Genomic DNA, 56,284 nt, shown 5'->3' with positions numbered 1-56,284 from the left:
TTGCAGCTCTATCTGTTGCGCTCTCAAGATGCAAAGTTGACGAGTATCAATATATGCTCAGGGAGTTCTTCGCATACTGGCAACGGCTGGCCCGATCAGCTGCGTCATTGAACCTGAGACTGGACAGAGATTAACACTCGAAACGGCAACCAATTTCTTTTCAACCGGAGAGGTGTTTCTGCATTGAAAAAAGTTCTTATTTGCGATCTCGTCGGTTTGAAATTCGATGAAAATGGGCGCCCCGATCACTCCGAAGTTGCCGATTTTATCCATGCGCAAGGTGGAGTATTTCATATTGGCGGCGTTCTGGAGAACGCTGCAAAAATGCGTCATGATGTAATCAATTTCTACTATCTGCCGCATCTCTCTACAGCTGAAGAAATGATGGGGGTGGGGAATGGAGGCTATGACGCTGTCATTGCTGCTGCGACGCATGTGCCATCACAGGCTCTGTTTAATCTCGGTGGTGTACGTATTGGTGCAGGAACCGGAAACATGGGGTCGACCTCATGGGGCGGGGGCACGGGCATAGGCGGCAATGCGCCGCTGATGAACACTCCTGGCAGTAACAGCCGTGCCACAGCGCAGATGGTGATGAAGGCTATTCTGAGTGTGATGCCTGACTTGCCACTTGATGATTTGCATGAGCAGGTTCTCGCTGGCGGTTTTGACACGGGAGTTCATATTCAGGCTTACCCGACAGAAAAACTCGAGGGTAAGCGGCTTACTGTTCTTGGGTTCGGCAATATCGGTCGCGAGGTCGCAACGCTTGCAAAAGCCTTCCACATGAATGTGACCGTCTATGCACGCTCTGTCCATAAAGAGCGAATTCTTGCGGCGGGCTTTGATTACAGCGATGATTTAGTTGCCGCATGTGTCGATGCAGATATTCTGAGTGTGCATGTTGGTCTTGGCAAGCGCGACGAGATTAGCGGCTCGTATAGGAACTGCGGCATTGTTGGAGCTCCATTGTTAAAGGTCATGCGACCGGGCGCCACTGTGGTGAACTTTGATCGAGGCGAAGTGGTTGATGTTCAAGCCTTGTCGGATGCGATGCAGAGTGGACAGGTGCGTTACGCTTTTATTGACGCAGATATTTTCCGCGATGCGAAAACAGGGCATCTTAGCGGTCCACTTGCTCCTTATGTTGCGCCTGCCCGACAATTGGGTGGCAGAATGAAGCTTTATCCGCATATTGCCGCTGATACTGATCATCCGTCACGCGTTGCGGGCGCAAAGCAGGCCGTTTTGCAGATTATTGAAGCAATTCGTAACAAGCGTGTTCGCAATCTGGTTGGCGATCTCCCTGATGGTTACATACTTGCCGTTGATGACGCCGTAAACAAAACTGAATGAGCATTTGCATGATTGCCGACACAAAAGCATTCTTTGACGGCTTGTTTCGTGCAGCTGACAATGCAGCAGACCCAGCACTTGCCATTGGAAGCTTTTTGCCCGAACGACCAAAAGGTCGCACAATTATCATAGGAGCTGGGAAAGCTTCATCACAAATGGCAGCAGCGCTTGAGAGGATATGGCAGGGACCACTCGAAGGTGTGGTTGTCACACGCTATGGCTATGCTGCAAGGTGTGACCGGGTAGAAATCATGGAGGCATCTCACCCTGTTCCTGATGAGGCGGGGTTGCTCGCAACGCAACGAATGAAGCAGATAAAGCCATGACCAAGATCTCAGACCTAAAAAAGCGCCTTATGAACGATCCCGAATTCCAGAAGGAATATGAAGAAGCGGATGCAGAGTTTGCTCTTGTCGAAGCTCTTCTGAGGGCGAGAACCAAGGCAAAGATGTCGCAAGCCGATGTAGCGAAACGTATTGGCACAACCCAATCGGCCATTGCTCGGCTTGAAGGTGGTAAAGTTTCTCCATCCATTTCTACATTGCGTCGGTACGCAGAGGCCACAGGGTCGAAACTGCAAATTAATCTGATCCATCAATGATAAATCAGTGAGCTCTCGAGACAGTACTTAGCGAGACTGGCTGTGATATTTTTCAGCCGCTTCACTCCAATTCAGAATTGTTCCTTCGTGAATCAAAGTGGCGTCGTTGCGTTAGTTTCTTGACTTGGAACCAAAATCAAAAGCACTCCTACAAATCTGCCCTGCTTACTATCGAGGTTTGATATTCGAGGACCCAGCCGTCTGAACAGATTTTGCGTTCCTGGCAGGCTGTCGTGCTCGGTTTGAATAAGGCACTGCATGGGGAGGGCGATTAGTTCACGAGGATGAACAGCACTTACGCAATCTCGATCAATTGAGTGAAGGTCATCAACCCAAGGAGAGCCTCTGTCTGCCACGGGGTGGGTTGCTGACAGTCAGGATTCGTTCATAATTAGGTGGAAGCCGACGTAAGCGTATCTTTCCAGTAACAAACCGCCAGTCCGAAGATAATGGTGTGACAACGCTGTGCTTAAGCCTTAAGGGGAGCTTTGGAGACCGTTGCTCAAGCGAGCGTTTCCGGCAAAGGAATTGCGCGATGATCGTATTCAGACCTATGGACGCCGAGAGCTATCAGGCCTACCTGGACTATTTTGTCCCAGATTACGCTGCCGAGATATCGGTGAACTACAGGCTTTCTGAGGAAGCCGCACTCGTTCAGGCTCGGTCAGAAATTGTCTCTAACCTTCCAGATGGTGCTCAAACGGAGGGGCATGTTTTGCAGAGCATTATGCAGCAAAACAGCACCGCAGAGCAGCTTATCGGATATCTCTGGTATAAACCTGATTTGTCCACGCGGTCAGCGTTCATCTACGATTTCTGCGTCCTTGAGAGATATCGTGGACAAGGACTTGCCCGACAAGTCCTGTCAGCTTTTGAGGATGGGATGCGAGGTCTGGGGTTTGAGCAGCTTAAACTACGTGTTGCCGCTAGCAATGATCGGGCGCGCCACGTTTATGAAGCCACAGGTTTCCAAGTGACAGGTATCAATATGAGCAAGGTTATCTGTGCGGACTGAGCCGTATTTCGCGCTTGGCCGCTTAACCCAGAAACACGCTAGTTGCTTTGGGCAGGGACTGATTTCGATAATAGCACTCAAGTCTATGCGCGACCGCATTGGCGCATAGCCGTCCGACCGCTTGGGGCGCGACGTTTGCCCAACAGTCCTTATACATGGGGTCGAAGGCGAACTGGTAGCTTCCAGCAAGGAAACGTCATCGGGGAAGTTATTCACTGATTTTTGTGATTATTGTAGCTATTCGGTCGCAGTAGCCATCTGATACCCTCTTTTCCAGAACGGTAGGGCTAAATGGAAACCATCGAAGAAATTGTCAAAAGATCAAGGAAAACAGAACACGGCTTTAATGATTTGCAACTCGCCGCGAATGAAATCATCTTGTCTGGTGATGCGGCTCGATCCAAGCAAATTTCGCTTGAGCTTCTCTGCTCTGAGTTCCATCAGGCGAGATGCGTGGGCACTTTCTTACTTGGACATCTGGCAGCATTGGATCTAGACGCCCTGCACATTTTAAAACATCGGGTTAGCAACGACGATGACTGGCGGGTACAGGAAATACTTGCCAAGGCGTTTGATCAGTTCTGCCGAGATACTGGCTATGAGGCGGCGCTTCCAATTATCCGCGACTGGTTGTCTGCCGCTATTCCCAATACACGCCGTGCTGTGACAGAGGGGCTGAGGATATGGACGGCTCGCCCCTATTTCCGAGACAGGCCTGACGTTGCTGTTGGGCTACTCTCGGCACAAAGAGGGGAAGAAAGTGAATACTTGCGAAAATCCGTCGGTAACGCGTTGCGGGACATCAGCAAGAAGCACCCGGAACTAGTTCGTCAGGAAGTGGCAAGCTGGGATTTGACTGCACGCGGCGTTCAACAGGTTTACAAATTGGCAAAGCGCTTGATTGCTGACTGAACCGACGAGCGAGGCGACTTCGGGCGGTGGACGCTCGCTTCGAGGGTCAGCTCAGGCGAAGAGGTTGTTATCGGCAATGACCGAAGCGGGGTCGTGGAACGAGCTCGTTTCGCCGGAAGGCGCGTGCGACTGAGGTATATTGGTTGTGGAAAAATACTCCTACGGTTCTGGACAAATTGAGGCTATGGACACAATGTCGATTTCAATCCAGAATTTTGTATTCTGTAAAGGGTGCCAAATAGGCAGCGGGTTTTACTTCATCCGAAATTGTGGAGCTTGCCCCATGGCTCGGCATAATAAGTTAGCACAGGGACTATAAGGTATTTCACAGGAGTCGCGAGATGTTCACTCACGTCATGATCGGCAGTAATGACCTGGAGCGGGCCAGATGCTTTTACGACGCCACCTTCGTTGCGTTGGGCGGGAATCCCGGCGAGATGGACACCAGAGGCAGGCTTATCTATGCTCACGCGGGCGGCCGGCTGATGATCACGACACCGATCGATGGTAATCCGGCGACCGTAGCAAATGGTGGAACGATCGGTATCGCCGCAGCGAGCCGCGATCATGTTCTAGCGTGGCATGAGGCCGGAACCGCACATGGTGGCAGAGCAATCGAGAGCCCGCCCACGGAGCGTCCGAACGGAGCTTTCGTCGCCTATCTTCGCGATCCGGATGGACATAAGCTCACCGTTCGGACACAGCCGTCATCATAAGATTAATTTCGGCTACGCCCCCAATCATCCGCGTTTCTTGGAGTAACCCGAGGCGTGATTGCTTCCGCTCGATTCCGAATGGATCTGCACCCATGAAACGGATCAACAAGGGGCAATTGCATCGCTGTGTTTCGCCGTCGCGGCTATCACCAGTCACTAGTTTCTCAGAACAAGCCCCCCGATGAGGAATAAGCGTAGAAACCTGCCGAGCGACCGAATGCGTGGATCGTCGCAAGTGCGACTGCCAGGCAAGCACATGCTTCGGGCGATTGACACGGGCTGGTCCCGGTCATGTCAGTGGGAGTCAGGTCAGGGTCTACAGAGTTCACTTTAATCCCCTCGCTCTCCAGCTTCTTTGCGAGTTTGGCAGTCAGCATGGCGAGCGCCGATTTTGAGTCACTTTATCCAACAAATCCGACAGTCCAGGTTTCGCTCCGGATGTCCAAAGCATCGGCGAGCTGGCTGAGCCCGCTGCTGCTCATTACGATCCGGGGCGACTTCGATTTGCTCAACAATGGCAGGAAGGTCTCGCCCAGGCCGCATCCATGATGCTCACTTACAAACAGAACGACATGGACGTCGAGAACGTAAGAGCGCTTTGTGTCGCGATTGCAGCTTCGACCAACTTGAAGAGACGAGCAAATCGCTTGAAAGTGATTGCAAGTTGTTCAATTTGTTTAGGTCCAGGTTCTGTCACACCTTTTACATCGGATAAAACCGGCGACAAAACCTTGCCGATCACGGTGCGGGGAAAATAGTACCCATCAAGCTAAACAACAGCATTCCCTAAACTGTCGACGAGTTCCACGTGCCTGGTATGCGAAGTTCAAGCGTATTCTTGTACTGACGAAAGTCTAATGCAATTCGCGATGCGCCAGTTTCAAGAGCGGCGCGCACGACGGCGGGGGCGAGTTCACTCAGCAAACGGGGATCGAATGGCGACGGTATGATATAGTCGCGCCCGAACGAGAGGTCTTTGCTGTGGAGGAGTTTGACACTTTCTGGGACCGCTTTGCGAGCAAGTGCAGCAAGTGCGAACGCGCATGCAATTTTCATTTCGTTGTTTATTTCTCTGGCTCGCGCATCGAGTGCTCCCCGGAAAATGAATGGAAAGCAAAGCACATTGTTCACCTGGTTGGGATAGTCGGAGCGCCCGGTTGCGACGATCGCATCGCTGCGCGACTCGAGCGCTTCCTCAGGGGTGATCTCAGGATCCGGATTAGCTAACGCAAATATAATCGGGTCTTTAGCCATGGACCGAAGCATTTGGTCTGTCAGGGCACCCTTGACCGATACTCCAATAAACACATCGGCGTTAACGAGTGCTTCGGCCAGTGTTCTTGCAGGGGTGTCGACTGCGAGATCAGATTTCCAGGAGTTCATATTATTTTCCCGGCCAGCCCAAACGATCCCCTGCGAGTCGCAAAGGATAGTGTTGCCCGGTCGAGCACCTATCGCATGCAAAAGCTTCAAGCATGCAATTCCGGCCGCTCCTGCGCCGTTGAGTACGATTTTGGCGTTCTCGATCTTCTTGTCGACAAGCATCAACGCGTTTATCAATCCCGCGGCCACGATGACTGCTGTTCCGTGCTGGTCGTCATGAAAGACGGGAATATCCATTATTTTATTGAGCTGCGCCTCGATGAGGAAGCATTCAGGAGCTTTGATATCTTCCAGATTGATACCACCAAATGTTGGCTGCATCAAATGGATCGCCTTGACCAGCTCGTCGACATCTCCGGAGTCTAGCTCGATATCGATAGCATTGATATCGGCAAAGAGCTTGAAGAGCGCTGCTTTGCCCTCCATCACGGGTTTGGAAGCAAGAGCACCCAGATTGCCGAGACCCAGGATTGCGGAGCCGTTGGAAATCACGGCGACCATATTCCCCTTCACGGTATAATCGTAAGCAGCACTAGGGCATTCTGCTATAGCCCGAACGGGGTGTGCCACGCCGGGGCTGTAGGCCAGCGATAGGTCGCGCGGTGTCCTCAGCGGCTTGGAAGCATTCATTTGGTATTTTCCAGGGCTGGGCTCGAGATGGTACGCAAGCGCCTCATCCGCGGTGACATTAATCTTGATCATCGCAGCACTCCAAATTTTTGAATATTGATTAGAAACGGTTTCCTTGTTCCCGGCTAATCGCCGGGAACAAGGCTGGATAAAACACGCCTTTGCCGTTCCGAGCTCAGACCGGCAGTCGCTTTAGTCGATCGGATTACATGAAGCGGTCAGCACCACCGGATGCCTCAATTGTATCGCCGGTCACGAAGCCATTCCTGTTGGAGCTAAGGAACGCCGCAATAGCAGCGATTTCCCGAGCTGAGCCAGCGCGTCCGATTGGGGTGCATTCAGCAGAGATGCGGGCGATAACTTCGCCATCCGACAGATCCGTAAATTCCGGGCGCGAGCGGCGCACAGCCGGTAGCATGTTGTTCGCCCAGTTGTCGGTTGCGACTGCACCAATTCCGATAGCATTCACAAGAATACCGTCTTTTGCGACTTCCAAAGCAAGCGATTTCGTAAGATTGTTGATGGCACCACTTAGAACATGGGAAACGAATAGCTTGGGATTGGGGTAGATACCACCGATGGAGGACATGTTGACGATGCGCCCCCATTTGTTCGTTTGCATATGGGGAATGGCCGCCTTGCAAAGCCGCCGCATTGACGTCAGCTTGACTCCCGTCATCTCTTCCCAGTCAGCCTCCGTTGAAGTTAGCAATCCTCCAGCGTGAGCCCGCCCGGCATTGTTAACTAGGATATCGAGCCCGCCCAACGCCTTGATAGCACGGTCGACAATCAGCTGAGCTGATTCCGGCTTCGAGACGTCTGCGGCCAAGGCAACGATGTCGGCGTCGCGGCCTGCGGCCTTTGGCGCCAACTTGCTAACCGCCTCCGTCAGTCGCGCCTGGTCTCTTGCGACGATCAGCACGCGCGCTCCATTTGTGAAAAGTTCTTCCGCAACTGCGAGGCCAATCCCGGCGCTTGCTCCGGTCACGATAGCTACCTTACCTTCGATTTCGAGGTTCATTGCACGTCTCCTTATTGAATTATTGTAGTTACTTGGGAAGAGGCTTGCCGCGGGTTTCTGGCAGGAACCAGAGTGCAAAAATCGCCACGACATAAAGAAGGACCATTGAGAGGACAGTCATATGAAAGCCGCCCAAGGTCGAAAACAAGAAAGCTGTCATGATCGGAAGAGGGAATGAGACGAGCCGGGCAAGATTGAAGACGATGCCCGATGCTGTCGATCGAACTTTTGTCTTGAAGAGTTCAGGCAGATAGATCGGCATCCAGGAGAAAACACCGAGCGTAAATATTCCGAGAATGAAGACCGACACCAGCGACCACGTCAGCGTTTCAGGCACATAGGCCTGGACTGCGCCGGCGCAAATTGCTCCACCGAACATCACAAACATATAGGGCTTACGACCAATGCGGTCGGCGATGAAGCCTGCACTTATGTAACCCACGATGGCGCCGCCATTGTACACGAGTGCACTGATGGCCGCCCAAGAACTTGCAGTCAGTCCCTTTTTTGCCGCGAGCCCGCCGATGTAGGGGCCGATGAGCGCGGATATTCCGTAAAACACAGACACAGTCACAGCTGCCATAACCAAGGTGGCAACTGCACGCTTCAGTCCTTCTGGATCGCCGAACAGCATTGCCAAGCGAGTTTCCTTTTGAAACTTGATTGTCTCACCTGGCGTCGGTTCCTTAACTGCCTCCAACCAAACTTTCGATTCCGGAACCTTCCTGCGGATATACATGAGGATGAAAGCAGGCAGCACGCCGATAAGGAACATCAAGCGCCATCCGTCCGGGCCGAAATTTGGTTGGATAAAGAGCCAAAGACCTGCGGCAAGAAAAAATCCAAAACCATAGCCGGACTGCATAATGCCAAGTGCTTTAGCGCGTGCTCGATCTGGCCATGTCTCCGCCACTAGCGCGGTTCCGGTGCTCCACTCGGATCCCAGAAAGACCCCTGTAAGAAACCGCAGTACGATCAGGACCGTCCACGTGTGGCTGAATGCGGTTAACGCCGTCAACACAGAGTATCCGGCGATCGATATCATGAGCATCAGCTTGCGACCGACCCGATCCGCCATGATGCTTCCGATCGTGCCACCGGCTGCCCAACCCAGAAGAGTCGCACCGATCGCATATCCAACGGCAATTCGGACTTCATCGGGTGTCGGATTGCTGAGCAGCGACATCGCTGCGATACCCCCAACCAATATCAGGGTGCTGGTCTCAAACCCGTCGAACATCCAGCCGATGAAACTGCTGCCGAGTGTTCGTCGTTGAATAGGACCTATCTCTTGAAACGTACCTTCGCTCATTTTATCCTCCCTATTAAATTACAGCCGACAGGATTTTCTCCAGCTCTTCCTCCGCGAGAAGCTGTTTACATGTGTCCATGTTTGAGAATTCCACTCGAATCGAGGCAGCTATTCCGGTTTGCCTGTGCGCATCCGGCGATTGAATATTGGTAGTGCCAAGCCAAACACCTCGAACCGGGACAGGATCAGCAGCAGGAAGCCGGATGCGCCGGCACGGTTTAAACGGCCGACGTCGCCAGATAGCAGCGCTGTCCGCTCTTCCTCTGTAAAAGGCATAGTCTGCACGGCAGCCTCGGGTGACGCCAAGATAAGCTTGCGAAACTCCTTTTCGTGAAGAACACGGCGGCAGAGGGTGTGAATAAGGTAAATATTCATTGCGCACTCCTTACGTCCCAGGCGGCGAAGGCGTTGCCCAATTCCGGCTGATTTATCAGGATTGCCGGGGTTTCATCCCCTACAAGACCTAAAGCGACAATCCAGTTGAGAAGCTCGCCGGCTACATTGCCCGCATCTAGCATACGATCCTCAGTTGCCTGTGAGATCAGGTTATCATAATTGCCAGTCTTGATTTCCTGAAGAATCCAGGCAGCCCAGGCGGGGTCGGGAACTCCGAAAGTCTTGTCGACAATAGCTCTCGGCCCACCGATTTCCAGGCTAAGGGATCCGCTTGTGATAACTGCAACGCGGATATCGCTATCCCAGGACCGTATTGCCTTTCCAAGCGAACGGCCCAGGGCAAGGCATCGTGACGCGACGGGCAATGGCGGCACAACACAATTTATGAAGACCGGTACGATCGGCAAATGCATATCTGGTGTCAGGAAATGGAGTGGCACGAGCGCGCCGTGATCTATTTGGAAATCAACCGTGGAAGAGAAATCGAAGCCTGCGCCAATCATACTCGACAACAGGTGTTTCCCAGCAGCGGCATCGACGCGGACATCATACCACGGCATGCCGGGAGTCTGATCGTTTGGTCCAGCTGTCGCCTCAGCAATACCGATTGCAAAAGTCGGCCAGTTGTCGAAGAAGAACGTGTTGAAGTGATCGTTGTTGACCGTAACAATCACATCCGGTCTGGAGGCCTCAAAATGAGCGCGTATTTCCGCAAAGTAACGCATTGCCTCTGACTTCTCTCCATTGAGCTGCGCGTCAACGACAAAATTCGGTGTATGTGGGACGGCATAAACCGCGACAAGTTCAGCCAAAGCCTTACTCCTCTTCGATAGCGCGGCAACGTCTGCCCGCTTAAAATGCTTCTGTTAACTTGGACCGTAGTGCACGGCTTGGTCAGAAGCTTTGGTGAGGAATTTCAGACGTCTGAAATTTTTGAATGCCAGTTTGACCGCAAGACTGTGTGCCAGCACCGCGTGTCGTACAGGCTCGCCGAGCGAACTCAGTAAATGTACTAAAATGAATCTCGACAAAGCTTACCGCAATCGGCACCCAGACCGGACTATGGCAAACATTACTAACTTTTTGCACCGCGCATCTGATTTTTGCAGATCGAACGTGCCACGTTGACATGCCTGCCGCTAGAAGCACTAGTCAGTTCTTCGACCAAGTCGGCAAGCGCGCGGATCGCCTCGTCGAGGGACACATCGGAAGCATTAAGGGAAACAAGGTCGATGCCGACTTTTAGTGCCCATGACAGGGCATTCTGACTGCGGGCATTCTTCAATTCGTTCCACAGGTTAACACTTGTCGCCGACGGCGATCCAGCCAGATGAAATGCGGCGCGCCTGAATTCGACATCCGCCCAGCACGGATCAGTATCCGTTTCTTCCACAAGGATATTTAATATAGGCAGCAGCAAAGTTTTATCCCACGCATTTCGGTGTGCGTTGAGAAGGATGTCACTGAAAAGGTTCGAGTATTTTGGATGAAATCCAGCTTTGATGACCGCGTCGACCAAGGATGAGAGTTCAGTCCATGGAATGGCTTTCCCACTTTCCACGGCCGCCCAGGTATCGAATAGCGCACCGTAGGTGTCCCAAAATCCTAGTCCATGCTGGCGGGCTTCATGCCTTAGGGAAGCGGTTGCGCACTGCACTGCCTCGAAGTCGCCCTCAAAACCATGGACAGTGCATTCGCCTTCTGCCAGTGCGCAGCATAAAGAATTGGCGTGATCGAGCTGCGTCGCTTCCGACACAGCGCGAGCAGCTATATCCTTAGCCTCGTCAACCCGACCCAAAACCCATAACGTCCGCGCAAGGAACGATCTCCCGGCGACCCTTTGGTCGAGCCCGAACCTAAATCTCTGTGGTGGCAGGTTCACCTCGAACCAATGAAGGCTTCTTTCAAGAAGCACGAGTGCGAGATCGTGATTTCCTAAAAAATGTTGTGAAACTCCCTCAATCCGTTCCGCGACCGCTGTAGATTCGGGATCACCGGCATTGATTGAACACCGTAGCATTTCTCGGGAATGGTATAGCGATTCCTGAAATCGACCGGATCTCAAACAGACTAGCCAAAGACCATACCTTGCTTGGAGTTCGATCTCGAAAGCTGCATGGATCTGCGCCAAATAAAGCGCTCTTTGCCACGCGTCGCCCGCATCCGATACGGGTCCGACAGCCCAGCTAAGTGCGGTTCCGAGTGCTGCTTGAAGAGACATTTCCTCGTTGGGTGACAGGGAATCTGCGAACCTCTCTAGCACCTGCGAAATGCGATTTCGGCATTCTGCATGAAGTGATAGCTGCACCCAGTATGGTGTTGCGCATGCCAATATACTGGTTCCAACTTGGACGTCACCGTTGGCGGAAAACGACCAGTCAAGAGCGCCGCGGATGTCATCGATGACGCCTGCGTGGGTTGACCGCCATTCATCCGTCGGGAGCGTCTTCCAATCTTCGTTCGCACGGCGAGCCGCAGTCAAGATGAAGGTGGCATATCGTTTCATGATGCCATTGAGATCTGCATCTTCCGCTAGCTTTTCCAGTGCGTAAAACTGAATGGATTCAAGAAATCTATACTGCGGTCTAGTCTGGCTCAAATCCAGCAGCAACAGGGACTTGCTAACCAGTCGTCCGAGAACGTCGATCGCATACCAGGGATCGCTATTCTCTGGTGTGGCGACGGCACGAACGGCGCCGACATCAAAGGGAGAGGAAAACACTGATATGCGCCTGAGCATCAATTGCTCGTCCGCATCTAGCAGATGATAGCTCCAATCAACGGTCGCCCGAAGCGTCCTGTGCTTGGCAAGAGCAGTCTTTCGCCCCGCTGTAAGCAGATTGAAACGATCATTTAAGGCTGCCAGAACGCCGCTTAGGCCGAGTGTGGGGACGCGAGCTGCAGCCAGCTCTAGAGCTAACGGTAATCCGTCAAGCCGATGGCAAATAGCGTTGGTCAACTCTACATCGACCTGGAGAGCCGGAACATTGGCCGAAGCGCGTTCCACGAGAAGCGCAAAAGCGGGGAATTGCAGAGCAATTTTGATATCGGTGACGTTTTGCGGCGGCATGGCCAGCGGACTTAGCCGGTAGACCTGCTCCCCACTAATTCCTAGTGGTTCCTGGCTGGTCGTCAAAATCTTGATATGGGGTGCATTTGTCAGCAGCACTTCGATTGCTTCCGCGATCGCACCAGACAAATGTTCGCAATTGTCGACGATGAGTGTGAGCGGACTTGCCTTGCTGCCACCAACAGCCTCCCTGATGTGGTGAATGTCCAGACTAGGGATCAGGAGTGCGTTTGCGAGTGACGCTTGGACGAGTTGAGCGTCGGAGATTTTGGCCATCTCCGCCAGCCGCACATCATGACCATCTCGATCAGCTAGGCGCTGCGCAAACTCAAGTGCGGATCTGGTCTTTCCGACGCCTCCAGAACCAACGATTGTTAGAAGGCGAGACTTAACGAACAATCCGCCAAGTTCCAGCAGCTCTCGGTCTCGGCCGAGCAGCGGGGTAAGCGGAATAGGAAGCGCTCGTGTCGCTGGCTTGTCGAGCACCCGTTCCGCGGCTGCCTCGGGGTTTTGCTTTTTGACAAGCCGATATCCGAGACCAAACTCTGTCCTGATCATATCCCGATCGGAACCCAGAGCACGCCTTATCGCAGACATTTGTGCTTGCAGGTTGTTTTCTTCGACGACAGCGCCGGACCAGACCGTTGTGAGGAGATAATCTTTTGTAACTAGCTCACCATTGGCTCTTATCAAAAGCCATAAAATGTCGATTGCACGCGGGCCGATCTCAACCTTGAACCCGTCGCGCATGAGAATTCGCAGGCGAGGAAATATCCTAAAGCGGCCAAAACAGGTGCCTTCATCATCTCGGACGCCCTGTGAGTCACTGGGAGCGTTGGCAGTCATAGGACATCTCTCCTGCGCCGATTGCGAATGTTGGACTATGATGGTCAGAATTCTTCGCATGTTTACGGTAAATACGGCATCCGCAACTTACCAAGATCAAACCACACAAAGTCAATAGTTGCGCTCAAAGGAGTTCGGCAATTCATCCAGTAGTGGCCAATTGATATGGCCATCACGGTCGCTTGCTCGCTCCGGCCTCAAGATCTGAGGGGAGTATTTCAACTGTTGCTGTCATACCCGCCGCGAGTTCAATGCCGGACGGCACCTTTTCGATATGGATGCGCACCGGGATGCGCTGGGCAAGACGCACCCAGGAAAACGTCGCGGCCACATTGGGTAGGCCGAGATGGCCGGGCGCGTCGTTGCTGTTGTCGATCCCGCGGCCGCGGCTTTCGACATGCCCTGATATGGGCTGATCAAAGCCCATAAGCATGATCCGTGCGGGGTCACCAATGCGGATCTGCCGTATTTTCGTCTCCTCGAAATAGCCGGTGATCCAGAAACTAGCGGCGTCGAGGACGGCGACCTTCGTCACACCAGCCGTCGCATAGTCGCCCGGACGGAGCCTCAGATTGGTGACATACCCGTCGACCGGCGCGCGGACAGTCGATCGGGCAAGGTTGAGTTTGGCTAGATCGAGCGTTGCCAGCGCTGATCGATAGGCTGCGCCTGCGACCGCAGCCGCGCCGCTCGATTGCTGGACCGCCTCTCGGGAGACGACGTCTTTTAGCTGACTGTGCCGCCGAGCCGTCGTCTGGCGAACAATCATATCCTGGCGCTTGGCATCGACCTCAGCCTCTGCCAACGCTGCAGCCAGCCTGAGCCGCTCAGGGTCGATCTCATAAAGGATGTCGCCCCGACGCACATATTGGTTATCAACCACGGAGACTGAGCTGACCGTGCCGGATACTTCCGGTGCGATCTGTACGACATCGACGCCAACCCGTCCGTCGCGGGTCCAAGGTGTCCGCTCGTAGTGATTCCACGCCTTCAGCGCGATAAAGGCCGAGACTGTTACAAGGCAAAGGGTCAGTGCGTAGCGCCCAAGCACGGATAGGATAGGTTTCAAGGCAGGGGTCCGATTGATGACAGGTACTGCACGAGCAGACCATAGATGATGACAAAGGTGGCTATTTCGACCAGCGCCCGATAAGCGAACAGGCGATTGAGACCAGAGGCGGCGAACAGGAGGACCGCCGCGATGGTGGCGACCAGCGAGATGAACGCGAGAACCACGAGACCGGGTATGAGAACGCCTCCGAGCTTGAGGTCAATGATCATCGGTCTTGGCCCTCCCTTCCACCGGGGAACCGACCGCGAACCGCAGGTCGATGAGCAGATCGACAATCTGCAGGCGATTCCTGAGCGCGCTGGCCACCACCTTCTCGATCAAGATCTCTATCCGCTTCTCGATATCGAGGAAGTCAGAAGGCGTTGACTGCTTCCCACCCATGAAGAGCTTGGCGATGATTGATAGAAGCTCTCTCAATTCGACGCGGGCGTCACCCTTGATCTGTGGGGCCGTCTTGCGAAGCTGTCCGGCAACATGCCCGATGCGAAGATAGTGTAAAGCATCGTCGAGCACGTCCGGATAGGCTGTGCCGGTCAGCTGTACCCTCGGCAGCAGCAAAGCCGTCCGATCGATCATAAGGCTTGTCCAGCGCGCTTCGTTCGGCGCATTCCCGAGCGCGCGTCGGCTAACGTCGCGGCGGCTCAAGCGAAGCAAGCGTTTAGTAGCCCCATCAGCCGATACCGTCTGGAACAGGGACATGCTCACGCCGCCGAAGCCCACAGCCGCGAACAGAGCGATCACACTGTTGATTGAGGTGGCGAAGTCGCCGGTGTAGTAGGGGCCGAGCGTCGAGAGGATCGGAATGGTCAGCGTGATGCCAAGCGCCATGAATGTTGTTGGAAGGCGTGCCTGCAAAGAGCCGGCAAACAGGAAAGCCGGGGAGAGCACGGCGACAAGAACCCCAAATTCCGAGACCTGGGGCAAGATGATAAAGCTATAGATGAGGCTGATTATGACCCCGTAGATGGAGCCGACGATATACTTGACGACAAAGGGCACAGGCGCATCGAAGTTACCGAACAGGGTGCAGCAGACGCCGAGAATGGAGACGGCCATTCCGCCCTCCGGCCATGCCGTCCAGATCCAGAAGGCGCAGCCAATGAGAATGCCGATGACCGCGCCGAGTGCAGTGCGCCCCGCCATCCAGGTATCGCGGTGATAGATATATCCCTTCGCTCGCTTTGCCCCATGAAGTAACGTGGCATCGCCGGACGGCCCGGTCGCTGCGATGTTCCGCTCCAGCCTGTCGCAGTCCTGTAGCAGACCGACCATTTCCGCGAGGTGACCTGCCAGGTTGGCGGCAAGCCTGTCGCCGGGCATCGTAGCGTTGGCGCCAAACAACTTCTGGACTGATCGTGCGTGCGCGATGAGTTGAGCTGCGGTAGCCTCCCCTCCTTGCGGCTCCACGCTTGCGACCCAGGCCCTGACGTCCCCGACCAATGCGACGAGGTCATCAAGCGCATGTGCATCCACTATGCCAAGGGCCTGAACCCGATCTTCGATCTCGGCCGCGAGCCACAGCAAACGAGCAAGCCGGTCATGGATATGATGCAGTATCTGCCTTGGTGGTGTTGGAGCTGGATCATAGGGTAGATGCGTCGCAAGCCCCTTAATTGCTAACAAGTCCGCTGCGATTTGGTGGCGGTCGCGCCGGTTTTTTTCCGCATTTCCATTTAGTGCATCGCCTGCCAGCCGACGAGCGTCCCGCAGCGTGGCCGCCAGCTTGCCGGTGAACTGTCCTGTCATGCGTTTCGGCAAAATGTAGCGATGAATCAAGACGGCGCACAGAATCCCAATCGAGATCTCCTGGACGCGCACCGACGCCGTTTCGAAAACCGCGCCTGGATCAAGAACACTCGGGAACCCGATCAAGCTCGCGGTATAGCCGGCAAGAACGAAGGCATAAGCGCGTGGTGTGCGGTCAAGCAACGAGAAAAACAGGCACAGGCCGATCCAGCCTGCAAGCACCGCGCTGCACATCATCGGGTCGTTGACGAAATTCGGGACGATCGTGACCGTCGCGACCGCGCCGACGAAGGTTCCAGCGAACCGATAGACTCCACGGCTTAAGGACGCCCCAGCAGATGTCTGCGAGACTATGTAGACGGTGATGATTGCCCAGAACGGCTTGGGAAGCCCGATACTCAACGAAATGTAGTAGGCCAACATTGCTGCGACAAAACTCTTGGCCGAAAACAGGATCGCATCCGCGTCCGCCTTGATGATCGGCGTGCGCAGGAAGGTTGTTCCAGCTTGAAACACGGCTGCAACAGCCTTGTTTGAGAAGGTATTTATGGACGGCGCAGTATTCATGCCCCCAGTTGTGCCCCATTTTCAAAGGCATATAAATTCGGTATTATGCCATAAAATACCTAAAAATGGTCATTCTGATGTCTTCCGTGCGATCTGCTGTTTCCGTTTTCGATCCCGACCTTACCCTTCTGCCTGCGGTTGCTCACAAGCTGGATTTCGCGGAACATGAGGAGGAAGTACCTCTGCACGTACATCGCAAGGGGCAGTTAATCCTCACTCTACATGGAGCCGTCACCTGCGTGGCAGGAAACGAGATCTGGATCGTGCCTCCTAATTGCGGAGTCTGGATTCCAGGCGGTTTGCCCCATAGTGCGCGCGCAACTGCCAATGCAAGGCTCAACTATCTGTTCGTCGAGCCGGGCGCAGCGAACCTGCCCGGAAACAGTTGCACACTGTCGGTCTCCCCAATGATCCGCGAGATGGTCGATCGGCTTGCTCGCGAACGTGCGGACTATCTCGCCGACAGCCATGCCGCTCGGATCGCGCGGGTGATCCTCGACGAACTTGCGCAGATGCCATATGAGCGGTTCAACCTGCCGATCTCAAACCATCCGAAGATCCGGGCAATGGCACACGCACTGACGATTGAACCTTCAGATCGCAGCACGTTGAGCGATTGGGCGAAGCACCTTGCAATGAGCGACCGATCACTTGCGCGGCTGCTAATCCGCGAGACTGGGCTGACGTTCGGTCGCTGGAGACAGCAACTCCACCTTGTTGTCGCCCTTCGTGAACTGGCAAGTGGCGAGGCAGTGCAGAATGTTGCTGCCGAACTTGGATACGAGTCAGTGAACGCGTTCATCACGATGTTCAAGAAGGCCTTGGGTACCACGCCGGCGCAGTACTTTTCGCACCGAGCCACATCAATACATTCTCCTTAACACTGCGAGCCTTCGACGATGATACGGCAAAATTCTCCCGTGGCTCGTGGTGATATTCTACATGCATCTTTGGACGCCGATGATTGTTACTGCAGCAAGATCCTGTCAGACCGTGTGGTACTTGATGTTCTCGATACACATCCCGAGGATGGGTTCGTTTGCATTATCAGGTCAACGATGTCTTCGATCCTGCAAGCCAGCGCGCCGAGGCTTCAAGCGAGCCTCTCAATCGGCGAAGATCATCAACGAAGTGTCGTCTTACGGGGCACATCGCGAAGCCTTGCATACTTGATGGCGCGGATGGCCGATTTGACGTCCGGTGACGAAAACGCCCCCCCATTCCGCGCCAACGGGTCAGTGTCGACCAGTTGGCAAGACAACGGCGGACGGTTGCCGGTGCGTGCGAACCGGATACGCGCAGAAAGCCTTGTTGGCGCAAATCGTCCTCCACACGGGCCGGTATGCTGTGATCGGGTTCGATCTCGCGTTGCTGTGGCCACCATAATTGATGGGCGATGAACTTCAGGAGCAGGAGCAGGGGCTGTGGCGCAGGCCAGGGGCGCTGTCTGTCGGCTGCGGCCATCCACCAGGCTTCGAGATCGGCGAGATCCGAGTTCCGTGCACGCAGGGTGTTTTCAGCCATGCCTTCTTTGACCAGATGACGCAGCGATTCGACATCCTAATCGGTCAGAATCTCTGCCAGCCTGTCGCGACGGCTCATCGCCAAGACCCCTGAGATCGTGTCGAGTGCGGCCGTTCGCAGATGAAATCATTCGTCCGATCTGGAAAACTTAGCGTTCATTCTCTAAAGGTCCGAGAATGCGGATCCCTTCCGACCGGGCGGCAGCAGCAAGCTTTCGATTACCGGTTGCCAATGGGACTTTTTCTGCAAGTGTCAGGGCCAGATATGAAGCATCGTAGCCGCTCAAATCATATCTTTCGCATAAGGAGAGCACAGCCCCGTCGCCGCCTGAGCCCAAATCTTCCAGAGGAAAAGCGCGCAACTGCGCCATCAGCAACAAGGCTTCACCCGGTTTCAGCCGCTTGCGTCGTTCGGACACAAAGAACAGATTGCGGGTCTCGAACCAAAACAAGGACGGCACGAAAGCAATAGATGTGCGCAGGTCAGCCATCAATCGATCGGCAGCGTCGTGTTGTTCGTCGGGCAGGAACCAGGCTGCGGCAATGGAGGCATCGAGAACAAAAGACATCAGTAGCTGCGGCCTTCGTCTATCCACTCACGAATCTCGTCCTGTGTTGTCGACTGCCGCGTAAGGCGTTGTGCCTTGATTTCGGCGATCAGCGCTTCGACGTTATTTTCACGGCGAATGCGAGACAGTTTGGCAATGGGCGTATTGCCCCGCGAGATAATAACTTCTTCCCCTGCTTCAACTTTCGCAAGCAGTTCCGAGAGATGGGTTTTGGCTTCAGCGACCTTGACTGAAAGGGTCATGTGGAATGCTCCGCTGGAGAATGGTTTGGACGGACTTTACCACCGCTTTTAAAAGCAAAAATTAACAGCATGACAGCACTTGGTCAGGTGTTGGTCAACTAACGTCCGATAACCATAACTATAGGCTTACGCTCTAAGCTACGATCAGCCGTCACATCCTGCGAATATACAAAGCAATAACGGTAGCTATAAACTGGGATTTGCCGTTGTGTTCACTTTTGCCATTATGTGAATGGTAGGCGGCGTCACCTTAATGGAGCAATGGACTTGAAAGAGGATTAGGGACATTTCGCATGTTGCGATTGAAACAGCGATTTGCCGCCAAGTCGTGAAGGCCTGTGTTCGGTACTGACGATGATCAACTGCAGTCAGATGTTTTCGATGAAGTAGAAATAGATTGGCAATCTGGCCATGGACTGAGACAAACCGCTGGCATTGCCGTGCCGACTTGCAGCGCATCATCCGCAGCTCCCTTCCTCGCAAGGGAAGATGTGAATTCTCTGATCGATTGTGGAGGCCTTTGTGCGAGCGATGTTCGACGCCGGGCAAAATCTCCAACTTTCTATAGTCTTGACAGTTTTCCATTTCCGGCTCTACCTTCGAATTGACGCTCAAGCTTAATGCTGAAGCGAGGGGAGGAATTCATGACTAAAGGTTCAATTGTTAATGGGCTGGGTCTAGGTTCAATTTCGCGACGCCAGTTTCTAATTTCCAGTACGGCTGCAGCAGGGGCTCTGCTTCTGCCGTCGGTGCCGTCTTTTGCAGCGGACAAACCCAAAGTCGGGCTTGTCATGAAGTCGCTTGCAAACGAGTTTTTCAAGCAAATGCAGGCCGGTGCTGAAGATTACGCTGCCAAGAATACGGACAAGTTTACCTTTGCCGCTGTTGGCATGAAAGACGAACGTGATTTCGCCGCCCAGGTCGATGCGGTGGAAAACTTCATCACGCAGCAGTTCAATGTGATCGTTCTGGCACCGGCGGATTCCAAGGCTATGGTCACACCGGTGAAGAAAGCGCTGGAAGCCGGTATCAAGGTCATTAATATCGACGTGGCGCTAGATGAAGAGGCGAAGAAACAGGCCGGTGTTGATCTGGCATTTTTCGGACCCGACAATCGCGAAGGCGCAAAACTGTCTGGCATGGCGCTTGCCAAGGAACTGGGCAAGGGCGGCAAGGTAGTTATCCTCGAAGGTAATCCCGAGGCCGACAATGCCAAGGAGCGGAAGAAGGGTTTCGATGATGCTGTGGCCGAAGGTGGCCTGACTCTGCTGGATTCCAAGACCGCACATTGGGAGACGGAAGAAGCCAACACGCTCATGACGAATTTCCTTACACAATATCAGGATATTCAAGGTGTTATGGCAGCTAACGACTCCATGGCGCTTGGCGTCGTAAAGGCGCTCGACGCTGCGGGTAAGTCAGGTCAGATCAAGGTCGTCGGCTTTGACAATATTCCCGCTGTCCAGCCGCTGATCAAGGACGGCAAAATGCTGGCCACAATCGACCAGTTCGGCGCGCAGATGGCGGCAATGGGCATCGATTATGGCCTGAAGGAACTGGCGGGAGAAAAATTCTCAGGTTGGGTCAAGACGGATATCAAGCTGATTACCGCCAAGGACCTCTAGGAACTCGCAAGATAGCGAGGTCGCATCGGACGCACTCCTTTGCGGCCTTCCGTCACTTGGACAGGCAGGAGCAGTGATGCAGTCAGCCGACGCGATCTTGAAGCTTGAAAACGTCGGCAAAGTCTTTCCGGGCGTAATCGCACTGGACGGTATCAATCTGCAACTGTTGCGCGGCGAAACGCATATTATTCTCGGTGAAAACGGCGCGGGCAAGTCAACGCTTATCAAACTGCTTGCAGGTATCTATCAACCCGACGCTGGCGAGATTATCCTGAATGGACAGCCCTATCGGCCCAAGACGCCGCATGATGCGCAAGTCCAGGGCATTCGTATTGTGCATCAGGAACTCAATTTACTTCCACACCTTTCCATAGCGGAAAACCTGATGCTGGAGAGGCTTCCGCGACGTTACGGCATTGTGGATAGGGCTTCGCTCAACAGGCGTGCCGCTGAATTACTGGACGAGGTTGGGCTGGGGCTTGATCCCCGCACACTTATTTCCGAATTGGGCGTCGCGCAAATGCAATTGGTCGAAATTGCAAAAGCGCTTGGCTATGATAGCAAACTTCTGGTCCTTGATGAGCCTACCGCGACACTGACACCGCCCGAAATTGAACGACTCTTTGCAATTATTGGGAGACTGAAGGCCAAGGGTGTGACCATTATTTATATTTCGCACCGCTTGCATGAAGTCTTTGAAATTGGCGAGAGGGTCACCGTTTTGCGCAACGGTCGTCTGGTTGAAACGCGCACCTTGGAGGGGCTGAGCGTACCCCATCTGGTCCGCATGATGATTGGCCGGGATATTGCAGACGAATACAGCTTCGATGCGACTATCGTGCCGGGTTCGGTTGCCCTTGAGGTTGAAAACGTTGCGCGAGCGATACCGACCACCGCAGTCTCCTTTTCAGTGCGTGAGGGCGAAATTCTGGGTGTGGCAGGTCTTGTAGGGTCGGGCCGCACGGAGATTATGCGCGCGATCTTCGGTGCCGATCCCAAAGGCGGCGGAGAAATCCGATTGTACGGCACGCCGGTAAATATTCGTGATCCCAAAGATGCCGTGAGAAATGGACTTGGTTTCCTGACCGAAGATCGTAAGGGGCAGGGACTGATGCTGGATATGCCTGTGGACATAAATGCGACGATCACCGATTTGAAGAAAATCTCCCATGTGGGATTGCTCGACAAAGGCAAAGAAAAGAAATCCGTTACGGAACTGGTCGAGCGATTGCGGATCAAAACGGCTTCCATCGGCACTGCGGTGCGCAATTTGTCTGGTGGTAACCAGCAAAAGGTGGTGCTTGCAAAATGGCTGTTTCGCGGTTCTTCAACTTTGATACTGGATGAACCGACACGAGGCGTCGATGTTGGTGCCAGACGCGAAATCTATCAACTACTTTGGATGCTGGCCGCAAATCGAAAAGCGATCATCATGGTTTCTTCGGACCTGACTGAACTCATTGGAATGTGTCACCGCATTATCGTGTTCTCCAATGGCAAGCTGGTAGGAGAACTGCCTCGGTCGCAATTTGATCAGGAGCGTATTCTCTCGCTTGCCTATCAGGAGCATGTTCAATGACCATGAAGCCATCTGTGCCCGAGAAATCCGCAGCAGCAGACCAACAAAAGCTGAAACGCTTTTTGCTGCGCGATGCTGGTGTTTTTCTAGCTCTTTTACTGATCACACTGGTATTTTCTTTTACCGCGCCTTATTTCGCTACGTCCGGCAACGCGTTGAAGATTTTCGTCCAGATCGCCATCAATACCGTTCTTGCGGCGGGGATGACTTTTGTCATCTTGACCGGTGGCATTGATCTCTCCGTTGGCTCGGTGCTCGCGCTTTGCACGGTTATCGGTGCGCTTATCATGACATCAGGTCTGGAACCCGGATTATCGATACCGCTTGCCGTGCTGGCTTGCATCGCAGTTGGTGGGTTTTGCGGCTACATAAACGGTAAGGTATCGACCTTCTGGAAGATCCCGTCCTTCATTGTTACACTCGGTATGCTGAATATAGCGGCTGGTGCAGCGCGTGTGGTGTCCAACAACTCGACCATTACGGGACTGCCGCAAGGCTTCGTCGATTTCGGAAATCTGATCATTGGCGGTTTTCTGCCCTCAATTTTTCTAGTGGCAGTGGCAGTCATTTTTGCGGGTTGGTTCATTCTTCGGTTTACTGTTTTCGGTCGCATGATCTACGCCGTGGGGGCCAATGATGAGGCGGTCCGTCTGTCGGGGCATAATCCCGACACGTATAAGATTGCTGCATTTGTCATCTCGGGCGTCACCGCAGGTATCGCCGCAATCGTCTATTTGCTGCGCTTAAATATTGGCAGCCCGATCGCCGGTATAGGCTACGAACTGAATGCGATTGCGGCAGTCATTATCGGTGGGACCAGTCTATTTGGGGGAAAAGGCTCCATCGTCGGCACACTTGCGGGCGCCTGCATTCTTCAGGTCCTGGCGACTGGCCTGCAATTGCTCGGCATCGGCGATAATTACAAGCCGATCATTATTGGCGCCGTGATTATACTTGCTGTGATTGTCGATACCTATCGTGAAAAACTGCTGCGGCGCATCCACTGATGCGCCGACCAAGGCGAGACGAAAGCTATGTGGTGAAAGGAAGAGGTGGCGCTGCACGTATCGCTCATTGACCTCGGTTGAGGAGGTTAGACCTGCTCGCAGAGCGGCCAGAGAACTTGAAGGCGCGCTCGATCTCGCTCAGAGGCCACGAAGGCCTGCGACCATTGCAGCCCGTTTCACAAACCTGGCTACCTCCTGTCGTTCAGTCACGCCGCTACTACGCATTGCAGGAAATGGTCTTGTAAGTCTTCAAACGGCAATCGAAATACAAAAAGCCGGCTTGTCCGTGGAGAAAAGTTGTCGTCAGAATGCGGGATTTGAAGCTTGCAAATGACTGATGTCCGCCCAATCGATACAAAAGTGAACCGGCGACCCGGGTTACCGGAGATAGCGATCGCAGCCGGTGTTTATGTTCTCGGCATTAGCTTTCTGGGATACTGGTTACTACTCCAACCCGACGATAAAGCCGTCTTTCGCATAAACATTGCTGGCGTAGTGAATTTTGCAAGCGGCTTTGTAGGGTTGCTCGGCGCGTATCTCTATCGCGTTCGCAACTGGAAGGCATTCGGCTTTCCTCCGACGACACTCAAATGAATAGCGATCAGCATCGTACTTGGCGTGATCAGCTTTGGTCTGATCTTCGTAGTCGAAGCAGTCTATTTCCATTTCATCACCGAAGCGAACACGCAAGCGGATTTTCAAGCCGCGGCAAACGGTGGGCTCACAGGGATCTTGCTTCTGTTGTTTACCGGCGCAGTCTTGGGGCCGATTGTTGAAGAACTCGTTTTTCGCGGAGCGGTTCAATGTGGCCTCGAAAAATTCGGATCCGGAGCCGCGTTAATTGGCAGTTCGCTTATGTTCGCTGCAGTTCATGGGCCAAGCGTCATTTTTGTTGATGCTTTTGTGATGGGTCTTTTCTTCGGTGCGGTGTTTCGGCTGTCAGGCTCCATCTGGCGGCAGTGGCACTCCACGTAGTCTACAATGGTCTTAACCTCATTTATTATTCGACGATGTAAAGACGGAGCGCCGATCATTCGTGGAAGCGGTCCTGAATAGCTGCTAATCCCCGTATGAGTCCGTCGAAGGATTTGATCAGTCCTTTCGACTGGAGCCGAGGCGGTTCGTTCTTCGTAACATCTACGTAATTTTCGGTAGCCATAAGTCTCAGTCTCGGTGCTTATTTCGGTCGAAGGATAACGCTATCATTGGTAAGCTGGTAAGCGGTACGTTGGAGAGCGCTGCAGTGGGAGGCACGGAACGTGGGGGGTGAGCCGTGGTAGAAAACATCAGAGAACGCAACAATAGAAACGGCTGCGACCGCCTGAACTACGACTGCAGATACTGGAATTACGATCGTAGCTTCCGATACAGATTGCTGCAAGGGTGGTGCACGCAGAGGTCGAGATTGTTCAGCGGAAGCCCATTCGACATCTTCCTTGAATCAGATGTCGAGTAACTATGAAGATTTTTTGTACAAGATAAAACGGAAACTCATATGAAGCTTCGTCGTGGTTTGCCAAGTGACATTCCTTTTATTTATCGCTTGGAGAAGCAGTACATTGAAGAGCTGGAAAATGATCAGCTAACCAAATGGCAGGGCAATATAGAGCGCCACCTCGAACAATGGATTGGCATTCTTCCTCAGACAACAATCGCACAGTTGCAGGGCACACGGGCAGGTTATCTGTTTTGGGAGCGCGAAGGCAAGAAGGCGGTAATTGCGTCGGTGAATGTCGCTGCAGAATGCAGACGCAAGGGAGTCGGCTTTGCCCTAGTACAAAGGTTCGAGAGTGAAGCTCGGCTAGCCGGGTGTTCCGTGGCTGAGCTGGGCTTCGTCACCCATAATCCTGCAAGATATTTATATGAAAAATGCGGCTATCAACCCTCAGGGATGGAAGGCCGGTATTTGTTGATGACAAAGCGCTTAGGCACGCTTGGCTTCAAAGGTTTTGACTGAGATACCTGAGACCCGTCTGCCGAGGATGACCCGCGCAGCATGGCTTTCCTCACGCTGACAACCGTATCCATCGTTGCTCTGTCATTTTTCAACCGCGTCATGCTTGTCAATATGGGCGTTGAGTTTGAGACGATAGGCTGTATCCTGAATACTGGTGCACCCGTGTTTGGCTTATTAGCTTCCGTGGCCGCCCAGCTTGAAGTTGCCGCGGCGCTTACGGTTATAAACGACGGTTTTGTTATAGAGCTGCATCGCGCCGATACCCAAGCTATTATAGACACTGGGCGAGGTGACGAGGTAACGGTCATCTTTCAGGGAAACCTCGACGAGAGCGTCATCCTCGGCGGGCACTTTGCCAAACGCGGTCTGCTTCGGCCGGTGATAGACACCGGTCGACAGCTTGGTCAGGTATCCTTCTGCCAGCAGTTGCTGAAGATGCCGATCAACAGACGACGACCATTGGGCGAGTTCCTCCCGACAAGACTTTTCCGGACCGCAGATGCTTTTTGAATTCCTGTAACTTCGCCATGGGTTAGCTTGTGCACTCACTATAACGCCTATGGTCGTGCGTGCAATTTTTTCCAAATCTCATGCAAATTCGGACGCCGTTTCAGCGTCTAACTTTCGAAAATCATTTAACTATATAGGAGGCGATCTGGAACTAGCGGCACCTGGTCACGGAAATTAACGTTTGTTGCGAATTGTTTCGCAAATTCTTTTCACCTAATTCTGTCTTACGCAGCTCTGTTGGCACGGACCTATTCCTTTATAGAGAAATTAGACACATTCAGTGCTCGCTTTCTTGACTAACTGTGAATGTTTTCAAGCCATGACGAACCACGGAGTCCAACGAACCGTTTATTGTGACTGCTGCTATGTGTGAGATGAACATATACGGTGCTTAATCGATATTTCTTCTATTTATAATTCTGCGCAAGATTGTTTGAAATAGCTGAGACTTGGTATTTAGCCCCAGCTTAATGAAAGCCCGTTTGCGATGGGTCTTGACGGTCTCTTCGGAAATTTTGAGCTGCACGGCGATCTGGCGCGCGTCGTTGCCATTCAAATCAAGTAACAGAACTTCCTGTTCTCGGTTCGAGAGCGCGCCCCGAGACAGGCCGTCAAGCGCGCTTTGCAATATATTATCGTCACTGACATGGCTGAGTTGATGATGTTGCCAAAACCGGGTGTAGAGCGCACTGAGCGTTTGGTTTAGCCCTTTAAGCGTCGAAAGTTCATGTGCCTGAAACGCATTATAACCAGAGCGGTAAAGTGCAATCTGGACCGTTTGTAGGGGGGATAATTTTACGGCAATGGCAAGCTCGGAGCAGCGCTTGGGGAAGCCATGCGTTCGATACCCGATTTCTTCAGCGTCATCGATTTCAATTCCGGTATATTCGGCAAGGGGCTTTTTGACGGATTGGCTACGAGCCAATTGACCCATTGTGTACGTACCGCTCTCAATTCCGATCCGATGATGCTGGTAAAACGGGTTGAGACGATATGTTGTCCTCCGATAGCTATCGACGAACCTGCTGTCCACGAGATGGCCGATGTCGTCGTCCAGAATATAGACCAATTGATCGCCGGAATAGATGTACATTGCCGTAGCATCAGCCTGAACCAACCGGTTGAGTGCTCTCATCGCAAGGCGTGGATATTCTGGATTGTCGATCGCCGAGATCATTTCAGCGACTACAGAATCTTGGGTTTTGTTCGTTCCACTATGCTGCATTTTCATCATTGTATCTATGCTCATTGCCCGCCGACGATCTGTCCCCCCTAGGGGTGATACCGGCGCGAATTTTCGCAGTGTAACCGTTTGCCAGCAGTACTCAAGACTGTTGTAGGAAACGGGAGGTTCCAAACATGATGAAGCGTGCAATCCTACTCGCCAGTGTCATTTCGATATTCGCGGGTACAGCTTATGCAAGTGATTTGAACGTGGCATCTGTCACGGCAAATGTGCCATTTGAATTTGAGGATGCCTCCGGCAATCTCGTGGGCTTTGAGGTTGATCTGGTTAACCTTATTGGCGAACGCACTGGCAAGAAAATCAACTACACACAGATGCCATTCAACAGCATATTCGCGACGGTGCAGTCCGGCCGAGCTGATATTGCTATTGGCACCGTCACGATCACAGCTAAGCGTCTGGAATCTGTTGCATTCACGCAGCCATATTACGATGCTGACGCCTGTTTGACGACGAGTTCGAACGGCGATGTGAAAAGCCTCAAGGACTTGAGCGGAAAAGTTTTGGCTGTCGTAACCGGAACGACCGGTGAAATGTGGGCAACCGAAAACAAAGACAAGTACGGTATCACCGAAATCAATCGCTACGACGGTGTGAGCGAGCCTATGCTCGATATTGCCACCGGACGCGTGGCTGCTTTTGTGCATGATTGCCCAATTGACGCATATTACATAAAGGATAAGCCACAATACGCTATTGTTGACACCATTCCGACGAACGAACAGTTCGCTATCATGCTGGCGAAAGACAGTCCGCTGCTTCCTGAACTAAACGCTGTTATCAGCAAGTTGAAAGAGGACGGCGAGATCGCCCGCATTCATGAAAAATGGTTTGGTAATCCGCCGAGCAAAGATTCGAGCACAGTCGGCGTGCGTCCAATCCCAGGCAAATAATCGATTGTTGATCAGTGAGCTGCCGGCGGGTTCTCCGGCAGTTTCTCCTGACGAGTAAATCGTCATCCACTATTTAGATGTTTGGACCCGCCTATGGATTTCTACACGACGTTTCTGAACTTTGAGGTTCTAAAGAACGCTGCCCCGTTAATGTTGCAGGGCTTCGGGCTGACAGCACTACTCGGTATAACGAGCCTGATTGCTTCGATCATTCTCGGGCTCATTCTAGTACTGATAAGGATGTATGCGCCAACACCTATAAGAATCTTTGCGATTGCTTACATTGATGTCTTCAGGGCAATCCCACTGTTGGTTCTTCTCGTCCTGGTCTATTATGCGCTGCCATTTGTAGGGCTTCGTCTGTCAGCATTCTGGGCCGCGACCACAGCGATTTCACTGGTTGCATCTGCATATATGGCTGAAACTTTCCGGGCTGGTATTGAGGCAGTTCCCCGCGGGCAGTTTGAAGCAGCGCATGCTCTTGGCTTTTCGTGGCCGCGGCTGATGGTGGATATCATTCTACCTCAAGCAATGCGCCTTGTTGTGCCCCCGGCAACCGGTGTTGCAGTTGGTCTGATCAAAGATACGGCCCTTGCTTCAGTTGTCGCACTGCCAGATTTGCTGAAGCAGGCAACACAGGCGCAGGCATTTTACGCCAATCCCTCACCGCTTGTTGGCGCTGCTTTGCTATACCTGCTGATGCTCATCCCGTTGGTGCGTGTCGTCAGCATGTTGGAAAAGCGGCAGAAGAAACGTCGTTAGCGGTTGCTTGGGAGCAAAAATTATGAGTAACGAAAAACCGAACAAACAGAGCTCCGAGACACTGATCGAAATCTCTGCTTTGGAAAAATACTACGGTAAATTCCACGCATTGAAGAATGTTAACCTCTCCGTACGACGTGGTGAGGTGGTTGGAATTATCGGTTCATCCGGTTCCGGCAAATCGACGCTTATTCGATGCATTAATCTTCTTGAGACGTTCAGCTCAGGTTCAATCGTCGTTGATGGTGTTCCAGTTCGCGAAGGCAAAGAGCTTGTGAAAGTTCGTGCAGAAGTCGGTATGGTCTTCCAGCAGTTCAATCTATTTCCGCATATGACGGCGTTGCGCAATGTTGCTATTGCTCCGGTTCGAGTGCGCGGCTGCAGTTGGGCCGAGGCGGAAGAAAGAGCCCACCAGCTTTTGCAGCGTGTTGGCCTCGCAGAGCACGTTCATAAATTTCCGGATCAGCTTTCCGGCGGACAGCAGCAACGCGTCGCAATAGCACGTGCACTTGCTATGGAGCCGGAAGTGCTATTGTTTGATGAGCCGACATCGGCGCTCGACCCCGAGATGGTTGGGGAAGTCCTAGATGTGATTCAGAGTCTTGCGCGCACTGGTGTGACAATGCTCGTTGTGACCCATGAAATGTCATTTGCACGTCGTATCTCGGACCGTATCATCTTCATGGAAAAAGGCGAAATCATCGAGCAGAACGCACCCGATGCCTTTTTCGATAATCCGCAAACCGAGCGTGCGCGGTTTTTCCTGAATTCAATTGTCCATGCCTGAGTGCTTTCCGTCCTGATACAAGAAAGGACAACTAATGTTGCAGAAACAAATGTTACCGACACAATCGCGCGATGCAGTTCGCTCTCTGTCCAGCTCGCAAATCAGAGAAGTGGCCAATAGTGCCATGGGCCGCAAGGATGTGCTTCCATTCTGGTTCGGTGAAACCGACCAGCCAACGGCGGCGTTCATCCGGGACGCGGCAGCAAAGTCGCTTTCAGCAGGCGAAACATTCTACGCCCAAAATCTCGGCCGCCCGTATTTGCGTAAGGCTATCGCCGAGTACATGTCCGATCTACATGGGCGCGTCGTTGAGACTGATCGCATCAGCGTGGTTGGCTCCGGCGTCACGGGTCTTGGAGTCGTATCGCAACTGATGCTTTCTCCGGGCGATCGGGTAGTTGCTATCACCCCGCTTTGGCCGAATATCACCGAAATTCCTCGCATTGCAGGTGCCTATGTCGAGCGTGTTTCACTTGATGTGAAGGACGGGAAATGGTCGCTTGATCTTGATCGGCTGCTGTGTGCACTGACATCTGAGACAAAAATGCTGATCGTGAATTCGCCGAATAACCCGACCGGGTGGACGATCTCCGATGAGCAGATTGATGCAATCGCTACGCATTGTAGAAGGCTTGGAATCTGGGTAGTTGCCGATGAAGTTTACGAACGTTTGATCTACGACCCTGTGGCTCGGTCGGCGCCCAGCTTTCTACGTCATATGAACGCGGATGAACGGCTTATCTCTGTCAATAGTTTCTCCAAAGCCTGGTCTATGACCGGTTGGCGCGCCGGTTGGATAACGGCTCCTGTCACGATGGCCGACGATCTTGCAAAGCTGATCGAATATAACTTCTCCTGTGTTTTTGAACCGATACAACGAGCCGCGACGGTTGCGCTTCAGCAAGGTGAGGCAGAGATTGCAAATCTGCGTTCCCGGTTGGCGCGAACCCGCAATCTGCTGGTATCGGGTTTGCTTGATATACCCGGTGTCGACGTCCCCGAAGCTGGCGGAGCCATGTATGTCTTTTTCCGAATTGCGGGACATTCGGATTCTGTTGAAACAGCCAAACGCCTCGTTTCCCACGCAGGACTTGGACTAGCACCAGGGTCTGCATTTGGGCCGGAGGGCAATGGGTGGCTGCGCTGGTGTCATGCAGTTTCGGATGAAGCTTGCTTGATGGACGGTGTCAGTCGACTTGCAAAATTTCTCCAACGCTAAGCGTGATTGTGGCCTGACAAGATGGCGCTTCTCGACGTATTTTTTTCAAAGGGTTTAGCTGCAGGAAAGCTCTATGTCTCTTCAGGACTTTTTTAAAAACGGAACCTTTGTAGGGCGGGTCTGGCGTGAGGATGTTGAGGGACCAGCTGTTGTGGCGATACGCAACGGTAAGGTTGTAGATATCACCAGCACTGTTGTACCAACAATGCGTGATCTTCTCGAAATGGGCGATCCGGCAGCCTATGTCGCTCACTCGGTTGGTGAGCCCATTGCGGATATAACAGACCTGCTCAATTGCGGGTCTGATGGACGGATCCACTTGCTGGCCCCAATTGACCTTCAATCGGTGAAAGCTTGTGGGGTTACATTCGCCCGTTCGATGATTGAGCGTGTGATTGAAGAACGTGCCGCCGGTAATCCCAAATTGGCGTCGCGTATCCGTGGTCGCATTGCCTCGGTTATTGGCGAAAGCTTGCGCGATCTAAAAGCCGGTTCTGCAGCGGCAGAGCAGGTCAAGGCGGCATTGATTGAAGAAGGTTTGTGGTCACAATACCTCGAAGTCGGCATTGGGCCGGATGCGGAAGTGTTCTCTAAAGCACAGGTCCTATCGTCTGTCGGACATGGTGCTGATGTCGGGTTGCATCCTGCTTCCAAGTGGAACAATCCTGAACCTGAAGTTGTGCTGGCGGTAAACAGTCAGGGGCGAATTGTCGGGGCGACGTTGGGCAATGACGTCAACCTGCGCGACATAGAGGGACGGTCAGCGCTTCTTCTGGGCAAGGCGAAAGACAATAATGCTTCGTGTTCGATAGGTCCACTGCTGCGGCTGTTTGATGAAACTTACGATCTCGATGATGTGCGTGCTGCCGAGTTGACACTGACCGTTGAAGGCGACGATGGCTTTTTACTTCGCGGGCATAGCTCAATGAAAGAGATCAGCCGCGATCCGGTTGATCTGGTCTTACAAACAATTGGTGCGCATCATCAATATCCGGATGGTCTGGTTTTGTTTATGGGAACTCTGTTCGCGCCAACAGAAGATCGAGGTGAAGTTGGGCAGGGCTTTACACATCATGTTGGTGACATTGTATCGATTTCCAACGAGCACTTGGGCACGTTGAGAAACCGGGTAAAACTATCAACAGACTGTCCTCCATGGGCGTTTGGTGCGTCCCATCTCATGCGCAATCTGGCTGGAAGAGGATTACTCTGACGCACCAGTCTTACCGATGGGAATGAGCTGGAAAGAGCATCACGCAAACTATGCCAATAAGGGTGTTAAACGCTTGGCTCAATCAATCTAAGGGAGAGAAAAAAGATGAAATTTGTCAGATTTGGAGGCGTTGGTGCTGAAAAGCCGGGTGTTGTGGATGAAAATGGCTCCATTCGCGATCTTTCATCTATTCTAGGTGATATCTCCGGCAAAGAACTTACAACGATCAAATCGAAGCTTGCAGGAATCGAGATCGAGAACCTGCCTCTTGCACCTGAGGGTGCGCGACTGGGATCATGCATCACCGGCGTTGGAAATTTCATTGCTGTTGGCCTGAATTACGCTGACCATGCAGCAGAAAGTGGAATGCCGATACCCACTGAGCCTGTTTTGTTCAACAAGGCACCTTCATGCATTACTGGCCCGAATGATACCGTGCTTATTCCGCGTGGATCGCAAAAGACAGACTGGGAAGTCGAACTTGCAATCGTTATCGGCAAAACTGCATCCTATGTCACCGAGGATGAAGCAGCAGAATATATTGCCGGCTATTGTGTTTGTAATGATGTTTCGGAGCGGTCGTACCAGCTAGAGCGTGGCGGAACCTGGACGAAAGGTAAAGGATGTCCAACCTTCGGTCCGTTAGGACCGTGGCTTGTTACACCTGATGAGATTGCAGACATTAATGCCCTTGCAATGACGCTCGACGTCAATGGTGAGCGTGTTCAAAACGGTTCAACTGGTACGATGATTTTCAAAGTTCCCTTCATCGTCTCCTATATTTCGCAATTCATGAAGCTGGAGCCGGGTGATGTGATTACGACGGGCACTCCCCCCGGCGTTGGAATGGGTATGAAACCACCACGCTATCTTCAGCCGGGCGATATAATGCGTGTTGAGATCGAGGGATTGGGCGTGCAGAATCAGGTCACAGCTGCAGCCTGAATTTACTGTTATACGCAGGGGGATAGAGATGAATCGGATCGATATGAATGGGAAGCGCGTCATCATAACGGGTGGCGCGCAAGGGATCGGTTTTGCAATCGCTGAGCGTTTGGTAAAATCAGGTGCTGTTGTTGCGATCTGGGATCTGAATGCCGGCGAGGCAGAAAGAGCGGCCAAAAGGCTCTCTGCTGAATGTATCGCTTTTGGCGTCGACGTTGCAGACGGGACCAGCGTGGAGAATGCCACAACGCAAACCATTGCAGTGCTTTCAACTGTTGATGGCCTGGTCAATAGTGCCGGTATCACCGGCCCAGTCAAGCTGCTCGTCGACTATGATCAGAACGAATGGAACAAAGTGTTAGCTGTCAATCTAACTGGCACATTTAACTGTTGCCGTGCAATTGTTCCACTGATGGCTGCGAATAATTACGGGCGTATCGTCAATATAGCGTCTGTCGCTGGTAAAGAGGGAAACCCTAATCTCGCTGCCTATAGTGCGGCAAAAGCTGGTGTGATTGGCCTAACGAAATCGCTCGGTAAAGAGCTGGCAAAAACTGGCATTGCAGTCAATTGCATCACGCCAACCACTGCAAAAACACCAATCCTCGACGGTCTTACACCAGAGTTTATTGAATACATGCGCGTGCGCATACCGCGGGACCGATTTGTTGAGCTGAACGAAGTCGCCTCCATGGTTGCATGGATGTTGTCGGAAGAAAATTCTTACACCACAGCCGCAACATTTGATCTTAGTGGTGGCAGAACCACCTATTGAGACAATTCGTTTTCAGGTAGAACACTGACGGAGACCTTGACGTGTCTAACAATCTCGACGGAAAGATCGTTCTCATTACCGCATCGGCACAAGGCATAGGACATGCAAGTGCCCGCGCTTTCGCAGCAGCCGGTGCAACGGTATATGCGACCGATGTCAATATTGATGCACTGAAGAATTTTGAAGACGCTGGGCGCATCATCACCAGAAAGCTTGATGTACTCAATGAGGCGGCGGTCGTTTCATTGGTAAACGAGATCGGCATAGTGGATGTGTTGTTTAACTGTGCGGGCTGTGTTCATGGCGGTTCTATTTTAGATATGCGTGATGAAGAGCTTGATTTGGCAATTGATCTCAACATTCGGTCAATGATCCGTACCATTCGAGCTGTCCTGCCGGGTATGCTCGCGCGTCAAGACGGTGCGATCATCAATATGTCGTCTGTCGCCTCAAGCGTCAAAGGCGTTCCTAACCGCTTTGCCTATGGTTTGACAAAAGCGGGTGTCATAGGGCTGACAAAATCAGTGGCCGCAGATTATGTTTCAGCGGGTATCCGTTGTAATGCTATATGCCCCGGCACAGTAGATAGTCCGTCCTTGCAACAACGGCTTCGGGATCACGGCGACTATGAAAAGGCACGGTCTGCGTTTATCGCGAGACAGCCAATTGGACGAATTGGGCAGCCGAAAGAAATCGCTGATTTGGCTGTTTATCTCGCCGGTGCGACCTACACCACCGGACAAGCCTATAACATTGATGGTGGCTGGACGATTTGACAGGAAACTACGCGGAGAATATCTGCCTTCCGTTATACAAAAATAGATCAATCGATAGCGCTCTGATAACACATTTCTGGCAAGATAGCTTCCTGCACCGCGTTGGTGATCGGATGGTACTCAATGGCATTCTGTCGCGCTTCCGCACCGGGTCCTCATGGTTAGAAACCCCTGAGCGCTATGGTGTTACAACGACCTGCTGCAAATGGTCTATTCGATGGGGTCGTGCCGTGGATCTGGCGTCTTTTGTGTCAAGTCCTTAGCGACAGCTCTGATCCGTTTCCCTGGGCTGAACCTGCTGCAGTTGGTGCAACTTCTTAACGTTGGACTAAATTCACTTCGTCTGAAATCTGAACCGCTTCAGCGAATGCGCAAGGCCATGCTTGTGCTGACGCAACGCGTGTTTTCCCCGACGTCTCGTCTCCTCGCGGCCGCTACGCTGCAAAACACGCTCAACCAAACCTTGGCGCATCCGCTTTAACAGCTGTTCGACCGATCTCTTACGAAGGGAATAGTCCCTTCGGTTAAGGAGTAAGACAATGTCTGCAATCGGTTACGTCACCTACAAAGAAAACGGCACCTACGAAGGTTTCTTGCGCACTCTAACCATCGACGCTCCCATCAAGCTGGTGCCCATCACAAAGACCAGCGAGAAATCGCCGGACTATCGTATCCTGTCAAACCGCGCCGAAGTAGGTGCTGCCTGGATCCGAACAGTCAAATCCACAGGTAACACCTATATCGCGCTGATGATCGATACACCTGAGCTCGCCCGCCGCATCCACGCCAATCTCGGACCGACGTCAGGCCAGGATGATCCCAATACCTTCACCATTATCTGGAACCGTCCGGGAACGATACGCTAACCGCTTGAGCCCGCCGAAAGGCGGGCTAGCATCTTTCGACAGGCGAAGATAAATATAAAATTCAAGGTCGTGCGCGCAGCAGCACGCATTATCACCGCACTACTGATTGACCGGAGCCAATGGGCCGATAGGAGGTCTTTGATCGGAGTCTTTCGCTGGCGTGTGTTTGGCATTCGCTATCAGATTGAATTTTGTAGCTGCCAATTCATATTGAGCAGCCTTTCTGAACAAAGCCCCCAACAATTTGCCATTTGATTTTGGACGTGTTCCTATTCAATCTGGGTCAGTTTTATTGATTACTTTATGCAATTTTCAATCAGATTTAATGGAGAGAATTACGGACACAAAAAACGGACGCGGAGGCAGTTTCTTCGGAATTGGGGCTGATGGACTCCAATCCCGTCGGTATCTCCACACGGCAGAGCAATATTTGCTCCTTTCTCTGCAACAATGCCGGCCTCTAGCGCTTCTGCGCCGGATTTTTGTGCCTTTCTCAGAAAGGGCAACATGACGAGTACAACCTTATGCTTGCGCATAGAGTTCATGCAGAAGCAAGTGGTGGAGCTATGTAAGCGCGCTGAGACTATTGAACAGGTAAACGAGGTCTTCAAAATCGCGAGCGAGCTGATTGAGCTCACCAATCGGTTCGACCCAATGAGCTTTGCGCTTTATGAAATGGTGCTCGAGCGACGAACCGAGTTGCAGAAACAGCAACGTCGGGTGGAAGCGGCCTCTGGCAAGCATAATCCTCAGCGTGTCGCACGTAAGCGAATTCTCGCTGCTGCAGGCGCGTTGCCACCGCACATCAGTTGTATTTTTACTGAAGGTGAACAAGCCGTACTCTACATCATAGTCTCCGATATCCAGAAGACCGGTAAATGCTGCCGCACCAACAAGGAAATCGGTGATCTCGCAGGCGTAGGGCTCACAACTGCCCGCAATGCATTGCGGAGAGCTCGAACGCATGGACTGATCACCATCGAGCACCGAGAGCAAGGGCGAGGCAAAAACCTCTCCAATATTATACGGTTGGTCTGCACTGGCTAGAAAAGTTGATTAGAGAAATTCAGGCCAAAACTGGGTCCTGATTAGCGTTCTAAGGGCGCTAGAAAAGCGACGCCCTTAGAGACTTTTGTTACACAAAACACAGCAGAGGCTTTATTCATTTCCATGGCACTCGTTCTGCCGCAAATTTAATGCGTGCTTATTACAAGTCTTGTTACTTCTGAAAACTCTCCGCAATTATTTGATGTGAGAGCTGGAGATAAAATTGGCAACCGCAGTTAGGTCGGCTTTTTGCCGTTGCAAATGTGCTTGAACGCAAGAGTAAGCAGGACTGCCAGAGATTGCTGGCAATGAGTTCAGGTTTTCTGGAATGGAAGCGGCTATGCTATCGGGCTTCAGCGCTTAAAATAAAATGCTGGGCACGATAGCGTGGCGGCAGGCGACCGGCATCACACGATACCCATTAATCTTTAGCCTATCGTCTACGAGCAAGGCTTTCTTGCCATTTTCATAGCGAGATCAAAGAAGGTTCTTCAGTGTCGTGAGTTCCTCGTTTCAATCGGATTTTTAAGGGCTTAGGGCATCCGCCCTCAGCGCGCTTCGGATTGGTTTCCGCCCAGCTTCGCTCGCTTTGCTCTCTGCAGCTGGTTCCCCGCGAAACCACCCCTCCGCTTGCACACCCGCTGTTCGCCACGAGGCAAGAGGTACAGCAGCGCGATGCTGCTGACCCCTTTAGGGGACAGAACTTAAAAGCGGAGAAAGCCTATGACTATCTGCACTGATACAGCCCGTTTCGACAATGACCGCGCGATGCGTGAGGACGAAATGTTTAAAACTGCACCGTCTATTTTTGCCCTCACTGCCCATGAAAGCCGCTCACACCGCTTTCAGCCAATCCCGACAATCGAAATCCTGCGTGCGCTCACCAAAGAGGGTTTTGTGCCGGTCGGAGCAAAGCAATCGCGCAGTCGGATTGAAGGCAAAGCCGAGTTTACCAAACACCTCATTCGCCTGCGCCGTATCGATGACGGTAATAGCTACAGCGTCGGTGACAATATCTGTGAAATCCTTCTCAAGAACGCCAATGACGGAACAAGCGCTTATGAATTGATGGCAGGGCTGTTTCGCATTCGCTGCATGAATTCACTTGTGGCCCAAGTGGGCACAATTGAAGCGATCAAGGTTCGCCATTCAGGCGATGTGACGGGCAAGGTGATAGAGGGCACATATAGCGTATTAAATGAAGCCGAAAAGGTTCTCGCCGCCCCGCAGGACTGGTCAGCTATTCATTTGAACCGAGATGAGCAGGCGATCTTTGCCGACGCCGCCCACATGCTGCGTTTTGGCAATGCAGAGGGCGTAAGCCATACACCCATCAAACCCGCTCAACTTCTCATCCCGCGTCGCCATGATGACAAGGCAAACGATCTGTGGACGGTTTTTAACACTGTGCAAGAAAACTGCATAAAGGGCGGATTACGTGGCATTAGCCGTGACGCATGCGGCCGCCCGCGCCGTGTTAAATCCCGCGCCGTCAATGGCATTGACCAGGATATCAGGCTGAATAAAGCGCTGTGGGCGCTTTCGGAGAAAATGGCCGAACTCAAAGCCTGAATCATAGTGGCTGGAGCAATCCTCCATTGTGGTTCCTTTAATCGCAAGCGCATTTCTACGTTCAATACGTGTGAGGCGAGGGGGCGCATTTCATCATGAATATTGAATTATACGCTTGACGTATAACGTTTAACGTGGTAGGAATAATGTATGATTAAGTCATGGGCGAACGCAGCAACGGAACGTCTGGCACAAACCGGCAAAAGCAAATTTACAGGCCTGGATGTTGATCTTGCATTGAAAAACTATCAGCCTTGCATGCGGCCAGCGCCTTGAGTGATCTTAGTCCTTTGAAGTCGTTGAACCTTCATCCATTGAAGGGCAACCGAAAAGGGCAGTGGGCTATGAATATCAATGGCCCTTGGCGCATATGCTTCCGGTTTAAGGACGGCCATGCGTTTGATGTTGAAATTATTGATTATCATTGAGAGGGTCGGAAAATGCTCGTTGTACATCCCGGACGCATCTTAAAGAGAGAACTGGAAACGCGGGAAATGTCGGCCAATAAGCTTGCACTGGCTTTGCGCCTCCCATCCAGCCGCATTATTGATATTCTCAATGGCAAGCGCGGGATTTCGCCGGAAACAGCTTTGCGGCTGGCGCGTTATTTTGGAAACAGCGCGCAATTCTGGCTCAATCTGCAAACCGCTTATGAGCTTTCCATTGCCGAGCGTGACATAGGCGAACGGGTGGCCGCCGAGGTCATACCGGCACAAGCGGCTTAAGCCTATCGTCCGAGCAAATGGGGTGCACTCCACCTTGTCATTGACCCTTTCTTAGGGCATTTCAATAAGCGTTGTGATATGCGGTCAACAAGTAACCGTTACATTGATTTCAAGTAACTCCATTCTGGGTCTTCAAAATCAGCGTCACGCGATTGCCGTCGCTGCAATCACCTTGCAGAATGCTTTGAAGGCTAGTCAAAAACAGGTTGTTGAGCCCCGGACCGCTGACAAACGCGCCGGGGCTTGTTTTATTTCAGTAACGCTCGAGCCGTGTATCAGCTTGCCTGTCGATTTCGAAGTGGAAGCCCAAAACGCGATGTTCGACGGCCCTCTTGACGAGAAATCTTAATCCAAAGAAAGCAACGCTAAGCCCAATAACGCCGCCAACGACACCTGTGATGATCTTTATGTTGTCCAAGTGGACGCCGGACATACCCATGATAAAGCCGAGAAGGGCGCCAGAACATGCCCCCAGAATTGGCCCTAGAAGCGATAAAAGAAGCCATCTCCAATAAATCCACCAGGTCAGTTTAGTAATACGCTTCTCGAAACCAATGTTGATACTCATTCGCTTTAACCTCCTCCGGAGATGTGGGTGCCCGTACCACACAGTTCGGTTATACAGGTAATTGCCTTTGTTTTGCCGCTGAGTACTTGCGGTTCAACGATACGTTGAAAACGCTTAGAACGGTTTCAAAAATTCCACCTCGTGGACCAGCAAGAGGTGCGACTAGTTTCAGAATATCCGCATACCAAACCACATGCCAAAGAGGGCTGCGATTAACATTGAAAGCCCGTAGATCAGCCATTGGATCGTCCTGATCTGGTTGAAAAAACTCGAGCGGAATTGTTCAAGTTCACGCTGAAGCGTGATTGCTTCAGTTCGAACTTTTGCGGCGGCGTTCTCACCGATCAGTTCGGCGGTTTGTCGGATTGCGTTAACGGCTTGCTCTCGAACAGCTTCGACCGCTTTTGTGATGATGACGCTTGCAGCTTCTTTGGATAACTCGCTGTGGCGTTCAATCGTGACTGCGAGTGTTTTCTGGCGGTCGATCTGATCTGCAATGAGGATATCGGTGTAATGCCTTATGATCTTTTCATTGATCGAGACAGATATCAGGATCGGATCGTCTTTTCCGAGGAGTGTGCCGTTTCTCAGGGCGACGTCACGGGCTATTTCATTGATATCGAGCATGGATTTCACATCAAAAGCTGCAATTGATTGAAGGTATGGGTTTTCACTCGGTGCAGTCGTGATTTCGACATGAGGCTGAATTCTTCTGACATACGAACCTCCTCAAATGTCAGTCGCCTTTCGAGCATGTGCTCGATATCCCATCCGAATGTCTCGCTCGACTGTCGTGGAAGGTGAACCAGCCCGGTAATGCGATGCTTATGGCGCAGATAAGTTTTCATCTGTTCAAAGGGCTTGCCATCGGCTTCAATCTCGCCAAAAAATTCATTGAGCCATACAATGACAGAGGTCTCATCAGGCATTGACGTCATGATGGAGTCGAGCCCTGCAAGAGTGTCGACCAATGACTGTCTTCCGGCGATGACGGTATGGACCACGACTTCCTTTCCGGATTCAGTGAGCATATTGATCACATCGTTTTCCAGCAGATAATAGGTCAGAGGCACGAAGGAAGAAGCGCCATTGTCGATGACGAAATTGCTATCGGTTGAGAGTATCTGCTCAACGAGGCTGTCAAACATGCGGGAATTTATTCTAGATTTCTCGATCAACTCGATGCGTTGGACGCTTAAGCCTCTGTAGCCTGCAAGGGTGCTGTTAACCGGATCGGTATCAATCGCTACGCAGGAGCGTTCACGTTCCCGATAAAACTGGGTGATCAGGGATGAAACGTAGCTTTTGCCGATGCCGCCTTTGCCCTGAAGAGTGAAGTGAATCTGGTTCATGAAATTCCTTAAATCAAATCGTCGCGCTTTTTGGCGCTGTCTGGATCGTGCTCAAATACCGGCTTGCGGTCGGGGAGCCGATGCAAGGGCTCGGGGGAGTGGTCCGCAAGAGTATTCGAAACATCTGTCGGTTCAACAAGGGGCCGCGTAGCTGCTTCGACGCGTTTTAATGATGGCCTTTTGAGCGTGAGGTATTTTCGGACATGATGTGTGAAAACCGGATAGCTCATTGAGCTTAGGCCGGTGATCTCTTCAAATATCGATCGCAGTGTGTGCCCTTCGCGGATCATTTCCTCGATTGTCGTGAGATGAGCGATCACCGTTACCCGATGAGCACCGCGTTTTCCGGGTGGTTTGTTTTTGCCTGTCATCAATGCTTCAATCAAAACTCGATAAAATCTTGCCGCGTATAATGTTGATCTATGCTTGAAATAAAGCAACGGCAGGCTATTGCACCCAATTTAGGGTTCTCAGATTCCACTTCCCTAATAATGTGAGCGTAATCAATAAATAATGAGCGCGCAGTCATTCGAAATGAGCAGCATTGAGCGGTATTGATTACAATTAAGTATCTGTAAGTACGGGTAAAAATGACTTGATTACAATTGATTTTAATTAATCATGATTGGTGTGAGAGATGGCAAGATGTGTGTTTGTAGCTACAACGGTAAACCGCTTTGCATCAAACACCTCAGCTTACTCGCCTTCGGCTCGAAGCAGATCTTGCTCTGCGAGGCAGACGATTGCTGCCGCAATTGGCCATAGCATAAGGGAAATGAAAGCGATGAAGTCCACAAAGGCGAGCACGGACATTCGCAACCGGACGATACGGCTGCGCGTCTCAAAAACTGAAGAGGATGAGATAAAGGAACGCGCCGAGTTGAGTGGCCTTACGCTATCTGCGTTCATCCGGTCTGTTGCGTTGAATGTTCCAATCCTATCGGCCGTCGACTTGGCAGCGGCGGATCGACTTGAACGTATTAACGCCGATCTTGGCCGTGTTGCGGGCTTGCTTAAATTGTGGCTCGCAACCAAGCGAGGGGAGGGGGCAGCGGCCTCGGACGTCGATGCTTTAATGCATGATTTTCGATCGCTCAAAATGCAAATGAAACATCAGATCGACAGCCTGACCCCATGATTGCCAAACGCGTGCTGTCTGAGAAAAAAACATCAACGGCAGCCGGTTTGGTTCGCTACATCATTGATGCAAAAGGTGGTGTTGATCCGCGCAGTTGGAAAGAGACCGCCGATTACATTTTCGTCGGTGCGTTGGAAACAAATGAACGTGGTGAAAAAGTTGGCGGCGTGCGCGTAACCAACTGCGTGAGCGATGATCCGGCGAGAGCCACTTTGGCAATTCAGCGCACACAACTTCGCAATAGTCGCTCAAAAGCGGACAAGACGTACCATCTGGTATTTTCATTTCCGCCTGGCGAGCAGCCATCCCTTAAAGTGTTGAACGCGATTGAAGACGAGCTATGCGCTGCAATTGGTTATGCGGACCATCAGCGGATTTCGGCAGTGCACATCGACAAGGAGCATCTTCACGTCCATGTCGCGATCAACAAGGTGCATCCGACTGGGTTCCAGAACATTGAACCCTTTTACGATAAGCGGCGTTTGATGAAGGCCTGCGAACGACTGGAAATTCAGTACGGGCTTGAACGCACCAGTCATGGATTGGAACAGGATAGATCGTACGACCCTGGTGACGCGCAAGGCCCTGAGCACCAATCTGAGCCAGAGCAGCGCACAGACGTACGGGGCGGTCGGTTCCGGCGATATTTGTCTCAGTGCTACAATATCGAGACTGGATCGCGACCAGAGGGGCCAGGAAGCCAATTGAAGGGCATTGAACATCAAAGCATGCAAGAGACTCTTGCAGGGTACATTGCAAGGGAAATCGGCGGCGATCTGCACAAGGCACGAAGCTGGTCGGAGCTGCACTTGATTGCGGCCGAGCATGGATTGACGATCAAACTGCGCGGTGCCGGTCTTGTCATGGGGGACAAGACGCTTGATTTGTGGACCAAAGCAAGTTCCGCTGACCGCGCCTTTTCTTTGGCCAGTCTCATAAAGAAACTTGGGCCTTTTGAGCAATTGGAACATCATTCTGAGCAGTTGTCGGGCGTGAAGATGAAATCGCGCTACCAGCCGCGACCTTTGAGCAGGGTTCCGTCATCTGCGGCACTCTTTGCGCAGTATCAGCGTGAGCGGCGCTTACGTACAGAAAGACGTAGCCAGGGCTTTACTGCCATCCGTCTAGAGAATGCGCAGTTCAAAGAAGGCTTGAAGCAGTGGACTGTTAAGCAGCGCATGATTTTGAACATTACGACCCGTGGTTTGTCGAAGAAACTCGCGCAGGCGATGATCAGGCATCAGATCGATGCCGCGCGCCAGTCCAATCGAGCGTCTATTGCCATAAGGCGCGAGAATCTCTTCAAAGAAACAACAATGCCATCATGGGCTGATTGGTTGCTTGAGCAAGCCCGGCGGGGAGGCGCAGACGCCCTTGCCATTTTACGCGAACGACAATCTCGCCAGATCCAGAATGCTGATATCTTATCTGGCAATCCTTCTGAAACAGCCCAACAACTTGTCTGCATGGATCTGAAACCGCGCATTGATAGCCGCGGCAACGTCACTTACCGAGCAATTGACGGAGGCGTGATTGTTGATCGAGGAGAACGCATTCACGCCAAAAGCAATTCTGCCGCCACAGCCTTAATGGCACTGGAGATTGCGTCAAAGAAGTTTGATGCTCAGGCCTTAATTGTCGAAGGCTCGGAGCTGTTCAGGCGAGACGTTGCTGAACTGGCAGGCCGTTATGAATATGATGTGCACTTCGATGACCCGACAATGGAAAAAATCAGACTGGCTTCTCGGGCTCAGAATAAAGCAGGATCCTCAACGACACCTGATCACCTACCACGGCAGCCAAAAGCGGAATCTGAACAAGCGCCAGCACGGGCAGTCGATGCCATTACAGCCTTCATCGAGAAACGAAATGCTGATCGATTGCGGATTGGCAGCATTGCTTTTCATAGGCTCTGGACCCCGGACGATGCGGGCCCGGTTATCTACCAAGGGCGCAGAGAGATGAGTGACGGTAGCGAAGTCGTGTTGTTGGGTCTGGGAAATGAGGTTTTGGTAAAGCCTTCTTCAAGTCGCGTGATCGCAAAAGCCTCACATTGGAGGCGCGGACAGCGCGTTGAAGTTGATGGTAGGGGACGGTTTGTGAATTTGGCACAGGGGAGAGGTGGCGAGATAGTTTAGAGAACGAACTATCGCTTTTTATAGGAGTTATCTTCTACCCACTATTAGTAGTTATATCAAAGCAATCTGCTTTATGAGTATGTTTCATCCTGGATGACGTTCAGCGTTATAACGATAGAGGGGAAGAACTTACATATATCTTTTCTACCATTGTGGATCTCATTGAATGTCTTTTTAATTCCTTTGAATTTCAGCCGATTTTAGCGTGCAAACTAGGGCCAGCACAGTTGGAGGACGACATACCAGGATCTGTTTTCCAAGCGTAGGGAGAAGCTTTGTTGAGCCCATTCCTCCACGTCTTGTCTTTAAGATTTTGACATTTGCCTTGAGATGTTTGTCCAAAGCCGACGCCGACGAGCGCGCCTTGGGCTTTTCGCTTTGATTATGGATAAGATTGATGATTTTTCGAAAACTCCCCCCATGGGCGAGCTGGTTGGGCGGCTTCGCGTTTTTTTCTGCCTATTTGACCGGTGTAAATGCGCTTTGTACGCAGTTTATCGCTGCAACGCTGAAGTATCCATCGGGTTTTGGCAAGCCGATCGCTGGGCACCTCTATCCGCCTTATGCCTGGTGGCTCTGGCTATTTCCCTATTATCGCTATGCGCCGCTCACATTTAACTATTGTTTTCTGATTTTCTCAGCCGCAATTACCATTGGTCTGATCGCTTTCGTGCTGTGGTTCGGTTTCTCAAAACGCAGTTCCACGGGACATGCGGATGTGCACGGCACTGCACATTTTGCGACTGCAGACGAGATCAAGCAGAGTGGCCTTTTACCGGTTCCTGGTCAGCCAGGGAGAGGTGTCTATTGCGGCGCATATGACGATCTGCGCAGTGGCTCTACCATTTACCTCAGACATGATGGACCTGAACATTTATGTGCCTTAGCACCTACGCGGTCTGGCAAGGGCATTGGTCTGGTCATTCCGACGCTGTTAAGCTGGCCGCATAGTCTCTTCGTGCTTGATCGCAAGGGCGAAAACTATGCCATAACAGCAGGCTGGCGCCAGAAGCATGCTAACAATGTCATTCTTCGCTTTGATCCAGCAGAACCTGAAATTGGCTGTTCCTGGAACCCGCTTTCAGAAATTCGTTTCGGCACCCGGTATCAGGTGAGTGACGCGCAGAATATAGCGCTGATGGTTATCGATGATGACGGTAAAGGCATTGCAGGCGATCATTTTCGCAGTGCAGCTTATGAACTTCTGGTCGGTCTCATTCTTCATGCCCTTTATAAGGCAAATCATATTGGCCGTATCCCTGGCCTTTATGACTGCGCGCATATGCTGACCGGCGTGGGGGATTTTGCAGTACACGAACAAGGCGCAGATATGTCGGATGAAAGCGATGGTGATCCGCGCGCTTTGTCTGGCTTATTTAACGAAATGCGGGATATTGATCTCGTTCGTACGGTAGGTTCAACCGAGGAAGCGCGTATTGCTGCCGATGAAGCGCAGCGTTCCATTCAGGGTGTTGGTCGCCGCATGGGGCAGACACCGGCCCGTGAACTTGGAAGCATTATCTCCACGGCCAATAATGCGCTTTCTCTCTATCGCGATCCGATCGTTGGCGAGAACACCACTCGTTCTGATTTCAAAGTGTCTGATCTGATGAACCATGAGCGCCCTGTATCGCTTTATTTCATCACCACCCCACGCAATGCGGACCGGATGCGGCCACTCGCCAGGCTGCTCCTGACACAAATTGTTCTTAGCCTTGCTGACAGAATGGAGTTTTCGGAGGGGCGATCAAAGGCGATGCACAAGCATCGTTTGTTGCTGATGCTTGATGAATTTCCAACCTTGGGCAAGCTGGAAGTCTTTGAAAGTGCGCTCGCTTATATCGCCGGTTACGGCATGAAAGCTTATATTATCACACAAGACGTGCAGCAGCTTTACAAGGGCTACTCCAACTACGAGAGCATCATATCCAATTGTCATGTGCGTGTGGCTTACGCTCCCAACAAGGTCGAAACGGCTGAATGGATGAGCAGGATGACCGGTCAAATGACGGTCGTCAAAGAGCAAATTTCGACCTCGGGCAAGCGGTTTGGAATGGTACTCGACCAGGTTTCCCGCAGCTACCAGGAGCATCAACGCCCCTTGATGACGCCAGATGAGATCATGCGATTGCCTGGGCCTCGCAAGGACGCCAGTGGCGATATTCTTGAAGCAGGTGAAATGTTGATCTTTGTTGCCGGTCAGCCACCGATTAGGGGACGCCAGATCCTTTATTTTATGGACCCGGTCTTCTCGGAACGTTCAAAAACGCCACCGCCTGCAAAATCGGATGTCATTCGCAAAAAGGTTGGCAGCGCATGAATAAACGTATGATCGGCATCACGGCAGTTTTGCTGAGTGGCAGTCTGTGGAGTGGTGCATTGCTCGGCTATTATGCTGGCTATCGTCTTAATCTCACTAATTCGGCACCGCGTGGACTTTGGCGGATGACACCTCATCAGCCAAAGCGACGTCTTGAACGCGGAGACTTTATCGAGCTTTGCGCACCTGATCAGCCATTGATCCGGGTTATGGAAGAGCGCGGTCATATCGAGGCAGGCTCTTGTCCCGGCACACATGCGATCCCGTTCTTAAAAGCTGTTGCTGCAGTCGCGGGCGACATCGTTGTTATCCGGCATGGTGAAGATGCGAATATTAATGGTCAAAAGTTGCAGAATACGGTCGCTATGAAGTCCGTTCCAGCATGGCCAGATGGCACTTACAGGGTTGCTCCGGGCACGGTCTGGGTGCTCTCAGCTTACAGTGAAGGCAGTTTCGATAGTCGTTATTTTGGGCCAGTGCCACTCGAACGCGTTCATGGGACGGTTTGCCCGGTTTTGGTTGTTGGCGATGTTAGAGCAATGACGCCATGGAGGCAGGCATGATCGGCGCCGATTTCCTAATAGCCTGTGCACCAAATATTGCGCCTGAAACCCTACAGCAAATTATTCAAGTTGAGAGCAAGGGCGATCCGCTTGCCATTCATGTGAATAAGGCAGGTCCGACCTCGCGTCCCACGGACAAGGCCCATGCAGCAGCACTTGCTATTAGCTATACCGCCCAAGGCTATTCGGTGGATCTTGGACTGATGCAGGTCAACAATCGCAACTTGGAGAAGCTTGGCTATACCATCGCGGATATGTTTGAGCCCTGCAAGAATATTGCAGCCGGAGCGCGTGTGCTCTCTGCCTTTTTTGGATCGGCCATCAAGGCAAACAAGGACCCACAATTGGCGCTGCGAGCGGCTCTATCCGCTTACAATACAGGAAGTTTCCAACGCGGGTTTTATAACGGCTATCTCGCCCGCTATGGCTTCACTGCCGCGGTCAAGCCCGCACAGGTGCGGTTCGTCAATATCTATACGGCCGACAGTTTGATCTACAGACGATCAAACCAAGAGCAGGAAAGGGAAGATAGGATCATGAAGCACAGGACAATTGTGGGAGAACCGACTGCTTCGGGTATCAGAACCGTTCCGGTGGTCAGTCGCTCTGCCAATGATGCTCACACGCCGGGCGTTATGATTGAACATATGCCTGATGAGGCGGAGGTTCTTGGTGCGTTTCGGGAAACCGCAATCGGACATCAGGATGCATGGATTGGCAATGAGAGCTTAGGCCATGATGAGCCCGTTGAACTCCTTAAAGGCAAGAATATCAGCGCCGATCCCGTTAGCGATCAGAGGGGCCGCTGATTATGAAGAGAGATTATATCGATAAAGTTGCAAGGCAGCTGATTGAACAGCTCGAACGAGGAACTGCACCATGGCAGAAGCCTTGGAAGGCCGGGGAATTGCGCGCAACCTATAACCCCAACACAGATAAATCGTATCGCGGCTTCAACAATATTTGGCTTCAGATGCAGGGTTATTCTGATCCCCGCTGGATGACGTTTAATCAAGCAAGTGATGCAGGCGCAAAGGTCCGCAGGCGCGAGAAAGGAACGCAAATTGTCTTTTGGTCGTTTGCGGAAGAACGCGATGCCAAAGATGCTCAGGGCAACACGATCCTTGAAAACGGCAAGCGGAAGAAGATCACCGTTGAGCTTGAGCGACCGAAATCGTTTAATTTCACCGTGTTCAACGCAGAGCAGATCGACGGCTTAGCACAATTGGATGCAAAGCCTGTGGTGCCGGCGGCGATCCGCATTGTTCGTGCTGAATCCCTGCTCTTGGCATCGGGGGCTCAGATCAAACATAAGCGTGGTGACCGTGCTTTTTATCGACTGGACAAAGATGAGATTGTCTTGCCTGAGCGCGACCAGTTCAGCTCGAGTGAAGGCTATTACGCCACCGCGCTGCATGAACTTGGGCACTGGACCGGACACCCAGACCGGTTGAACCGAAATCTGTCAGATCCTTTTGGTTCCCTTGGATATGCAAGGGAGGAACTTCGTGCCGAAATTGCCTCTTTGATGCTCGCAGAAAAGCTTGAACTGCCTCACGATCCGGCGCAGCACGCTTCATATGTCGCCTCTTGGATCGAAGTTCTGAAGTATGATCCGCGTGAGATTTTCCGGGCAACATCTGATGCAGAACGCATCAGTACGCATATTTTGTCGTTTGAAGATGAGAAATCGCAATTACTGGGAAAAACTGATGATAAAATCAGCATCTCAGCAGTTCGTATCTTTTCCAGAAACCTGGAAGTCGCGGTAGAGCACGACAATCCTGTAGAGAATGCCTCGGACCGTATTTATCTCGCTTTACCTTACGCGGAAAAGGACCAGGCAAAGGCTGCTGCAAAAGCGGCTGGGATACAACTCGAGTGGGACAGGGAAGCGAAAGCCTGGTCTGTGCCGTTAGATGCTGATCTCACGGCCCTGGCAAAGTGGCGTGCTGATGGGCCACGTGTGATACCTGCATCGAGGCCAAAAGCTCCGGAAGAGCAATTTGCAGAGGCGCTGCGAGCCGAGGGTTTAATTTTGCTGGGTGCTCCGATCATGGACGGCCGGCTGCATCGTGTTGAGACTACGGGCGATCGCTGTTTCAAAACAGGCGGCGCCTATGTCGGTGACTTGGATGGACAGATACCGGCTGGCTACATACAGAATTTTCGGACAGGCGCTCAAGTGTACTGGAAAGCAGATGGTGCAGTTGAACAATTGTCGGCCGAGGAAACGAGGCACCTGAAGGGACAAGCTGCTCAAACGCGCGAAGCACGTGTGTCGGAACGTCAGAGGCTTGAGGAACAAACTTCGCTTGCGGCGGAGGCATTGTGGAGAGATGCGCCAATAGCTACGAGCGAAAATGCATACTGCAGATCCAAAGGCATTGAACATCCCGAAGCATTCGGGCTGCGTGAAGTGCCAGATCACGTCTCACCTGAAGTGGCAGCACTTGGTATCCGCATTGCAAGAACCCCAGAGGAAGCAAAAGCGCTACGCGCGGCAAATCCTGCATACCACGTGTTTAAGTCAGGCGACTTGCTCATACCGGGTTTTGACCGAGACATAAGGCTGTGGACGCTGCAGAGCGTTAATCCTTCCGTTCAGAGCTTGATGAGAGACAGTCGCAAGCATGGGCTGATGACGGTGGCCTGTGCAGCAGGTATTCAAGCTCAGTTAGAACTATCAGAAGACAAGCCTTTTATCATTTCAGAAGGGTTTGCAGCAGCTTTGACAATTTCTGAACTGTCTGGCCAGGCAATCATCAGTGCCTTTGATGACGGCAATCTACGTGCCGTTTGTGAAGAGCTGCGCGAGACACATCCATCCCGTCCAATGTTCATCGCTCCTGACAATGATCGCCTAGCAACTCTCAAGACCAGTCCTAACGGCCTGCCATTGCCAAATGTCGGTAAGGAGACAGCAAGAGAAATAGCTGAGAAGGTTGGGGCAGGGGTGATCGAGCTGGAATTTGCTGGAAGTAACAAGGGCATCACCTGGAACGAGCATCGTCAGCAACATGGTGAGGAAGCAGAGCGTCGCCATTTTGCTGGGCAAATGGCAGCGGCGCGGGTGGAGGCAACGGTCTTCGCCGAGAGGCTTGCAAGTCTCGCCGACGCGCATCTGGCTGATCTTCAGAATGATCCAACCGTTGGGCATGATGAGCAGGCAATAGCAACGGCGCGCGCTGAGAACGCTCATGCGCTTGTCTTTGCTTCAGCCCAGTTTGAAGAAATTTACGGCAAGACAGCCATCAGCCTTGCTCAGGATCACGTCGAAGGGCTGATTGAGAATGCTGGCCTTGGCAACGATCTTGAACGCTTAAAAAATATGGTTCGTGAAGAGCGGAATCATATTCAATCTCATGATGAGCAACATGCTGCGTTTGTGCGAGATCAAATCAAGCATAACGCTCTTGGGGATAACGTAGTTAGCACGCAAGATACGATCGGCACCAAAATCAAAGCGCGCAAGCACTCCAAAGATATCGACTTAGGTCTTTAATGTTTGGTGCGACGGTCGCTACTCTCCGATAATGGTGCCTACCCGAATAAGCGCGTGCTGAACATGTTCATTAGCACTCGCAAGGAATATGACACAACGAACCCGGAGACAGAGTGATCGATAGACTTCGTGCCAGCAGAAACGATGATGACCTCGCATGGGCCCTTGCAGAAGTCAGCCACGACTTTGATAACCTGCCGGATCCACTGAGCGACGATCGAATGCGCTTCGATATTCCTTCTGATCTCATTGAAGCATATGAAGACAAACACTACGCCATCAAATGCGCTAGAACCGATTGAGCTTGTAAGGCACATATGGTGGCAAGTAGGGCCGATAGCTTGACGAACGGAGCGACGCACCGGGATCTAATTCAACTTACTGGCTAGGGTAGCTTCCAAAATCCTGTTGCTCGGCGCAAGTTCCTCAAAATCTTCTGCAAAGCAGCCTCGAGCAAGCATCAAATCCAGGGCTGTCTTCGCCACAGGCGAGATACGTTCAAGCCATCCGGAAGCAATAATGGCGTCGTCATCGGCTTGGCCAATATCTGCCATCGCTACGTTCACGACTGACAGAACTTCGGCCACAGCATGCACTTCCGACGCGGTCATTGTCTCCGGCGATCCTTTCGGCCAAGGCCAAGCTGGGCTTTCATCATCAACCCAATCATAAAACATCTCGAAGAAGTCTTTTGAACCATTCTTTCAATCGCCGGAGCGCCCTTCGCCAAGCAACTTAAAGCGTCCATGACCCTATTGCGGATACGCTGTTCAACTATGCGCCTAGAGGGATTTTCGCTCACTGATGACCACCGTGTATTCTTTCAAAATTTACTATTGAATTAGCATATCGTTCGTTGCTGCGATTGGCATGTATGTAGAATTACATTATTTAGCTTCAATCGACAAAATTGGTATTTATAAACTGTTTCTGCAGCGAATATCAGATTATAAAAAGTACTTATTATAGATCGGATTTGAGTTATGCTGCGCATTGAAGCGAATGTCGCCGTCAGCGTGTCTGAACTTAAAAAAAGCCCCTCTGCGGTGATGGAAATGGCACATGGTCAAACCGTGGCTGTACTGAATCATAATCGGATCATGGCATATATGGTGCCAGCAAAGGTCTATGAGGAAATGCTCGAAAAACTAGACGACTTGCAGCTTGCAGACGTTGTCAAGCGGCGCGCTTCAGAAAAAGGCGAACCGGGAGGTCTCGATGACATTTAAGCCCTCGAGCAACTCTTCACCGCTTGCGTTCTTGGTGCGACTATTACTGAAACGCTCTTCGATGAATGAATCGCGGCTGGCGCGGAAGCGACAGAATTTTGAGCTTTCAAAGCGATTTCTCGTGCGTCATGCTTGATGTGTGAAAAAATGTGCATATATTGTGCATTAGATTGAGCGGAGAATAGATATGGAACAGGCTCAGACGGTACATTCCTACGCAGTCGTTTCTGGCTTTGTTGATAGCCTTCAGGAGCCGCGGACACCTTATATCTCGCCGTCTCGCCTGTCGAAGGCGCTCGGTGTTAAGGTCGCGAATCTTGCAGAATTGACGGGCGTTCACCGTAACACCCTGCGTAATCCCTCCTCCGAGCGCTTGCAGGGCAGGATGCGGGAAATGATCAAGGCGATCTCTGCGGCTGCCGAGCTGACTGGCGATCTTGCGAAGGCAATCTACTGGTATCGAAACGAACCGATTGCCGATTATGGCCATCGCACGGCCGCCGAGCTTGTAGCCGATGGAGAGATAGAGGCTGTTCTTGCGTATATTCGGGACCTGGAGAATGGAGCGCGCGGGTGAAGATAACCCGCATTGGCCCGGACACAGTCTTTCACCGGTACCTGACACCGAAATGGGCGTTTCTTCCCATCAGCGGCGCCGGGGCCGCTGTTGATGGCGGTCGCTTCAACCGACCCGGCGTCGAGGCCCTCTATCTATCCATGGCGCCACAAACTGCACTGGAAGAATATCGGCAGGGTGCGAGCATCACGCCGCCGGCTACCCTTGCAGCGTACAAGATCACACTGAGCGAAGTGGCCGATCTGTCGAAGGGATTCGATCCGCTTCATTGGGATATTGCCTGGGCTCAATGGCACTGCGCATGGCGGAAAATCGCTCGCATTGACAGAAAGGTTCCTCCTTCATGGAAGCTTGCAGACACTGTCATTTTGGCAGGTCTTCGGGGGCTGCTCTTTCCGTTATTACGGCACGCCGGCGGAACAAACCTTGTGATTTTTCCCGCCAATCTCATTGCAGATGATGACGTGCACGTTCACGATCCAGACAATAGATTGCCACGCGATCAATCGTCCTGGCCGCACTAGCAGCAATAGGTGCCGGCCAGCTTGGGGGATAGACACTGAGCGGAAAGAGGGCATGCACGAAAGTCGCTCCTCGCTTTATCACCGCTATCGCTTCTCGAATGAACTTATCGTTGAAGCAGTGTGGCTCTGTTTCCGGTCTCCGCGGAGTTTTCGTAGGGAAGATACAGGCTGGCCTATGAGCGATCATCATTATCCGAGAAACAGTGCGCGAGTGGCTAATAAGCTCGAACGAGATTACGCCAATACAATCCGTCGCCGCACCCGCACACCGCATTTTTGACTGGCAATCTAGTATTCCAGAATTTGCTACTCATGTTGATTGGAAACCCGGTCACTGGTTGCAGCTCAGGGCGCATTCACCTGGTTCCAACTTGTGCTATCATCTCTTTTGCGCTATATAGCAAATATGCGATGGGTAGTTGAAACGCTTGACGACACTGTGGATGCTGAAATCGAGGGGCTTCCTGCTGGATTGCAGGCCCGTCTCGTCCGTTTAATGGAGATGGTCGAGAGCGTTGGTTTAGACCAATTGCATGAGCCTCATGTCAAGCATTTGGAGGGAAAGCTCTGGGAGCTTCGTGCTAAAGCAATGGAAGGAATTGCGCGGGGTCTGTACGTTACTGTTACCGGACGCCGCGTTGTCATTCTTCATGTTTTTGTCAAGAAATCGCAGAAAACACCTAAGAGCGCCTTAGATTTAGCGAAGCAGCGAATGAAACAGGTAAAGCTATGACTAGGATTTCAGACCTAAAAAAGCGCCTTATGAACGATCCCGAATTCCAGAAGGAGTATGAAAAGGCGGATGCAGAGTTTGCTCTTGTCGAAGCTCTTGTGAAGGCAAGAGCCGACGCAAAGATGTCGCAAGCTGATGTAGCAAAACGTATCGGCACGACCCAATCAGCCATTGCTCGGCTTGAAGGCGGTAAGGTTTCTCCGTCCATTTCTACATTACGTCGATACGCAGAAGCCACAGGGTCAAAACTGCAAATTAGTCTAATCCATCCTTGATAATACAGCGATCTCGTGAGGTCGCACTTTGCAAGATTGACTATGAATTTTTAGGCGGCAACGCTGCAACTCAGGATCTGCGGTGCCGAATTGAAGCGCATCATCCGCTGGGGGCATCGCCGCACGGAAAGATATGAACTCGCTGCTCTATTGTTGAGGCCTTTGTGCGAGCTATTTCCGACGTGGGGCATAATCTCCCGGTTGGCTACATCGTACGATCGTAGCTTATCGCTTACCAGCACCCGTGGCCTGACGTCCTTGTGAGCTCACAGTTATGTAGAGCTACCTGAGAACCATGCTTCAGAGCCCGCAGGTTTTAAGAATGCTTCTAACAATGACTTTGGGAAGTGCCGGCGAAGGGAACTTATGTAACCGAGAGGTTGATCGAGGTCGTCCAATTTTTGTTGACAAATTCGACAACTTTCAGCCAACTTTCGGAATGACGGTCACGACAGATTGTTTGGTAAGCTTGGCTATAGCCTCTCCCGGGGGAGTGAGATGAAGCTGATAGGCAGTGCCATTGAAGAACAGTATAAAAAGGAACTGGAGGAAGGAGCCAGGTTTCTCTTCGAAGAAAGAGGCAATTCTAGATTGCTAGAAGTGCTTTATCGAGAGATTGGGTCCGTTGAAAGCGCCTACTTCTTAAGTGGTTACAAGCTTTCAGACTATCACATCTGCAGTTTGTTAGTGAATGGAACCAATGTTTGCCAAGTAGAACTGTCTGATGACCAAATCGATAATTTTTACAAAATAAGTATACCCGAGTACAAAAAAAGGTTGAATAAAAGATTACAGATTAAACTACAGGTTGCAATAGAACTCGCAGCTTTAAAATAGCCTCGTTCCACGCTTGATTCACTCGCGACACTGCAAAGGCGGGTCAAGGCATGCAATATATTTGGCATAATTCGTGACTAAGCTCATCTGGACGAGGTGATTTTTTGGGCTGTGGCGTCATTGAGCGATACCCTGCGATTGTTGAAGTATTTATATCAGGGCGTCGCACATAACCGCGGGAAAGAGCGATGCAAACGGTTATAAGCGCCTGCTTAATTCATTGGTGAAAAGGGCGGCAATCGTGCAGTAATACCCGTTTGGATCCTTGATCTCATCATCGTTGAAATGATCGAGCGGTGCCTTTCAAGCTTCTCCGCAATAACGTCGACAGAGAGCTTTGCAGTGCGCCAGCGGGCTATTTTGCAGCGTTCATCCAGATCAATATGCGAATAGATACGCTCCAAGAAGGGTTCCTTGCATTGGATAACTCATCGTTATCATGTGCGATTCGCACTTTAAGCTAGAACCCACTCCTTGACTTCAAAATCTCGAACTTGGGGTCGGTTCCGACTAGGGGCCAAATGACACTAGCGGAGATGGGCCGCAATATGGCCCATTGCTTTCATTCGAACAATTCAGCTTTCAGCGCGCTTGCACTGGAGACAGTTACCGGCGGGCCGAATACTGCCCGCATGTCTTCAGGTATGTCGCTTCCCGCTTCAGCCCGGACGGCGACCAATGGTCCGCTGGGGACAAAAGCAACGTAAGGGCCACTGCTCAGGAGTGAGAAGACCTCCGAATAGAGTCGGTTATGCCCGCAAGGTCTTAAAATGCAGATGTCTGTGATCTCATCATTTTGCGTTCCTACGCTGAGATCGCACAAATTCAGGTGATCGTATGAAAGAGCATAGAAGCCCCCCTTCTGATCCTCCTTGCTCAGTCCGAAGACTGCAAGCACATCGACCACCGGAAGCCCAGCGGGTTTCCCGTGACGAAAGCCAGCAATGTATAACTCGGTGCTCATTGGATACTCCTAGAGAGCAGGATGCAGTGCCAAGTTTGTGTTAGTATCTGCGGCCGCTTGGTGTTGGGCTGTCATTTCGCCCCAGCCGGAACCGACCCATACTTCGGCGCCCGATTGAAACTCAGTGTGAACATAAGACTTTGTAGTTTGAATAATCCTATATTTCTATTCATGAGCTACTCATACATCGCTGCGGCTTGTATCAATTTGAATAGATCAGACCAAGTTATTTATTTGTCATTCGGTTCCTCAAAAGCCCTGTTTCGGGCGTTCATAGTTACTAGCCATGCTTGCATGGCTTCCAAAAAATCAGATGTACTTATATTTCCCCCAGGAAACGAAGAATCTTCGAGTAAGAGATCGATGCCTCTCAGGAAATCATTTAAATTCTTAATCTCAATATCTCGCCTATATTCATCTGTTTTCGATGTCTCGTCCCTCGTTCATCATTCAAAATTTAAGTGCAGAATCTTTCTTATTTGCCGGCATCTTCTTCGTTCCTCTGAAGTAGTTGCGTAATCGTGATTTTCCGCCCCAAGAAGGCTTCAATGATCATTAGAGCAAGTAAGATAATTGGCCAAAATGCGACTGGCATAAATATTCCTGTGAGCATAAAAACAAAGTTATTCTCTGGAAGTGGCATTCCACGCAGATTTCCAGAAATATTATTCTCGAACCAAGAGTGAGATCCTGTCATTCCAAATGAAGAAACATTTAAAATTATGAATGAACAACACAGAGTGCACAGTGTTACAACGAGAAACGCAGCGATATATACTTTAAACTCTCCAGGAACGAAGTGTATTTCTTTCGATCTAAAGGAAAAATAGACACGGAGAGCAGAGGCAACGCCACAAAAGAAGAACTGCAGGAAAATCCCACCAACATAAGCTTCCGCAAAGACAGGATTGCCAAGCTCTAGGTAAGCTACGTCAGCGCGGATGCGATGTAGCATAGGTAGATGGTACGAATCGAAGGAAAATAACCGAAGGAATGATGCGGGCATGAAAACTACCGCCAAACTTAAAAATATGAGAGACTCGGACAGGCGAATCCTATTTCTCTGATCGGTATAATTTA

58 protein-coding genes and 8 pseudogenes (2 of these 66 cut by a window edge) are annotated in these 56,284 nt (G+C 51.8%); 42 read left to right on the top strand and 24 right to left on the bottom strand.

The features are described 5' to 3' along the window. From QSJ70_RS17900 to QSJ70_RS17870, 7 genes and pseudogenes are all read left to right on the top strand, one after another. Positions 1-134, top strand: the 3' portion of a protein-coding gene (locus QSJ70_RS17900; protein ID WP_285538440.1) for a hypothetical protein. 190 nt of this gene lie to the left of the window's left edge; 134 of the gene's 324 nt are visible here — the last part of the coding sequence; its start codon lies beyond the left edge, outside the window; it ends in the stop codon at positions 132-134. A gap of 49 nt (positions 135-183) precedes the next feature. Continuing rightward, the gene (locus tag QSJ70_RS17895) at positions 184-1,356 is read left to right on the top strand and encodes an NAD(P)-dependent oxidoreductase (RefSeq protein WP_285538378.1); all 1,173 of its coding nucleotides are present in this window, start codon (positions 184-186) and stop codon (positions 1,354-1,356) included. A gap of 8 nt (positions 1,357-1,364) precedes the next feature. After that, positions 1,365-1,664, top strand: a pseudogene (locus QSJ70_RS17890) (DUF4147 domain-containing protein); the annotation flags it as partial. Between the two features lie 14 nt (positions 1,665-1,678). After that, a complete protein-coding gene (locus QSJ70_RS17885; protein WP_285538376.1) occupies positions 1,679-1,957 on the top strand; it encodes a helix-turn-helix domain-containing protein in 279 nt (92 codons plus the stop codon). A 535-nt stretch (positions 1,958-2,492) separates the two neighbouring features. Then, complete coding sequence (locus QSJ70_RS17880) at positions 2,493-2,972, top strand: GNAT family N-acetyltransferase (protein WP_252349194.1); 480 nt, start codon at positions 2,493-2,495, stop codon at positions 2,970-2,972. A 291-nt stretch (positions 2,973-3,263) separates the two neighbouring features. Further along, on the top strand, positions 3,264-3,884 hold the full coding sequence (locus tag QSJ70_RS17875; protein ID WP_285538374.1) for a DNA alkylation repair protein: 621 nt from the start codon (positions 3,264-3,266) through the stop codon (positions 3,882-3,884). Positions 3,885-4,225: 341 nt separating this feature from the next. Further along, a complete protein-coding gene (locus QSJ70_RS17870) occupies positions 4,226-4,600 on the top strand; it encodes a VOC family protein (RefSeq protein WP_285538372.1) in 375 nt (124 codons plus the stop codon). 164 nt (positions 4,601-4,764) lie between these two features. Here QSJ70_RS17870 and QSJ70_RS27715 read toward each other — a convergent pair. From QSJ70_RS27715 to QSJ70_RS17825, 10 genes and pseudogenes are all read right to left on the bottom strand, one after another. Continuing rightward, positions 4,765-4,983 (bottom strand): annotated as a pseudogene (locus QSJ70_RS27715) (short-chain dehydrogenase); the annotation flags it as partial. 436 nt (positions 4,984-5,419) lie between these two features. Then, a pseudogene (locus QSJ70_RS17865) lies at positions 5,420-6,685 on the bottom strand (malic enzyme-like NAD(P)-binding protein); the annotation flags it as partial. A gap of 133 nt (positions 6,686-6,818) precedes the next feature. Next, the gene (locus tag QSJ70_RS17860; RefSeq protein ID WP_285538370.1) at positions 6,819-7,634 is read right to left on the bottom strand and encodes an SDR family NAD(P)-dependent oxidoreductase; all 816 of its coding nucleotides are present in this window, start codon (positions 7,632-7,634) and stop codon (positions 6,819-6,821) included. A gap of 28 nt (positions 7,635-7,662) precedes the next feature. Further along, the gene (locus tag QSJ70_RS17855; RefSeq protein ID WP_215779971.1) at positions 7,663-8,946 is read right to left on the bottom strand and encodes an MFS transporter; all 1,284 of its coding nucleotides are present in this window, start codon (positions 8,944-8,946) and stop codon (positions 7,663-7,665) included. A 108-nt stretch (positions 8,947-9,054) separates the two neighbouring features. Beyond that, positions 9,055-9,321, bottom strand: coding sequence for a hypothetical protein (locus tag QSJ70_RS17850; protein WP_285538368.1), 267 nt, complete (start codon positions 9,319-9,321; stop codon positions 9,055-9,057). Next, positions 9,318-10,154, bottom strand: a complete 837-nt coding sequence (locus QSJ70_RS17845; RefSeq protein ID WP_285538366.1) for a DODA-type extradiol aromatic ring-opening family dioxygenase — start codon at positions 10,152-10,154, stop codon at positions 9,318-9,320. The genes QSJ70_RS17850 and QSJ70_RS17845 overlap by 4 nt, the downstream gene beginning before the upstream one ends. A 263-nt stretch (positions 10,155-10,417) precedes the next feature. Further along, a complete protein-coding gene (locus tag QSJ70_RS17840) occupies positions 10,418-13,258 on the bottom strand; it encodes an ATP-binding protein (protein WP_285538364.1) in 2,841 nt (946 codons plus the stop codon). 172 nt (positions 13,259-13,430) lie between these two features. Then, positions 13,431-14,327: an efflux RND transporter periplasmic adaptor subunit gene (locus QSJ70_RS17835; protein WP_285538363.1), complete on the bottom strand. Its 897-nt coding sequence runs from the start codon at positions 14,325-14,327 to the stop codon at positions 13,431-13,433. Next, complete coding sequence (locus QSJ70_RS17830; RefSeq protein ID WP_285538361.1) at positions 14,324-14,539, bottom strand: DUF1656 domain-containing protein; 216 nt, start codon at positions 14,537-14,539, stop codon at positions 14,324-14,326. The genes QSJ70_RS17835 and QSJ70_RS17830 overlap by 4 nt, the downstream gene beginning before the upstream one ends. Continuing rightward, positions 14,529-16,643, bottom strand: a complete 2,115-nt coding sequence (locus tag QSJ70_RS17825; protein ID WP_285538359.1) for an FUSC family protein — start codon at positions 16,641-16,643, stop codon at positions 14,529-14,531. The genes QSJ70_RS17830 and QSJ70_RS17825 overlap by 11 nt, the downstream gene beginning before the upstream one ends. Positions 16,644-16,720: 77 nt before the next feature. On the opposite strand from QSJ70_RS17825, the gene QSJ70_RS17820 reads away from it, so the two are divergent. Further along, entirely contained in the window at positions 16,721-17,524 is an 804-nt protein-coding gene (locus QSJ70_RS17820) for an AraC family transcriptional regulator (RefSeq protein WP_285538357.1), read from the top strand. Positions 17,525-17,778: 254 nt separating this feature from the next. On the opposite strand, the pseudogene QSJ70_RS17815 reads toward QSJ70_RS17820, so the two are convergent. The 4 genes and pseudogenes from QSJ70_RS17815 to QSJ70_RS17800 form a co-directional block, all read right to left on the bottom strand. Further along, positions 17,779-18,245, bottom strand: a pseudogene (locus tag QSJ70_RS17815) (integrase); the annotation flags it as partial. A 70-nt stretch (positions 18,246-18,315) separates the two neighbouring features. Beyond that, on the bottom strand, positions 18,316-18,735 hold the full coding sequence (locus QSJ70_RS17810; RefSeq protein WP_285538355.1) for a type II toxin-antitoxin system VapC family toxin: 420 nt from the start codon (positions 18,733-18,735) through the stop codon (positions 18,316-18,318). After that, the gene (locus QSJ70_RS17805) at positions 18,735-18,977 is read right to left on the bottom strand and encodes a type II toxin-antitoxin system Phd/YefM family antitoxin (protein ID WP_285538354.1); all 243 of its coding nucleotides are present in this window, start codon (positions 18,975-18,977) and stop codon (positions 18,735-18,737) included. Before QSJ70_RS17805 ends, QSJ70_RS17810 begins: the two co-directional genes overlap by 1 nt. Positions 18,978-19,277: 300 nt before the next feature. Next, positions 19,278-19,538: pseudogene (locus tag QSJ70_RS17800) on the bottom strand (transposase family protein); the annotation flags it as partial. Between the two features lie 83 nt (positions 19,539-19,621). On the opposite strand from QSJ70_RS17800, the gene QSJ70_RS17795 reads away from it, so the two are divergent. From QSJ70_RS17795 to QSJ70_RS17765, 7 genes are all read left to right on the top strand, one after another. Further along, positions 19,622-20,602 carry a sugar ABC transporter substrate-binding protein gene (locus tag QSJ70_RS17795; RefSeq protein WP_285538352.1) on the top strand — a complete coding sequence of 327 codons (981 nt, stop codon included), beginning with the start codon at positions 19,622-19,624 and terminating at the stop codon, positions 20,600-20,602. Positions 20,603-20,678: 76 nt separating this feature from the next. Continuing rightward, positions 20,679-22,181 carry a sugar ABC transporter ATP-binding protein gene (locus QSJ70_RS17790; RefSeq protein ID WP_285538351.1) on the top strand — a complete coding sequence of 501 codons (1,503 nt, stop codon included), beginning with the start codon at positions 20,679-20,681 and terminating at the stop codon, positions 22,179-22,181. Beyond that, positions 22,178-23,188, top strand: coding sequence for an ABC transporter permease (locus QSJ70_RS17785; protein WP_502871693.1), 1,011 nt, complete (start codon positions 22,178-22,180; stop codon positions 23,186-23,188). The genes QSJ70_RS17790 and QSJ70_RS17785 overlap by 4 nt, the downstream gene beginning before the upstream one ends. Positions 23,189-23,518: 330 nt before the next feature. Then, positions 23,519-23,782 carry a hypothetical protein gene (locus tag QSJ70_RS17780; RefSeq protein ID WP_285538349.1) on the top strand — a complete coding sequence of 88 codons (264 nt, stop codon included), beginning with the start codon at positions 23,519-23,521 and terminating at the stop codon, positions 23,780-23,782. Between the two features lie 24 nt (positions 23,783-23,806). Further along, complete coding sequence (locus QSJ70_RS17775) at positions 23,807-24,163, top strand: CPBP family intramembrane glutamic endopeptidase (RefSeq protein ID WP_285538347.1); 357 nt, start codon at positions 23,807-23,809, stop codon at positions 24,161-24,163. Between the two features lie 520 nt (positions 24,164-24,683). Continuing rightward, positions 24,684-25,145 carry a GNAT family N-acetyltransferase gene (locus QSJ70_RS17770; RefSeq protein WP_285538345.1) on the top strand — a complete coding sequence of 154 codons (462 nt, stop codon included), beginning with the start codon at positions 24,684-24,686 and terminating at the stop codon, positions 25,143-25,145. Positions 25,146-25,184: 39 nt separating this feature from the next. Then, a complete protein-coding gene (locus tag QSJ70_RS17765) occupies positions 25,185-25,655 on the top strand; it encodes a hypothetical protein (protein WP_285538343.1) in 471 nt (156 codons plus the stop codon). A 391-nt stretch (positions 25,656-26,046) separates the two neighbouring features. Here the strand turns inward: QSJ70_RS17765 and QSJ70_RS17760 are convergent, their stop codons facing one another. After that, the gene (locus QSJ70_RS17760; RefSeq protein WP_285538341.1) at positions 26,047-27,030 is read right to left on the bottom strand and encodes a helix-turn-helix transcriptional regulator; all 984 of its coding nucleotides are present in this window, start codon (positions 27,028-27,030) and stop codon (positions 26,047-26,049) included. On the opposite strand from QSJ70_RS17760, the gene QSJ70_RS17755 reads away from it, so the two are divergent. The 14 genes and pseudogenes from QSJ70_RS17755 to QSJ70_RS17690 all read left to right on the top strand — a co-directional run bounded on the left by QSJ70_RS17755 (position 27,015) and on the right by QSJ70_RS17690 (position 38,481). Beyond that, on the top strand, positions 27,015-27,794 hold the full coding sequence (locus tag QSJ70_RS17755) for a transporter substrate-binding domain-containing protein (RefSeq protein ID WP_285538339.1): 780 nt from the start codon (positions 27,015-27,017) through the stop codon (positions 27,792-27,794). The genes QSJ70_RS17760 and QSJ70_RS17755 overlap by 16 nt on opposite strands. A gap of 93 nt (positions 27,795-27,887) precedes the next feature. Further along, positions 27,888-28,556: an amino acid ABC transporter permease gene (locus QSJ70_RS17750; RefSeq protein ID WP_215780023.1), complete on the top strand. Its 669-nt coding sequence runs from the start codon at positions 27,888-27,890 to the stop codon at positions 28,554-28,556. A 22-nt stretch (positions 28,557-28,578) separates the two neighbouring features. Next, complete coding sequence (locus QSJ70_RS17745; RefSeq protein ID WP_276572348.1) at positions 28,579-29,343, top strand: amino acid ABC transporter ATP-binding protein; 765 nt, start codon at positions 28,579-28,581, stop codon at positions 29,341-29,343. Positions 29,344-29,377: 34 nt separating this feature from the next. Then, the gene (locus tag QSJ70_RS17740; RefSeq protein WP_285538335.1) at positions 29,378-30,562 is read left to right on the top strand and encodes a pyridoxal phosphate-dependent aminotransferase; all 1,185 of its coding nucleotides are present in this window, start codon (positions 29,378-29,380) and stop codon (positions 30,560-30,562) included. Positions 30,563-30,635: 73 nt separating this feature from the next. Further along, positions 30,636-31,775: a fumarylacetoacetate hydrolase family protein gene (locus QSJ70_RS17735; protein ID WP_285538332.1), complete on the top strand. Its 1,140-nt coding sequence runs from the start codon at positions 30,636-30,638 to the stop codon at positions 31,773-31,775. A 105-nt stretch (positions 31,776-31,880) separates the two neighbouring features. Further along, positions 31,881-32,720, top strand: a complete 840-nt coding sequence (locus QSJ70_RS17730) for a fumarylacetoacetate hydrolase family protein (protein WP_285538328.1) — start codon at positions 31,881-31,883, stop codon at positions 32,718-32,720. Positions 32,721-32,748: 28 nt separating this feature from the next. Further along, positions 32,749-33,495, top strand: a complete 747-nt coding sequence (locus tag QSJ70_RS17725) for an SDR family NAD(P)-dependent oxidoreductase (RefSeq protein WP_285538326.1) — start codon at positions 32,749-32,751, stop codon at positions 33,493-33,495. A 41-nt stretch (positions 33,496-33,536) separates the two neighbouring features. Next, complete coding sequence (locus QSJ70_RS17720; protein ID WP_215780032.1) at positions 33,537-34,271, top strand: SDR family oxidoreductase; 735 nt, start codon at positions 33,537-33,539, stop codon at positions 34,269-34,271. 98 nt (positions 34,272-34,369) lie between these two features. After that, positions 34,370-34,501: pseudogene (locus QSJ70_RS17715) on the top strand (transposase); the annotation flags it as partial. A 309-nt stretch (positions 34,502-34,810) separates the two neighbouring features. Beyond that, positions 34,811-35,137, top strand: coding sequence for a DUF736 domain-containing protein (locus QSJ70_RS17710; RefSeq protein WP_215781456.1), 327 nt, complete (start codon positions 34,811-34,813; stop codon positions 35,135-35,137). Positions 35,138-35,644: 507 nt separating this feature from the next. Beyond that, a complete protein-coding gene (locus tag QSJ70_RS17705) occupies positions 35,645-36,184 on the top strand; it encodes a hypothetical protein (RefSeq protein ID WP_285538323.1) in 540 nt (179 codons plus the stop codon). 723 nt (positions 36,185-36,907) lie between these two features. Continuing rightward, positions 36,908-37,756: a DUF932 domain-containing protein gene (locus QSJ70_RS17700; protein WP_285538321.1), complete on the top strand. Its 849-nt coding sequence runs from the start codon at positions 36,908-36,910 to the stop codon at positions 37,754-37,756. A 254-nt stretch (positions 37,757-38,010) separates the two neighbouring features. Continuing rightward, a complete protein-coding gene (locus tag QSJ70_RS17695) occupies positions 38,011-38,184 on the top strand; it encodes a type II toxin-antitoxin system RelE/ParE family toxin (RefSeq protein WP_352231017.1) in 174 nt (57 codons plus the stop codon). A gap of 12 nt (positions 38,185-38,196) precedes the next feature. After that, positions 38,197-38,481: a HigA family addiction module antitoxin gene (locus tag QSJ70_RS17690; protein ID WP_215780758.1), complete on the top strand. Its 285-nt coding sequence runs from the start codon at positions 38,197-38,199 to the stop codon at positions 38,479-38,481. Between the two features lie 253 nt (positions 38,482-38,734). Here QSJ70_RS17690 and QSJ70_RS17685 read toward each other — a convergent pair whose 3' ends face one another. The 4 genes from QSJ70_RS17685 to QSJ70_RS17670 form a co-directional block, all read right to left on the bottom strand. After that, on the bottom strand, positions 38,735-39,049 hold the full coding sequence (locus QSJ70_RS17685; protein WP_285538318.1) for a hypothetical protein: 315 nt from the start codon (positions 39,047-39,049) through the stop codon (positions 38,735-38,737). 168 nt (positions 39,050-39,217) lie between these two features. After that, the gene (gene traM / locus QSJ70_RS17680; RefSeq protein ID WP_285538316.1) at positions 39,218-39,676 is read right to left on the bottom strand and encodes a conjugal transfer transcriptional regulator TraM; all 459 of its coding nucleotides are present in this window, start codon (positions 39,674-39,676) and stop codon (positions 39,218-39,220) included. Between the two features lie 5 nt (positions 39,677-39,681). Continuing rightward, a complete protein-coding gene (locus QSJ70_RS17675; protein WP_285538314.1) occupies positions 39,682-40,401 on the bottom strand; it encodes a P-loop NTPase family protein in 720 nt (239 codons plus the stop codon). An 8-nt stretch (positions 40,402-40,409) separates the two neighbouring features. Further along, on the bottom strand, positions 40,410-40,772 hold the full coding sequence (locus QSJ70_RS17670) for a TraK family protein (RefSeq protein WP_285538312.1): 363 nt from the start codon (positions 40,770-40,772) through the stop codon (positions 40,410-40,412). Between the two features lie 413 nt (positions 40,773-41,185). Here QSJ70_RS17670 and QSJ70_RS17665 point away from each other — a divergent pair, with 413 nt between their 5' ends. The 7 genes from QSJ70_RS17665 (at position 41,186) to QSJ70_RS17635 (ending at position 50,367) form a co-directional block, all read left to right on the top strand. After that, positions 41,186-41,539 (top strand): plasmid mobilization protein, encoded by a 354-nt coding sequence (locus QSJ70_RS17665; RefSeq protein WP_285538309.1) that lies wholly within the window; start codon positions 41,186-41,188, stop codon positions 41,537-41,539. Further along, positions 41,536-43,677 carry a TraI/MobA(P) family conjugative relaxase gene (traI, locus tag QSJ70_RS17660; RefSeq protein ID WP_285538307.1) on the top strand — a complete coding sequence of 714 codons (2,142 nt, stop codon included), beginning with the start codon at positions 41,536-41,538 and terminating at the stop codon, positions 43,675-43,677. Before QSJ70_RS17665 ends, traI begins: the two co-directional genes overlap by 4 nt. Before the next feature lie 397 nt (positions 43,678-44,074). Beyond that, a complete protein-coding gene (locus QSJ70_RS17655; protein ID WP_285538305.1) occupies positions 44,075-45,997 on the top strand; it encodes a type IV secretory system conjugative DNA transfer family protein in 1,923 nt (640 codons plus the stop codon). After that, entirely contained in the window at positions 45,994-46,560 is a 567-nt protein-coding gene (gene traF, locus QSJ70_RS17650) for a conjugative transfer signal peptidase TraF (protein WP_285538303.1), read from the top strand. Before QSJ70_RS17655 ends, traF begins: the two co-directional genes overlap by 4 nt. After that, entirely contained in the window at positions 46,557-47,369 is an 813-nt protein-coding gene (locus tag QSJ70_RS17645; protein ID WP_285538301.1) for a lytic transglycosylase domain-containing protein, read from the top strand. Before traF ends, QSJ70_RS17645 begins: the two co-directional genes overlap by 4 nt. Before the next feature lie 2 nt (positions 47,370-47,371). After that, positions 47,372-50,065 (top strand): zincin-like metallopeptidase domain-containing protein, encoded by a 2,694-nt coding sequence (locus QSJ70_RS17640; protein WP_285538297.1) that lies wholly within the window; start codon positions 47,372-47,374, stop codon positions 50,063-50,065. A 113-nt stretch (positions 50,066-50,178) separates the two neighbouring features. Beyond that, positions 50,179-50,367 carry a transcriptional regulator gene (locus QSJ70_RS17635; RefSeq protein ID WP_285538295.1) on the top strand — a complete coding sequence of 63 codons (189 nt, stop codon included), beginning with the start codon at positions 50,179-50,181 and terminating at the stop codon, positions 50,365-50,367. A 66-nt stretch (positions 50,368-50,433) separates the two neighbouring features. On the opposite strand, the gene QSJ70_RS17630 is transcribed toward QSJ70_RS17635, so the two are convergent. After that, positions 50,434-50,676, bottom strand: coding sequence for a hypothetical protein (locus QSJ70_RS17630; protein ID WP_285538292.1), 243 nt, complete (start codon positions 50,674-50,676; stop codon positions 50,434-50,436). 372 nt (positions 50,677-51,048) lie between these two features. Between QSJ70_RS17630 and QSJ70_RS17625 the strand changes: the two genes are divergently transcribed. From QSJ70_RS17625 to QSJ70_RS17605, 5 genes are all read left to right on the top strand, one after another. Beyond that, on the top strand, positions 51,049-51,294 hold the full coding sequence (locus QSJ70_RS17625) for a type II toxin-antitoxin system Phd/YefM family antitoxin (RefSeq protein WP_285538290.1): 246 nt from the start codon (positions 51,049-51,051) through the stop codon (positions 51,292-51,294). A 187-nt stretch (positions 51,295-51,481) separates the two neighbouring features. After that, positions 51,482-51,871: a hypothetical protein gene (locus QSJ70_RS17620; RefSeq protein ID WP_285538288.1), complete on the top strand. Its 390-nt coding sequence runs from the start codon at positions 51,482-51,484 to the stop codon at positions 51,869-51,871. Next, a complete protein-coding gene (locus QSJ70_RS17615) occupies positions 51,868-52,395 on the top strand; it encodes an RES family NAD+ phosphorylase (RefSeq protein WP_285538285.1) in 528 nt (175 codons plus the stop codon). Before QSJ70_RS17620 ends, QSJ70_RS17615 begins: the two co-directional genes overlap by 4 nt. A gap of 439 nt (positions 52,396-52,834) precedes the next feature. Continuing rightward, the gene (locus tag QSJ70_RS17610) at positions 52,835-53,128 is read left to right on the top strand and encodes a type II toxin-antitoxin system RelE/ParE family toxin (RefSeq protein ID WP_352231016.1); all 294 of its coding nucleotides are present in this window, start codon (positions 52,835-52,837) and stop codon (positions 53,126-53,128) included. A gap of 29 nt (positions 53,129-53,157) precedes the next feature. Further along, complete coding sequence (locus tag QSJ70_RS17605) at positions 53,158-53,403, top strand: helix-turn-helix domain-containing protein (protein WP_244923372.1); 246 nt, start codon at positions 53,158-53,160, stop codon at positions 53,401-53,403. A 77-nt stretch (positions 53,404-53,480) separates the two neighbouring features. Here the strand turns inward: QSJ70_RS17605 and QSJ70_RS17600 are convergent. Beyond that, positions 53,481-53,657: pseudogene (locus tag QSJ70_RS17600) on the bottom strand (IS6 family transposase); the annotation flags it as partial. A gap of 244 nt (positions 53,658-53,901) precedes the next feature. On the opposite strand from QSJ70_RS17600, the gene QSJ70_RS17595 reads away from it, so the two are divergent. Beyond that, positions 53,902-54,240: a hypothetical protein gene (locus tag QSJ70_RS17595; RefSeq protein ID WP_285538281.1), complete on the top strand. Its 339-nt coding sequence runs from the start codon at positions 53,902-53,904 to the stop codon at positions 54,238-54,240. A 234-nt stretch (positions 54,241-54,474) separates the two neighbouring features. On the opposite strand, the pseudogene QSJ70_RS17590 reads toward QSJ70_RS17595, so the two are convergent. From QSJ70_RS17590 to QSJ70_RS17580, 3 genes and pseudogenes are all read right to left on the bottom strand, one after another. Next, a pseudogene (locus tag QSJ70_RS17590) lies at positions 54,475-54,644 on the bottom strand (helix-turn-helix domain-containing protein); the annotation flags it as partial. A 158-nt stretch (positions 54,645-54,802) separates the two neighbouring features. Further along, entirely contained in the window at positions 54,803-55,204 is a 402-nt protein-coding gene (locus tag QSJ70_RS17585) for a hypothetical protein (protein WP_285538278.1), read from the bottom strand. A 475-nt stretch (positions 55,205-55,679) separates the two neighbouring features. Next, positions 55,680-56,284, bottom strand: partial view of a hypothetical protein gene (locus QSJ70_RS17580; protein ID WP_285538276.1) — the 3' portion only. Its footprint extends 61 nt past the window's final position; 605 of the gene's 666 nt are visible here — the last part of the coding sequence; its start codon lies off the right edge, out of view — the gene reads right to left on this strand; it ends in the stop codon at positions 55,680-55,682.

Source organism: Brucella sp. NBRC 12950 (genome assembly GCF_030268145.1).
Taxonomy (GTDB): Bacteria; Pseudomonadota; Alphaproteobacteria; order Rhizobiales; family Rhizobiaceae; genus Brucella.
The sequence above is the reverse complement of the archived record's forward strand: the minus strand, read 5'-3'. Positions and strand labels throughout refer to the sequence as shown.

What these genes read in the sequence shown, in the direction of transcription:
- QSJ70_RS17885 (WP_285538376.1), top strand. Translation starts at nt 1,679, where the DNA reads ATGACCAAGATCTCAGACCTAAAAAAGCGCCTTATGAACGATCCCGAA.
- QSJ70_RS17880 (WP_252349194.1), top strand. Translation starts at nt 2,493, where the DNA reads ATGATCGTATTCAGACCTATGGACGCCGAGAGCTATCAGGCCTACCTG.
- QSJ70_RS17875 (WP_285538374.1), top strand. Translation starts at nt 3,264, where the DNA reads ATGGAAACCATCGAAGAAATTGTCAAAAGATCAAGGAAAACAGAACAC.
- QSJ70_RS17870 (WP_285538372.1), top strand. Translation starts at nt 4,226, where the DNA reads ATGTTCACTCACGTCATGATCGGCAGTAATGACCTGGAGCGGGCCAGA.
- QSJ70_RS17860 (WP_285538370.1), bottom strand. Translation starts at nt 7,634, where the DNA reads ATGAACCTCGAAATCGAAGGTAAGGTAGCTATCGTGACCGGAGCAAGC.
- QSJ70_RS17855 (WP_215779971.1), bottom strand. Translation starts at nt 8,946, where the DNA reads ATGAGCGAAGGTACGTTTCAAGAGATAGGTCCTATTCAACGACGAACA.
- QSJ70_RS17850 (WP_285538368.1), bottom strand. Translation starts at nt 9,321, where the DNA reads ATGAATATTTACCTTATTCACACCCTCTGCCGCCGTGTTCTTCACGAA.
- QSJ70_RS17840 (WP_285538364.1), bottom strand. Translation starts at nt 13,258, where the DNA reads ATGACTGCCAACGCTCCCAGTGACTCACAGGGCGTCCGAGATGATGAA.
- QSJ70_RS17830 (WP_285538361.1), bottom strand. Translation starts at nt 14,539, where the DNA reads ATGATCATTGACCTCAAGCTCGGAGGCGTTCTCATACCCGGTCTCGTG.
- QSJ70_RS17825 (WP_285538359.1), bottom strand. Translation starts at nt 16,643, where the DNA reads ATGAATACTGCGCCGTCCATAAATACCTTCTCAAACAAGGCTGTTGCA.
- QSJ70_RS17820 (WP_285538357.1), top strand. Translation starts at nt 16,721, where the DNA reads ATGTCTTCCGTGCGATCTGCTGTTTCCGTTTTCGATCCCGACCTTACC.
- QSJ70_RS17810 (WP_285538355.1), bottom strand. Translation starts at nt 18,735, where the DNA reads ATGTCTTTTGTTCTCGATGCCTCCATTGCCGCAGCCTGGTTCCTGCCC.
- QSJ70_RS17805 (WP_285538354.1), bottom strand. Translation starts at nt 18,977, where the DNA reads ATGACCCTTTCAGTCAAGGTCGCTGAAGCCAAAACCCATCTCTCGGAA.
- QSJ70_RS17795 (WP_285538352.1), top strand. Translation starts at nt 19,622, where the DNA reads ATGACTAAAGGTTCAATTGTTAATGGGCTGGGTCTAGGTTCAATTTCG.
- QSJ70_RS17790 (WP_285538351.1), top strand. Translation starts at nt 20,679, where the DNA reads ATGCAGTCAGCCGACGCGATCTTGAAGCTTGAAAACGTCGGCAAAGTC.
- QSJ70_RS17785 (WP_502871693.1), top strand. Translation starts at nt 22,178, where the DNA reads ATGACCATGAAGCCATCTGTGCCCGAGAAATCCGCAGCAGCAGACCAA.
- QSJ70_RS17780 (WP_285538349.1), top strand. Translation starts at nt 23,519, where the DNA reads ATGACTGATGTCCGCCCAATCGATACAAAAGTGAACCGGCGACCCGGG.
- QSJ70_RS17770 (WP_285538345.1), top strand. Translation starts at nt 24,684, where the DNA reads ATGAAGCTTCGTCGTGGTTTGCCAAGTGACATTCCTTTTATTTATCGC.
- QSJ70_RS17765 (WP_285538343.1), top strand. Translation starts at nt 25,185, where the DNA reads ATGGCTTTCCTCACGCTGACAACCGTATCCATCGTTGCTCTGTCATTT.
- QSJ70_RS17755 (WP_285538339.1), top strand. Translation starts at nt 27,015, where the DNA reads ATGATGAAGCGTGCAATCCTACTCGCCAGTGTCATTTCGATATTCGCG.
- QSJ70_RS17750 (WP_215780023.1), top strand. Translation starts at nt 27,888, where the DNA reads ATGGATTTCTACACGACGTTTCTGAACTTTGAGGTTCTAAAGAACGCT.
- QSJ70_RS17745 (WP_276572348.1), top strand. Translation starts at nt 28,579, where the DNA reads ATGAGTAACGAAAAACCGAACAAACAGAGCTCCGAGACACTGATCGAA.
- QSJ70_RS17740 (WP_285538335.1), top strand. Translation starts at nt 29,378, where the DNA reads ATGTTGCAGAAACAAATGTTACCGACACAATCGCGCGATGCAGTTCGC.
- QSJ70_RS17735 (WP_285538332.1), top strand. Translation starts at nt 30,636, where the DNA reads ATGTCTCTTCAGGACTTTTTTAAAAACGGAACCTTTGTAGGGCGGGTC.
- QSJ70_RS17730 (WP_285538328.1), top strand. Translation starts at nt 31,881, where the DNA reads ATGAAATTTGTCAGATTTGGAGGCGTTGGTGCTGAAAAGCCGGGTGTT.
- QSJ70_RS17725 (WP_285538326.1), top strand. Translation starts at nt 32,749, where the DNA reads ATGAATCGGATCGATATGAATGGGAAGCGCGTCATCATAACGGGTGGC.
- QSJ70_RS17710 (WP_215781456.1), top strand. Translation starts at nt 34,811, where the DNA reads ATGTCTGCAATCGGTTACGTCACCTACAAAGAAAACGGCACCTACGAA.
- QSJ70_RS17705 (WP_285538323.1), top strand. Translation starts at nt 35,645, where the DNA reads ATGACGAGTACAACCTTATGCTTGCGCATAGAGTTCATGCAGAAGCAA.
- QSJ70_RS17700 (WP_285538321.1), top strand. Translation starts at nt 36,908, where the DNA reads ATGACTATCTGCACTGATACAGCCCGTTTCGACAATGACCGCGCGATG.
- QSJ70_RS17690 (WP_215780758.1), top strand. Translation starts at nt 38,197, where the DNA reads ATGCTCGTTGTACATCCCGGACGCATCTTAAAGAGAGAACTGGAAACG.
- QSJ70_RS17685 (WP_285538318.1), bottom strand. Translation starts at nt 39,049, where the DNA reads ATGAGTATCAACATTGGTTTCGAGAAGCGTATTACTAAACTGACCTGG.
- traM (WP_285538316.1), bottom strand. Translation starts at nt 39,676, where the DNA reads ATGCTCGATATCAATGAAATAGCCCGTGACGTCGCCCTGAGAAACGGC.
- QSJ70_RS17675 (WP_285538314.1), bottom strand. Translation starts at nt 40,401, where the DNA reads ATGAACCAGATTCACTTCACTCTTCAGGGCAAAGGCGGCATCGGCAAA.
- QSJ70_RS17670 (WP_285538312.1), bottom strand. Translation starts at nt 40,772, where the DNA reads ATGACAGGCAAAAACAAACCACCCGGAAAACGCGGTGCTCATCGGGTA.
- QSJ70_RS17665 (WP_285538309.1), top strand. Translation starts at nt 41,186, where the DNA reads ATGAAGTCCACAAAGGCGAGCACGGACATTCGCAACCGGACGATACGG.
- traI (WP_285538307.1), top strand. Translation starts at nt 41,536, where the DNA reads ATGATTGCCAAACGCGTGCTGTCTGAGAAAAAAACATCAACGGCAGCC.
- QSJ70_RS17655 (WP_285538305.1), top strand. Translation starts at nt 44,075, where the DNA reads ATGATTTTTCGAAAACTCCCCCCATGGGCGAGCTGGTTGGGCGGCTTC.
- traF (WP_285538303.1), top strand. Translation starts at nt 45,994, where the DNA reads ATGAATAAACGTATGATCGGCATCACGGCAGTTTTGCTGAGTGGCAGT.
- QSJ70_RS17645 (WP_285538301.1), top strand. Translation starts at nt 46,557, where the DNA reads ATGATCGGCGCCGATTTCCTAATAGCCTGTGCACCAAATATTGCGCCT.
- QSJ70_RS17640 (WP_285538297.1), top strand. Translation starts at nt 47,372, where the DNA reads ATGAAGAGAGATTATATCGATAAAGTTGCAAGGCAGCTGATTGAACAG.
- QSJ70_RS17630 (WP_285538292.1), bottom strand. Translation starts at nt 50,676, where the DNA reads ATGACCGCGTCGGAAGTGCATGCTGTGGCCGAAGTTCTGTCAGTCGTG.
- QSJ70_RS17625 (WP_285538290.1), top strand. Translation starts at nt 51,049, where the DNA reads ATGCTGCGCATTGAAGCGAATGTCGCCGTCAGCGTGTCTGAACTTAAA.
- QSJ70_RS17620 (WP_285538288.1), top strand. Translation starts at nt 51,482, where the DNA reads ATGGAACAGGCTCAGACGGTACATTCCTACGCAGTCGTTTCTGGCTTT.
- QSJ70_RS17605 (WP_244923372.1), top strand. Translation starts at nt 53,158, where the DNA reads ATGAACGATCCCGAATTCCAGAAGGAGTATGAAAAGGCGGATGCAGAG.
- QSJ70_RS17595 (WP_285538281.1), top strand. Translation starts at nt 53,902, where the DNA reads ATGAAGCTGATAGGCAGTGCCATTGAAGAACAGTATAAAAAGGAACTG.
- QSJ70_RS17585 (WP_285538278.1), bottom strand. Translation starts at nt 55,204, where the DNA reads ATGAGCACCGAGTTATACATTGCTGGCTTTCGTCACGGGAAACCCGCT.